The sequence below is a fragment of the Kitasatospora sp. NPDC048715 genome (assembly GCF_043198905.1).
Taxonomy (GTDB): Bacteria; Actinomycetota; Actinomycetes; order Streptomycetales; family Streptomycetaceae; genus Kitasatospora; species Kitasatospora lactacystinica.
The window spans coordinates 381222-438892 of the sequence record NZ_JBICVH010000001.1; the positions used below are offsets into that span (position 1 = coordinate 381222).

The 57671-nt window shown below is 74.2% G+C and carries 48 protein-coding genes, 1 tRNA gene and 1 pseudogene (2 of these 50 cut by a window edge); 30 read left to right on the forward strand and 20 right to left on the reverse strand.

All coding sequences use genetic code 11. The features are described 5' to 3' along the window. From ACGFSC_RS01770 to ACGFSC_RS01785, 4 genes are all read left to right on the forward strand, one after another. Positions 1–423: the 3' portion of a type II secretion system F family protein gene (locus ACGFSC_RS01770; RefSeq protein WP_359902029.1), read on the forward strand. 174 nt of this gene lie to the left of the window's left edge; the window shows 423 of its 597 coding nt (coding positions 175–597); its start codon lies off the left edge, out of view; the stop codon is at positions 421–423. A 52-nt stretch (positions 424–475) separates the two neighbouring features. Beyond that, positions 476–748 (forward strand): DUF4244 domain-containing protein, encoded by a 273-nt coding sequence (locus ACGFSC_RS01775; RefSeq protein ID WP_359902032.1) that lies wholly within the window; start codon positions 476–478, stop codon positions 746–748. Positions 749–821: 73 nt separating this feature from the next. Further along, on the forward strand, positions 822–1382 hold the full coding sequence (locus tag ACGFSC_RS01780; RefSeq protein WP_359902035.1) for a TadE family type IV pilus minor pilin: 561 nt from the start codon (positions 822–824) through the stop codon (positions 1380–1382). After that, complete coding sequence (locus ACGFSC_RS01785; RefSeq protein WP_359902038.1) at positions 1370–1891, forward strand: Rv3654c family TadE-like protein; 522 nt, start codon at positions 1370–1372, stop codon at positions 1889–1891. The genes ACGFSC_RS01780 and ACGFSC_RS01785 overlap by 13 nt, the downstream gene beginning before the upstream one ends. Here the strand turns inward: ACGFSC_RS01785 and ACGFSC_RS01790 are convergent. Then, positions 1886–4378 (reverse strand): DEAD/DEAH box helicase, encoded by a 2493-nt coding sequence (locus ACGFSC_RS01790; RefSeq protein WP_359902041.1) that lies wholly within the window; start codon positions 4376–4378, stop codon positions 1886–1888. The genes ACGFSC_RS01785 and ACGFSC_RS01790 overlap by 6 nt on opposite strands. A 222-nt stretch (positions 4379–4600) precedes the next feature. Here ACGFSC_RS01790 and bldG point away from each other — a divergent pair, with 222 nt between their 5' ends. The 14 genes from bldG to ACGFSC_RS01860 all read left to right on the forward strand — a co-directional run bounded on the left by bldG (position 4601) and on the right by ACGFSC_RS01860 (position 27558). Beyond that, complete coding sequence (bldG, locus tag ACGFSC_RS01795; protein ID WP_049659132.1) at positions 4601–4942, forward strand: anti-sigma factor antagonist BldG; 342 nt, start codon at positions 4601–4603, stop codon at positions 4940–4942. A 159-nt stretch (positions 4943–5101) separates the two neighbouring features. After that, positions 5102–5521 (forward strand): ATP-binding protein, encoded by a 420-nt coding sequence (locus ACGFSC_RS01800; protein WP_359902044.1) that lies wholly within the window; start codon positions 5102–5104, stop codon positions 5519–5521. A 475-nt stretch (positions 5522–5996) separates the two neighbouring features. Beyond that, positions 5997–6791, forward strand: a complete 795-nt coding sequence (locus ACGFSC_RS01805) for a hypothetical protein (protein WP_392862141.1) — start codon at positions 5997–5999, stop codon at positions 6789–6791. A gap of 340 nt (positions 6792–7131) precedes the next feature. Continuing rightward, a complete protein-coding gene (locus ACGFSC_RS01810; protein ID WP_359902050.1) occupies positions 7132–8664 on the forward strand; it encodes a methyltransferase in 1533 nt (510 codons plus the stop codon). Positions 8665–8946: 282 nt separating this feature from the next. Further along, positions 8947–9405 (forward strand): DUF3592 domain-containing protein, encoded by a 459-nt coding sequence (locus ACGFSC_RS01815; protein ID WP_359902053.1) that lies wholly within the window; start codon positions 8947–8949, stop codon positions 9403–9405. Between the two features lie 358 nt (positions 9406–9763). After that, complete coding sequence (gene topA, locus ACGFSC_RS01820; protein ID WP_359902055.1) at positions 9764–12646, forward strand: type I DNA topoisomerase; 2883 nt, start codon at positions 9764–9766, stop codon at positions 12644–12646. 156 nt (positions 12647–12802) lie between these two features. After that, a complete protein-coding gene (tmk, locus tag ACGFSC_RS01825) occupies positions 12803–16369 on the forward strand; it encodes a dTMP kinase (protein WP_359902058.1) in 3567 nt (1188 codons plus the stop codon). Positions 16370–16548: 179 nt separating this feature from the next. Continuing rightward, on the forward strand, positions 16549–17760 hold the full coding sequence (locus ACGFSC_RS01830; protein ID WP_359902138.1) for a DNA polymerase III subunit delta': 1212 nt from the start codon (positions 16549–16551) through the stop codon (positions 17758–17760). Positions 17761–18056: 296 nt separating this feature from the next. Continuing rightward, positions 18057–19247, forward strand: coding sequence for a hypothetical protein (locus ACGFSC_RS01835; RefSeq protein ID WP_359902061.1), 1191 nt, complete (start codon positions 18057–18059; stop codon positions 19245–19247). 178 nt (positions 19248–19425) lie between these two features. Next, positions 19426–21186 (forward strand): alpha/beta hydrolase, encoded by a 1761-nt coding sequence (locus ACGFSC_RS01840; RefSeq protein WP_359902064.1) that lies wholly within the window; start codon positions 19426–19428, stop codon positions 21184–21186. A 108-nt stretch (positions 21187–21294) separates the two neighbouring features. Then, positions 21295–21945, forward strand: a complete 651-nt coding sequence (gene leuE / locus ACGFSC_RS01845) for a leucine efflux protein LeuE (protein ID WP_359902067.1) — start codon at positions 21295–21297, stop codon at positions 21943–21945. Between the two features lie 82 nt (positions 21946–22027). Next, positions 22028–22101 (forward strand) — tRNA-Thr (locus tag ACGFSC_RS01850). Positions 22102–22462: 361 nt separating this feature from the next. Further along, entirely contained in the window at positions 22463–22819 is a 357-nt protein-coding gene (locus tag ACGFSC_RS01855; protein ID WP_359902069.1) for a hypothetical protein, read from the forward strand. Then, the gene (locus tag ACGFSC_RS01860; RefSeq protein WP_359902072.1) at positions 22816–27558 is read left to right on the forward strand and encodes a caspase family protein; all 4743 of its coding nucleotides are present in this window, start codon (positions 22816–22818) and stop codon (positions 27556–27558) included. Before ACGFSC_RS01855 ends, ACGFSC_RS01860 begins: the two co-directional genes overlap by 4 nt. A gap of 127 nt (positions 27559–27685) precedes the next feature. On the opposite strand, the gene ACGFSC_RS01865 is transcribed toward ACGFSC_RS01860, so the two are convergent. Together ACGFSC_RS01865 and ACGFSC_RS01870 are read right to left on the reverse strand one after the other, a co-directional pair. Further along, complete coding sequence (locus ACGFSC_RS01865; RefSeq protein WP_359902074.1) at positions 27686–28330, reverse strand: response regulator transcription factor; 645 nt, start codon at positions 28328–28330, stop codon at positions 27686–27688. Then, positions 28294–29685 (reverse strand): sensor domain-containing protein, encoded by a 1392-nt coding sequence (locus ACGFSC_RS01870; RefSeq protein WP_359902077.1) that lies wholly within the window; start codon positions 29683–29685, stop codon positions 28294–28296. The genes ACGFSC_RS01865 and ACGFSC_RS01870 overlap by 37 nt, the downstream gene beginning before the upstream one ends. A gap of 238 nt (positions 29686–29923) precedes the next feature. Here ACGFSC_RS01870 and ACGFSC_RS01875 point away from each other — a divergent pair, with 238 nt between their 5' ends. The 3 genes from ACGFSC_RS01875 to ACGFSC_RS01885 are packed head-to-tail and all read left to right on the forward strand — an operon-like array spanning position 29924 to position 32858. Beyond that, positions 29924–30307 carry a hypothetical protein gene (locus ACGFSC_RS01875; RefSeq protein WP_359902079.1) on the forward strand — a complete coding sequence of 128 codons (384 nt, stop codon included), beginning with the start codon at positions 29924–29926 and terminating at the stop codon, positions 30305–30307. Between the two features lie 11 nt (positions 30308–30318). Next, positions 30319–31221 carry an ABC transporter ATP-binding protein gene (locus tag ACGFSC_RS01880; protein WP_359902141.1) on the forward strand — a complete coding sequence of 301 codons (903 nt, stop codon included), beginning with the start codon at positions 30319–30321 and terminating at the stop codon, positions 31219–31221. Then, complete coding sequence (locus ACGFSC_RS01885) at positions 31218–32858, forward strand: hypothetical protein (RefSeq protein ID WP_359902082.1); 1641 nt, start codon at positions 31218–31220, stop codon at positions 32856–32858. Before ACGFSC_RS01880 ends, ACGFSC_RS01885 begins: the two co-directional genes overlap by 4 nt. A 147-nt stretch (positions 32859–33005) precedes the next feature. On the opposite strand, the gene ACGFSC_RS01890 is transcribed toward ACGFSC_RS01885, so the two are convergent. The 3 genes from ACGFSC_RS01890 to ACGFSC_RS01900 form a co-directional block, all read right to left on the reverse strand. Continuing rightward, complete coding sequence (locus ACGFSC_RS01890) at positions 33006–33578, reverse strand: TrmH family RNA methyltransferase (RefSeq protein WP_359902085.1); 573 nt, start codon at positions 33576–33578, stop codon at positions 33006–33008. Continuing rightward, positions 33575–34219 carry a methyltransferase gene (locus ACGFSC_RS01895; RefSeq protein WP_359902088.1) on the reverse strand — a complete coding sequence of 215 codons (645 nt, stop codon included), beginning with the start codon at positions 34217–34219 and terminating at the stop codon, positions 33575–33577. The genes ACGFSC_RS01890 and ACGFSC_RS01895 overlap by 4 nt, the downstream gene beginning before the upstream one ends. A 139-nt stretch (positions 34220–34358) precedes the next feature. Next, complete coding sequence (locus ACGFSC_RS01900) at positions 34359–34853, reverse strand: carboxymuconolactone decarboxylase family protein (RefSeq protein ID WP_359902091.1); 495 nt, start codon at positions 34851–34853, stop codon at positions 34359–34361. Positions 34854–35064: 211 nt separating this feature from the next. Between ACGFSC_RS01900 and ACGFSC_RS01905 the strand changes: the two genes are divergently transcribed. Then, complete coding sequence (locus ACGFSC_RS01905) at positions 35065–35265, forward strand: hypothetical protein (RefSeq protein ID WP_359902092.1); 201 nt, start codon at positions 35065–35067, stop codon at positions 35263–35265. 144 nt (positions 35266–35409) lie between these two features. Here ACGFSC_RS01905 and ACGFSC_RS01910 read toward each other — a convergent pair whose 3' ends face one another. Together ACGFSC_RS01910 and ACGFSC_RS01915 are read right to left on the reverse strand one after the other, a co-directional pair. Further along, positions 35410–38169: a lysylphosphatidylglycerol synthase domain-containing protein gene (locus ACGFSC_RS01910; protein ID WP_359902095.1), complete on the reverse strand. Its 2760-nt coding sequence runs from the start codon at positions 38167–38169 to the stop codon at positions 35410–35412. A gap of 68 nt (positions 38170–38237) precedes the next feature. After that, positions 38238–39002: an SDR family oxidoreductase gene (locus ACGFSC_RS01915; RefSeq protein ID WP_359902098.1), complete on the reverse strand. Its 765-nt coding sequence runs from the start codon at positions 39000–39002 to the stop codon at positions 38238–38240. A gap of 227 nt (positions 39003–39229) precedes the next feature. Here ACGFSC_RS01915 and ACGFSC_RS01920 point away from each other — a divergent pair, with 227 nt between their 5' ends. Further along, positions 39230–39496, forward strand: a complete 267-nt coding sequence (locus tag ACGFSC_RS01920; protein ID WP_359902101.1) for a UBP-type zinc finger domain-containing protein — start codon at positions 39230–39232, stop codon at positions 39494–39496. 194 nt (positions 39497–39690) lie between these two features. Further along, positions 39691–39963 (forward strand): hypothetical protein, encoded by a 273-nt coding sequence (locus tag ACGFSC_RS01925; protein ID WP_359902104.1) that lies wholly within the window; start codon positions 39691–39693, stop codon positions 39961–39963. A 197-nt stretch (positions 39964–40160) separates the two neighbouring features. Here the strand turns inward: ACGFSC_RS01925 and ACGFSC_RS01930 are convergent, their stop codons facing one another. Beyond that, positions 40161–41375, reverse strand: coding sequence for an IS110 family transposase (locus tag ACGFSC_RS01930; protein ID WP_359902106.1), 1215 nt, complete (start codon positions 41373–41375; stop codon positions 40161–40163). Positions 41376–41677: 302 nt separating this feature from the next. On the opposite strand from ACGFSC_RS01930, the gene ACGFSC_RS01935 reads away from it, so the two are divergent. Continuing rightward, entirely contained in the window at positions 41678–42757 is a 1080-nt protein-coding gene (locus ACGFSC_RS01935) for a sigma-70 family RNA polymerase sigma factor (RefSeq protein ID WP_359902109.1), read from the forward strand. Positions 42758–42802: 45 nt separating this feature from the next. Here the strand turns inward: ACGFSC_RS01935 and ACGFSC_RS01940 are convergent. Beyond that, positions 42803–42994 (reverse strand): annotated as a pseudogene (locus tag ACGFSC_RS01940) (STAS domain-containing protein); the annotation flags it as partial. Between the two features lie 92 nt (positions 42995–43086). Here ACGFSC_RS01940 and ACGFSC_RS01945 point away from each other — a divergent pair. Then, positions 43087–43578: an NUDIX hydrolase gene (locus ACGFSC_RS01945; RefSeq protein ID WP_359902111.1), complete on the forward strand. Its 492-nt coding sequence runs from the start codon at positions 43087–43089 to the stop codon at positions 43576–43578. A 53-nt stretch (positions 43579–43631) separates the two neighbouring features. On the opposite strand, the gene ACGFSC_RS01950 is transcribed toward ACGFSC_RS01945, so the two are convergent. The 4 genes from ACGFSC_RS01950 to ACGFSC_RS01965 all read right to left on the reverse strand — a co-directional run bounded on the left by ACGFSC_RS01950 (position 43632) and on the right by ACGFSC_RS01965 (position 47050). Then, the gene (locus tag ACGFSC_RS01950; RefSeq protein ID WP_359902114.1) at positions 43632–44390 is read right to left on the reverse strand and encodes a Clp protease N-terminal domain-containing protein; all 759 of its coding nucleotides are present in this window, start codon (positions 44388–44390) and stop codon (positions 43632–43634) included. A gap of 128 nt (positions 44391–44518) precedes the next feature. After that, on the reverse strand, positions 44519–45262 hold the full coding sequence (locus ACGFSC_RS01955; RefSeq protein WP_359902117.1) for a tyrosine-protein phosphatase: 744 nt from the start codon (positions 45260–45262) through the stop codon (positions 44519–44521). 158 nt (positions 45263–45420) lie between these two features. Next, positions 45421–46182: a VC0807 family protein gene (locus ACGFSC_RS01960; protein WP_359902120.1), complete on the reverse strand. Its 762-nt coding sequence runs from the start codon at positions 46180–46182 to the stop codon at positions 45421–45423. 157 nt (positions 46183–46339) lie between these two features. After that, positions 46340–47050, reverse strand: coding sequence for a hypothetical protein (locus ACGFSC_RS01965; protein WP_359902123.1), 711 nt, complete (start codon positions 47048–47050; stop codon positions 46340–46342). Between the two features lie 372 nt (positions 47051–47422). On the opposite strand from ACGFSC_RS01965, the gene ACGFSC_RS01970 reads away from it, so the two are divergent. From ACGFSC_RS01970 to ACGFSC_RS01985, 4 genes are all read left to right on the forward strand, one after another. Continuing rightward, positions 47423–48298, forward strand: coding sequence for an RNA polymerase sigma factor (locus tag ACGFSC_RS01970; protein ID WP_380352419.1), 876 nt, complete (start codon positions 47423–47425; stop codon positions 48296–48298). Continuing rightward, a complete protein-coding gene (locus ACGFSC_RS01975; protein ID WP_359902124.1) occupies positions 48295–49386 on the forward strand; it encodes a hypothetical protein in 1092 nt (363 codons plus the stop codon). The genes ACGFSC_RS01970 and ACGFSC_RS01975 overlap by 4 nt, the downstream gene beginning before the upstream one ends. 432 nt (positions 49387–49818) lie before the next feature. Then, the gene (locus ACGFSC_RS01980) at positions 49819–51411 is read left to right on the forward strand and encodes a protein kinase (protein WP_359902127.1); all 1593 of its coding nucleotides are present in this window, start codon (positions 49819–49821) and stop codon (positions 51409–51411) included. Positions 51412–51616: 205 nt separating this feature from the next. Next, positions 51617–51763, forward strand: a complete 147-nt coding sequence (locus ACGFSC_RS01985; RefSeq protein WP_359902129.1) for a hypothetical protein — start codon at positions 51617–51619, stop codon at positions 51761–51763. A gap of 180 nt (positions 51764–51943) precedes the next feature. Here ACGFSC_RS01985 and ACGFSC_RS01990 read toward each other — a convergent pair whose 3' ends face one another. From ACGFSC_RS01990 to ACGFSC_RS02015, 6 genes are all read right to left on the reverse strand, one after another. After that, positions 51944–52654 (reverse strand): class I SAM-dependent methyltransferase, encoded by a 711-nt coding sequence (locus ACGFSC_RS01990; RefSeq protein ID WP_359910346.1) that lies wholly within the window; start codon positions 52652–52654, stop codon positions 51944–51946. 325 nt (positions 52655–52979) lie between these two features. Next, positions 52980–53501, reverse strand: coding sequence for an ion channel (locus ACGFSC_RS01995; protein WP_359910349.1), 522 nt, complete (start codon positions 53499–53501; stop codon positions 52980–52982). Between the two features lie 218 nt (positions 53502–53719). Next, on the reverse strand, positions 53720–55096 hold the full coding sequence (locus ACGFSC_RS02000; protein WP_359910352.1) for a hypothetical protein: 1377 nt from the start codon (positions 55094–55096) through the stop codon (positions 53720–53722). A gap of 168 nt (positions 55097–55264) precedes the next feature. Next, a complete protein-coding gene (tatA, locus tag ACGFSC_RS02005; protein WP_359910355.1) occupies positions 55265–55573 on the reverse strand; it encodes a Sec-independent protein translocase subunit TatA in 309 nt (102 codons plus the stop codon). Positions 55574–55784: 211 nt separating this feature from the next. Continuing rightward, positions 55785–56354, reverse strand: coding sequence for an isoprenylcysteine carboxylmethyltransferase family protein (locus ACGFSC_RS02010; RefSeq protein WP_359910358.1), 570 nt, complete (start codon positions 56352–56354; stop codon positions 55785–55787). A 266-nt stretch (positions 56355–56620) separates the two neighbouring features. Next, positions 56621–57671, reverse strand: the 3' portion of a protein-coding gene (locus ACGFSC_RS02015) for an MFS transporter (RefSeq protein WP_359910361.1). The gene runs 512 nt beyond the window's last position; the window shows 1051 of its 1563 coding nt (coding positions 513–1563); the start codon falls outside the window, past its right edge; its stop codon occupies positions 56621–56623.

Here is a 57671-nt window from a genome sequence, read left to right on the forward strand (position 1 = left end):
AGCGCCGAGCTGTTGGCGGCCTGCCTCGGGTCGGCGGCGCTGCCCTCGGACGCCGTGTCGGCGGTGGGCCGGAGTGTGGGCGCGCCGCTGGGTCCCCGGCTGGTGGCGATCGGGGCCGAACTGGCCCTGGGCGCGTCGCCGGAGCTGTGCTGGAGCCGACTGGGCGAGCAGCACCCGCCGCTGGCGCCGCTGGCGCGCTGCCTGGAGCGCAGCAGCCTCGGTGGCGTCCCCGCCGCGGGCCCGCTGATCGGGCTGGCCCAGGGGCAGCGCACGGCGGCTGCCCGCGCGGCCCACGCCCGGGTCCGCCGGGCGGCGGTGCTCGCCACCGCGCCGCTGGGGCTCTGCTTCCTCCCGGCCTTCGTCCTGATCGGCGTGGTGCCGGTGGTCGTCGGCCTCACCAGCCGCTTCGCGCAGGCGATGTGAACAAGAGCCGGATGCACGGACATCGACGGACAACGAACGACAGGAGGATCTCATGACCGCAGTGATCGCGATCGGGACCGGTACCGGGCGGTCGCTCCGCCCGCTGACCGGGGCATGGCGGCGGCGGAGCCGTCGGGCGGCCTGCCGAGTGCGCAGGGTGGTCCGGCTCCGGGGCCGCTCGGACGCCGGGATGACCACGGCCGAGTACGCCGTCGGGACGCTGGGCGCGTGCGCCCTCGCGGCCGGGTTGTACAAGGTGGTGACCAGCGAGGCCATCACGGGCGCGTTGACCGACATGCTGGTGCGGGCGCTCCATGCCACCTAGGACGGGCCGTCGAACTCCTGCCGGTCGGCCGGCCGGGGCCGGGAGGCCCAGGCACGCAGGTGCACCCCGTGGGGTGGTCGTCGGCCGCCGACGGTCCCCGGCCCGGCGGCCGGGAGGCGCTCCCGCCACCGCCGCGCGCGGCACGCTCCTCGACGCCGCCCCGCCCGCGCTCCCGGTGGGCGGCAGGCAGCTGAAGACGGCTTCCGGCCGGGCCGGGGAGCGCGGCGCCGGCCGGGCACGGCCGCTGCGGCCGCGCGGCGACGCGGGCTTCGTGACGGCGGAGACGGCGGTGGCGCTGCCGGCGCTCGTCCTGCTCGCGGCGATGCTGATCTGGGGAGTGCTCGCGGCGGCCACGCAGATCCGCTGCGTGGACGCCGCCCGGGTCGGTGCCAGGGCGGCCGCACGCGGGGAGACGGACGCCGCCGAACTCGCCCGCGCGGCGGCACCGGCGGGCGCGCAGGTCCGGGTGTCCTTGGCGGCCGACACGGTGCGGGTCGAGGTGGAGGCGCCGTGCGCGGGGCCGGGAAGGCTCGGCGGGCTGCTCGCCGTCCGGCTCAGTGCGGCGGCCGTGGCGGCGCGGGAGGACGTCCTGGTGGCGGTCACGGCGGGAGGTGGTGGTCCATGGCCGTCCTGATCGGGCTGCGGGAGACGGCGGAGCGGGTGGCGCGCGCCCGTGCGGCCCGAGCCGTCGCGGCGGGCGGGCGAGGGCCGGACGCCGGCTCGGCGACGGTCTGGCTGCTCGCCCTGGCGATGCTGGGCACGGCGGTGTTCGCCGGGACGATCGCGGTCGGCTCGGTGGTCGCCTCCCGGCACCGGGCCGAGTCGGCGGCCGACCTCGCGGCCCTCGCCGCGGCGGACCGGCTGCTGCTGGACCGGGACGGCGGCTGCGCCCGGGCCGCCGCTATCGCCGCCGCGCAGGGCGCCGGACTGGTGTCCTGTGCGGTCGACCGGTCGGGGGACGCCGTCGAGGTGGTGGCCGAGGTGGACGTCCGCGGGCTCCCGGCCCGGCTGCCCGTCGGCCCGGCGCGGGCGAGGGCCCGGGCCGGGCCGGTACGGGCCCCGGTCACCGGCCCCGAGGACGTGCCGGACGCCGGGCCGGTGGGGGATCCGAGCGGAGCCCCGAGTGCGGCGGCGGTCTCATGAACGGGCCGGCGCTCCACCTTCCGGTCCCGGGGCCGCCTCCGGCGCGTCGGGCGCCTCCGGACCGGCGCTCGTGTCCGAAGCGTCCGGAGCGTGCGGAGCATCCGAAGCGTCCGGAGTCTCCGGGCCGTCGGGCGCCTCCCGTCCGTCCTGCGTCTCCGCGGCTCCGGCGGCTCCGGCGGCCCCGGCCAGCAGGACGTCCAGGAGCCGGACGGCGGCGGCCTTGTCCAGCGGGTCGTTCCCGTTGCCGCACTTGGGCGACTGGACGCAGGACGGGCAGCCGCGCTCGCACTCGCAGGAGGCGATCGCCGTCCGGGTGGCCGTCAGCCACTGGACCGCCCGCCGGAAGCCCTGTTCGGCGAAGCCGGCCCCGCCCGGGTGGCCGTCGTAGACGAACACGGTCGGCAGACCGGTGTCCGGGTGCAGCGGGACGGAGACACCGCCGATGTCCCACCGGTCGCAGGTGGCGAACAGCGGCAGCAGTCCGATCGAGGCGTGCTCGGCGGCGTGGGCGGCGCCGGGCAACTGGTCGGGCGGGATGTCCGCGTCGAGCAGCTGGTCCTCGGTGACGGTCCACCAGACCGCGCGGGTGCGCAGCGTGCGGGGCGGCAGGTCGAGCTTGGTCTCGCCCATGATCTCCCCGGTGGAGATCCGCTTGCGGAGGTAGCCGACCACCTGGTTGACCACCTCCACCGAGCCGAAGCTGAGCCGGCCCTCGCCCCATTCCACGGTGGTGTCGGTGTCCAGGACGGAGACGGAGGTGATGTCGCGGGCGGCCGTGGTGTACGGCGGGTCGGCCGGTTCGACCAGGGCCACGGAGTTCTCCAGGTCGAACTCCCGTACCAGGTAGGTGCGGCCCTGGTGGAGGTGGACGGCCCCGGTGTGGACGCTGGTGTGGGCGGCCGCGGCGTCCACCGTGCCGAGCAGGCGGCCGGTGTCGGCCTCGACGATCTGAACCGGACTGCCTCCGCTGCCGCGCAGGTCCACCGCGTCGGCCGCGCGCTCGCGACGGGTCCAGTACCAGGAGCCGTCACTGCGCCGGCGCAGCAGGCCGCGCCGTTCCAGGACCGGGAGCAGCGGCGCGGTGGACGGCCCGAACAGTTCCAGGTCGGCATCGGTGAGCGGGAGTTCGGCTGCCGCCGCGCACAGGTGCGGGGCGAGCACGTGCGGGTTGTCGGGGTCGAGCACGGTGGCCTCGACGGGCGCCGCGAACAGCGCCTCCGGGTGGTGCACCAGGTAGGTGTCCAGCGGGTCGTCCCGGGCGATCAGCACGGCCAGCGCGCCCTGGGCCTCCCGGCCCGCCCGGCCCGCCTGCTGCCAGAGCGAGGCCCGGGTGCCGGGGTAGCCGGCCATCAGGACGGCGTCGAGGCCGGAGATGTCGACGCCCAGTTCGAGAGCGGAGGTGGAGGCGAGGCCGAGCAGTCGGCCGGTGTGCAGATCGCGTTCCAGGGCGCGGCGTTCGTCGGCGAGGTAGCCGCCGCGGTAGGCGGCCACCCGTCCGGCGAGCGGGCGGTCGAGCTGGTCCTGGGCCTGGAGCGCCACGAGCTCGGCGGCACGCCGGGAGCGGACGAAGACGACGGTGCGGATCTCCCGCTCGACCAGGTCGGTCAGCAGGTGCGCGGCCTCGGCGGTCGCGGTGCGGCGCACGGGCGCGCCGTGCTCGCCGACGTTCTCGGTGAGCGGCGGCTCCCAGAGGCCGAAGACCATCGGCCCGCGCGGCGAGGCGTCCTCGGTGACGGCGACGGCGGGCAGGCCGGTCAGTCGCCGGGCGGTCGCGGCCGGGTCGGCGGTGGTGGCGGAGGCCAGCAGGAAGGTGGGTGACGAGCCGTAACGGGCGCAGATGCGGCGCAGCCGCCGCAGCACCTGGGCGACGTGCGAGCCGAACACGCCCCGGTAGCTGTGGCATTCGTCGACGACCACGTAACGCAACGCCTTGAGGAAGGAGGACCAGCGGGCGTGGCCGGGCAGGATGCCCCGGTGGAGCATGTCCGGGTTGGTGAGCACGTAGGAGGCGTACTGGCGGACCCACTCGCGCTCCTCGGCCGGGGTGTCGCCGTCGTACAGGGCGGCGCGGACCCTCGGCGGGGCGAGTTCGGCCGCCCGGCGGCGCTGGTCGGCGGCGAGCGCCTTGGTCGGAGCCAGGTAGAGCGCGGTGGCGCCGCGGCCGTTGCGGGCCTCGGTGCCGTCGAGGAGGTCGCTGAGCACCGGTGCCAGATAGCCCAGCGACTTGCCCGAGGCGGTGCCTGTGGCGATCACCACAGTCTGGCCGCTTTTGGCCAGATTCATCGCTTCTGCCTGGTGCGCCCACGGCTGTTCCACCCCGAGGGCGCGTGCCGCGGCCACGACCTCCGGACGGATCGAGTCCGGCCACGGTGAATAACGTGCAGGTCGGGCGGGAAGGTGCTCCGTATGGGTGAGCCGGTCGGACCGCCCCCGGCCGGTGGCCAGGGTCGTGAGCAGTGCCTCGGGCGGGCTGTGTCGGGGCGGCATGGGGACCCAGTGTGTCACCGGCGTGACGGAGAATCGTCGTAAGCCATCGTGCGGGCATGGCCGCAGGTGGTTGAATGTGGCCGTGACGGCCGTATGGCCGTGGGTCGCAGCGCTGAGGCTTGCCACGCGTTGGCTGGGCGCGCCCGGGCTCGCGACCATGCGGTGGCGGCCGTCCGGCCGAGGATCGCACATGACGTAGCAAGGCAAGGTGCTGGAGGTTCCGTGGACCTGTCCCTGTCGACCCGTTCAGTCGGCGATCGTACGGTCGTCGAGGTTGGCGGCGAGATCGATGTGTACACCGCCCCGAAGCTGCGGGAGCAGCTGGTCGAGCTCGTCAACGACGGCAAGTACCACCTCGTCGTCGACATGGAGGGCGTCGACTTCCTCGACTCGACCGGCCTCGGTGTGCTGGTCGGCGGTCTGAAGCGGGTGCGCGCCCACGAGGGCTCGCTGCGCCTCGTCTGCAACCAGGAGCGCATCCTGAAGATCTTCCGCATCACCGGCCTGACCAAGGTCTTCCCGATCCACACCTCGGTGGACGACGCGGTCAACGCGACCGACTGACGCGGCCGGGCCGGCCCGGGTGGCCGGCCCGCTCGTTTCCTCGCGTCCGGGAGCCCGGGCCCGTGTGGCCCGGTGCGTCCCCGGACGCCCCTGGGCCGGTTCCGCCGGCCCGCAGGGGCCGGACCTCCGGCCCCGGTCGGAGCACCCCGAGGGGGAGAGATGGCAACCGTCGAACTTCGATTCAGCGCGCTTCCCGAGCATGTGCGGACGGCCCGACTGGTCGCCGCGGCCGTCGCCAGACGGGCCGGGGTCGACGAGTCGGTGCTCGACGAGGTCCGGCTCGCGGTCGGCGAGGCGTGCTCCCGCGCGGTCGGGCTGCACCAGCGCGGCGGCATCGGCGGCACGGTCCGGGTCGCGCTGACCGATCAGGAGAAGCGTTTCCTCATCGAGGTCGAGGACGAGGCCGGCCCCGCCGCCGTCCCGGCCTCCGGCGCCGCCGAGGGCGGCGACCCGGACGAGGACACCCTGGGCCTCGCCGTGATCACCGGCCTGGTCGAGGACCTGGAGGTCACCAACGGCACGGACGGTGGCCTGATCCGGATGAGCTGGCCGGTCTCGGTCCCCTCCGTCGCGGTCTGAGGCGCCGCGGGCGTCGACGCGTGGTGATCCCGGCGGTCGGCTGTTCCCGGACGACCGGGTCCGCTCGTCGATCGGGCCTCGTCGCGATGGACGACGTCCGGGTGGGTTCGCATCCCGTCACCCGGACGACCGGGCAGGCCGTCGGCAGCCGCCTCGACCTCCGAAGCGTTCCGGGCCGAGCTGCCGGTCAGCCGGCGGAGGGCACCCGGGGCGAGGAGGTCCGCGTCGGCATGCCCGTAGGCCGGCTGTGCGAGGACGCGCCCTCCCCTGCCGGTGCAGCAGCAGCGGCCGACCTCGCCCGTCGTTCCGCTCGACGGCGATCCCGCACGACATCGAGCATCGGCACGGGCAGCAGGCAGCAGGCAGCAGGCAGCGGGCAGCGGGCAGCGGGGGAGTGAAACCGGAAATCGGGGAACGGACACCGGCCGTGTAGGTTCGACGACCGATGACGACCGAAACCGAAAGGCTCCTCCCGGTGAACAAGCGACTGCTGGCCGTACCCGCCCTCGGCGTGCTGCTCGCGTTCGGTGCCGTCGGCTGTGGCGGCGACGACAACAACAGCAAGCAGCTGGAGTCCTGGGCGTCGACCGTCTGCGGCGCCGCCAAGGACCCGATCTCCCAGGCGCAGGCCGCGCTCGCCGACACCGGCCAGGTGAAGACCGGCGAAGTCCCCGCCGACCTCCAGAAGCGGCTCTCCACGGACATCGGGCGGCTGGCCAAGACCAACCAGGACATAGCCGCCGCCATCGACGGTGCCGGGGCGCCCAAGGTGCAGGACGGCGCGACCCTCCAGAAGGACACCGTCGACGAGCTGAAGAAGGCGGCCGACGGCTACGTAGAGGTCCAGAAGAAGCTGGACGCGCTGCCCAACACCGACCAGGCCAAGTTCGCCGACGGGCTGCGCAGCGTGGCCGACCAGGTGCAGCAGCTGGCCTCGCTCTCCACCCAGGCGCAGAGCAAGCTCCAGCGCGGCGATCTCGGCGCGGCGATGGCCAAGCAGGAGGGCTGCAAGCCGTCCCCGACCACCGCCCCGACCACCGCCCCGACCGGCGGTGCCACCGGTGGTGCGGGTGCCGGCGCGAGCGGCACCCCGGCCCCGGGCGGTGCGGGCACGACCCCCGCCCCCGGCGCCACCGACACCCCGGGCGCTCCGGCCACCACCCCGGCGCCCGGCGCGACCGACAGTGCGAGCCCGGCCGCTGCCGGCGCGACCACCGCTCCGTCCGCCCCGGCCGGCACCCCGGCGAACCCCGCCCCCAGCGCGAGCTGAGCCCCGGCGGACCGCACGATCCGACGCGCCCGCCCCCGACACCGGCCCGACACCGGCCCGAAACCGGCCCGTCCCCGGCCCGTCCCCGGCCTGGGACCCGGCTGGTGATGGGCGGCGCGCGTCGGCCATGACGAAGTCACCCGAGCCGCCTCCGCGAGCCGCCGCCGCGAGCCGCCTCCGCGAGCCGCCTCCGCCCTGCCGTCGCCGCCGAACGACTCGGCGCCCCCGGCAGGGCGGCGCGCGGCGGCTCCCGGGGGCGTGCGTGGTGGTGCGGGCTTCCGTCCGATGGCCGCGGGGCGCAGCGGCGGCCGCGGGGTGGGCGCCGGGGGACAATGGCGGGGTGATCAGTAGCCCCGTTCTCGACCCGACCCGCCTCGCCAAGTTCCGCGAGGCGCTGCTCGCCGCCTCGTTCACCGCCGACGGGTGCCTGGACCTGCTCGGGCCCACCGGCTATTCGGCGTTGGCCCGCAGCGAGGCGGTCCCGGCACTGCGGGCGACCCGCGGTGGCAGCCCGCTGGAGACGCTGGTGCGGCTGTTCCTGCTCCAGCAGCCGGTCCCGTACCGGGCGGCCGCCGCCGCGCTGCCGGTGGAGGACTGCCTGGCGGACGGCTGGCTGCGCCCCGACGGCGATCTGGTGCGCGCCACCGTCGACGTCCGGCCGTACGCCAACGAGGTGGCCGGGATGCCCAGTTCGGATGCCTGGGTGGTTTCCGACCTGGGCTGCGCGGTGGGCGGCGCGGGCGGCATCGGCTCCGGCGAGACCGCGCACGGGGTGGCCCGCAAGGACCTGGTGCTGGGCGTCGGCGGTGCCTCCACCACGCTGGCCAACATCACCGTGCGCCGTCCCGTCCGGGCCGCGCTGGACCTCGGTTCGGGCTCCGGTGTCCAGGCGCTGCACGCGGCCCGCCACGCCGGGACCGTCACTGCCACGGACCTCAATCCGCGCGCGCTGCGCTTCACCGAGCTGACCCTGGCGCTGTCCGGTTTCGACAACACCGAGGTGTCCGCCGGAAGCCTCTTCGAGCCGGTCGGGGAGCGGAAGTTCGACCTGATCGTGTCCAACCCGCCGTTCGTCATCTCGCCGGGCGGCCGGTTCACCTACCGCGACGGCGGCATGGCCGGGGACGACCTGTGCCGCAGCCTGGTCCGCTCGGCCGCCGACCACCTTGAGCCCGGCGGCTACTGCCAGCTGCTCGCCAACTGGCAGCACGTCAAGGGCGAGGACTGGCAGGAGCGGCTGGCCGGCTGGGTCGCGGGCACCGGCCTGGACGCCTGGGTCGTCCAGCGCGAGGTCCAGGACGTGGCCCAGTACGCCGAGTTGTGGCTGCGCGACGGCGGTGACCACCGCGGCCCCGGCGGCGACTACCAGGCCCGGTACGGCGAGTGGCTGGACGCCTTCGAGTCGGGCCGGGTCGAGGGCATCGGGATGGGCTGGATCACCCTGCGGGCGAGCGGCGCCGAGCGTCCGACCGTCCGGGTGGAGGAGTGGCCGCACCCGGTGGAGCAGCCGCTGGGCCCGCACATCGAGGCCTGGTTCGACCGGCAGGACTTCCTCCGCTCGCACGACGACGCGGGCCTGCTCGCGGCCCGCTACGTGCTGGCCGACGAGGTGGTCCAGGAGCAGGTCGGCGCGCCGGGCGCGGAGGACCCGGAGCACGTGATCCTGCGTCACAACCGGGGCATGCGGCGCGCCACCAAGGTGGACACCGTGGGTGCCGGGTTCGTCGGGGTCTGCGACGGGACGCTGTCGGCGGGCGAGATCGTGGACGCCATCGCGCAGCTGCTCGGCGAGGACCGGGTGGTCCTGCGGGACCGGGTGCCGGAGTCGCTGCGCCTGCTGACCGAGCAGGGGTTCATCGACCCGGTCCGCTGAGGCCCGTCCCGACGGGTCCCGACGGGTCCCGACGCGTCCTGACCCGTCCTGACCCGTCCCGGCCCCCCGTGGCCGGATTCACCGTGCCCGGTTGCGCCGTGCCCGGATTCACCGTGCCCGGACCCCGGCCCTCCGTGACCGCATCCGCCGAGACCTGACCGGTTCACTCGCCCGTACCCCCTGGTTCGTCCGGCCGCCGCCGGGCGGCAGTCTCCCGTTGGCTCTCCACTGTGAAGCTCTGTCCACAGGCTGTGGACAGAGCTGGGGAGCCGGGGGCCAGGGGTGGACACGACGACGGCGATGGTGGGCGGGTCGGTGCTCGCCCTCTTCGGTGGCGTGCTGCTGCTCTGGTGCGCCGCCGAAGTGGGGTTGCGCCTGCGGGTGCGCCGCCGGGGGGCGTCGGCGGTGGCCACCGTGATGGCCGAGGACGACGTGCACGGCCAGCTGGACAGTGCTCCGCTGCTCTCCTTCTCGGTGCCGCCCTCGGTCGGCGGCGCGGGCGCGTGCGGGATCGCCGGGCTGGTGATCGCCCGTCCGCGGGGGCACACCCCGCTGCGCCGCCCGGACCGCTTCGCGCCCGGAGCCTCGGTGCGAATCTGTTACGACCCGCGGCGCCCGAGCAGGGTGGTGCTGGCCGCGGGGGAGGTCGGTCGGGCTGCCGTCGTGGACCTGCTGTGGAGCGTCCTGGGCGTGGGCTGCCTGGCGGCGGGCGCCGGGCTCCTGGCCGTGGCCGGCAGCTGAGCCCCGCTCCGCCCTCGCCCCGTCCCCGCTCCGCCCCGCCGCCCGCTCCGTGAGAACCCGTCGATTTTCCGTTGACAGATCTTGAAATCCGTCATTCCATCCTCCGGAACCTGCCGAAGGCCCCCCTCCGCGGGGCGCGAACCTCCGTCATCGGGTTACCGTTCGAGTGGCGTCGGTGAGCCCGGCAAGTGAAAAAGCGGGATCCGTCCGTTTGACAAGGGTGGCCGGGGTACGGTCACACTCCGCTGGTGGGGGTGTCGTGCCGCGGCAGCCCCGGGGCGGTGGAGGGGTCGGGCGGAGTGCAGCCCGTGCTGCCGGCGCCGACCAGCCACATAAGGACCGGGAGAGAAGAGCGAAGGTGTCCCCGAGCAGCGAGACCGCGCACGGACAGCGACTCGTCATTGTCGAGTCGCCGGCCAAGGCGAAGACGATCAAGGGCTACCTGGGCCCCGGCTACATCGTCGAGGCGAGCGTCGGGCACATCCGCGACCTCCCCAGCACCGCGGCCGAGGTGCCGGACAAGTACACCGGCGAGGTGCGGCGCCTCGGGGTGGACGTCGACCACGACTTCGCGCCCATCTACGTGGTCAACGCGGACAAGAAGTCCCAGGTCAGCAAGTTGAAGTCGCTGCTCGCGGAGTCCGACGAGCTCTTCCTCGCCACCGATGAGGACCGCGAGGGCGAGGCCATCGCGTGGCACCTCCAGCAGGTGCTCAAGCCCAAGGTGCCGGTGCACCGCATGGTGTTCCACGAGATCACCAAGTCGGCGATCCAGGAGGCCGTGGCCAACCCGCGCGAGCTCAACCAGCGCCTGGTCGACGCCCAGGAGACCCGCCGCATCCTCGACCGGCTGTACGGCTTCGAGGTCTCGCCGGTGCTGTGGAAGAAGGTCATGCCGAAGCTGTCGGCGGGCCGGGTGCAGTCCGTCGCCACCCGACTGGTGGTCGAGCGCGAGCGCGAACGGATGGCCTTCCGCGCCGCTTCGTACTGGGACCTGGTCGGCACCTTCGGCACCGGCCGCACCCCGGCCGACGCCGCCAACCCGGAGACCTTCGGTGCCCGGCTGGCCTCCGTCGACGGCAAGCGGATCGCCAGCGGCCGCGACTTCGGCCAGGACGGCCGGCTGAAGGCCGCCAGCGCGAACACCCTGCACCTGGACGAGCAGGCGGCCCGTCAGCTGGCCGCCGCCCTGGAGCAGACGGCGTTCGGCGTCCGCAGCGTCGAGTCCAAGCCGTACCGCCGCTCGCCGTACGCGCCGTTCCGCACCACGACGCTCCAGCAGGAGGCCAGTCGCAAGCTGGGCTTCGGCGCCAAGCGGACCATGCAGGTGGCCCAGAAGCTGTACGAGAACGGCTTCATCACCTATATGCGTACCGACTCCACCACGCTGTCGGACACCGCGATCACCGCCGCCCGGGCCCAGGTCACCCAGCTGTACGGCGCGGACTACCTGCCGGACGCCCCGCGCACCTACGCCAGCAAGGTGAAGAACGCGCAGGAGGCGCACGAGGCCGTCCGCCCGTCCGGCGACCGTTTCCGCACCCCCGCCGAGACCGGCCTGACCGGTGACGACTTCAGGCTGTACGAGCTGATCTGGATGCGCACCGTCGCCTCCCAGATGAAGGACGCGGTCGGCCAGTCCGTCACCGTCCGGGTCGGCGGCACCTCCGCCGACGGCCGGGACGTCGAGTTCTCGGCCACCGGCAAGATCATCACCTTCCACGGTTTCCTCAAGGCCTACGTCGAGGGCGCCGACGACCCGAACGCGGAGCTCGACGACCGCGAGCGCCGGCTGCCGCAGGTCGCCCAGGGCGACCCGCTGGCCGCCGAGCGGATCACCCCGGAGGGCCACGCCACCAAGCCGCCGGCCCGCTACACCGAGGCCTCGCTGGTCAAGGAGCTGGAGGACCGGGAGATCGGCCGCCCCTCCACCTACGCGTCGATCATCGACACGATCATCCAGCGCCGGTACGTCTTCAAGAAGGGGACGGCGCTCGTCCCGTCCTTCCTCTCCTTCGCCGTGGTCAACCTGCTGGAGAAGCACTTCGGCCGGCTGGTCGACTACGACTTCACCGCCAAGATGGAGGACGACCTCGACCGGATCGCCGCCGGTGAGGCGCAGTCCGTGCCGTGGCTGAAGCGCTTCTACTTCGGTGAGGGCGAGGGCCACGCCGCGGGCGGCGCCGCCGAGGCCGGCAACGGCGACGGCGACCACCTGGGCGGCCTGAAGGAACTGGTCACCGACCTCGGCGCGATCGACGCCCGGGAGATCAGCTCGTTCAGGGTCAGCGACGACATCACCCTGCGGGTCGGCCGCTACGGCCCGTACGTCGAGCGCGCCTCCACCGTCGAGGGCGAGCCGGGCCAGCGTGCCGACATCCCGGACGAGCTGCCGCCGGACGAGCTCACCGTCGAGCTGGCCGAGGAGCTGCTGGCCAAGCCCAGCGGCGACTTCGAGCTCGGCCCGGACCCGGTCGGCGGCAACATGCTGGTCGCCAAGGACGGCCGCTACGGCCCGTACGTGACCGAGATCCTGCCCGAGGGCACGCCGAAGACCGGCAAGAACGCGGTCAAGCCGCGCACCGCCTCGCTGTTCAAGACGATGTCGCTGGACACCGTCACGCTGGAGGACGCGCTGCGGCTGCTCTCGCTGCCCCGGGTGGTCGGCACCGACGCCGAGGGCGCGGAGATCACCGCGCAGAACGGCCGCTACGGCCCGTACCTCAAGCGCGGCACCGACTCCCGTTCGCTCACCAGCGAGGACCAGCTCTTCACGATCACCCTCGACGAGGCGCTGGCGATCTACGCCCAGCCGAAGCAGCGCGGCCGGGCGGCCGCCGCCCCGCCGCTCAAGGAGCTGGGCAACGACCCGGTCAGCGAGCGCCCGGTCGTGGTCAAGGACGGCCGCTTCGGTCCGTACGTGACCGACGGCGAGACCAACGCCACGCTCCGCAAGGACGACGACGTCGAGACCATCACGCCGGAGCGCGGGTACGAGCTTCTCGCCGAGAAGCGGGCGCGCGGACCGGTGAAGAAGGCGGCGAAGAAGGCCCCGGCGAAGAAGGCCGCGGCCAAGAAGACGACCACCGCCAAGACCGCGGCGACCAAGACCGCGGCCGCGAAGAAGACCGCCGCGAAGAAGACCACCACCAAGACGGCGGCGGCGAAGAAGACGGCGGCCAAGAAGACCGCCACGAGCAGGACGGCGGCCGACAAGGCCTCGGCCACCGAAGAAGGCTGATCCGCGGTCACCGCGGCCGGGCCCGCACCCCCGATCCCGGGGGGCGGGCCCGAGGCCCGTCGGGTCTGTGCGGGGTACGTCACAACCCGGTGATGAGCACGATCCGGAAGCCCGTTCGCCACATTCCGGCCAGGCCCAGCCCGCTACGCTGACCGTATGACGAGCGAGGAGCAGCCCACCCCCAGCGCCCCGGCCGCCAGAGCGGGGGTGTCCGACCTGCCCGAGGTCGCGCCCGCCGGGACTCCGGTGGACCGGGCCCGGGCGCTGCTGCGGACACGTGCCTACCGGCGCCTGTGGACCACCCAGCTGATCGGCGGCACCGCCGACCGGCTCGGTCTGCTGGTGCTGATCGCGCTCACCGTGATCGCCGCCGCCCAGGGCGGCCGGTTCGGCAGCCTGCCGCGCAGCCTCGCCTTCGCCCTCGCCGCGGTCCTCGCCGTCCGGGTGCTGGCGACCGGCCTGGTCGGCGTCGCACTGCTCGGCCCGGTGCACCGGCTGGTCACCGGCCGACTGGACCGGCGCTGGACGCTCTTCGGCACCGACGTGCTGCGCGCCCTGCTGATCGGCCTCGCCCCCTGGTGGAGCGTCTGGCTGGGGTCCGCCGCCGAGCCGTCCGGGGCCGCCACCTACGCCCTGCTCGCCACCGTGTTCGTCACCGGTGCCGCCGAGCGGGTCCGGGGGATCGCCAAGGCCGCCGCCGTTCCCGGCCTGCTGCCTCCGGCCAACCCGCACCTGCCGGTCGCCGAGCAGCGCCCGGCCGCGGCCAACCTGGAGAGCGTCCGGAGCATCGACCGCTTCACCGGCTGGGTGACCGTGCCGCTCGGCGCGCTCGGCCTGGTGGCCTTCACCCTGCTCAACAACATCGGCGCGGCCCTCGGCTCCGACTGGCTCCGCGCCCACCAGCTCACCTTCGCGGCGCTCGGCGCGGCCGGGCTGTTCGCCGCCGCGGCGGTCCGTGACCACCTCCAGCAGCTGCCCGGCGGCCCGGTGTCCGTCGCCCCGGTCTCGCCGCTCCAGGGCCTGCGCGCCCCGACCGACGCCGCCCCCGGCCCCGCGCTGAGCAAGGGGCGCACCGGCGGCGCCCCGTACTTCACCTTCGCCGTCGCGGCCGGCTACGCCGCGATGGCGGGCGTCGCCGCGCTCGCGCTGCTCACCGCCGCCGAGCACCGCGCCGGGCCGATCGGCTACGGCCTGCTGGTGCTCGCCGCCGCAGGGACGCCCGCCCTGGGCGCCCGGCTCACCCGGGCCACGCTGCCCTCGCTGTCCCGTCGCCGGCTGCTCGCGCTGGCGCTGCTCACCCAGGGCGTCGCACTGATCCTGGCCGGGCTGGTGCTGGACTTCGTGCTGGTCCTGCTGCTCACCGTGCTGGCCGGGCTGGCCGCCGGGATCGTGATCTCGGCCGGACGCACCCTGCTCGCCCAGGAGGTCGAGGAGGCCCGGCTGCCGAAGGTCACCGAGCACCTGTTCGCGGTGCTCCGGACCGTGGTCGCCGCCGCGCTGGTCGTCGTCCCGCTGATCGCCGCCGCCTACGGGGACGTCGAGTACGGCACCGTCGAGCCCGGCTCCTTCACCTTCATCCACGGCGGCGCGGCCCTGGCCGTCGCCACCTCCGGGCTGCTCACGCTGGTGCTCGCCGCGGTCGTGCTGCTGCGCACCGACGACCAGCGCGGCACCGCGCCGTTCGTCCGGGACCTGGTGGACTCGGTGCGCGGCCCGGGCGGCCCGGCGCCGCGCCTCGGCGCGGGCACCGGCTTCTTCATCGCCCTGGAGGGCGGCGACGGCGCCGGCAAGTCCACCCAGGCCCAGGCGCTCGCCGAGTGGATCCGCGGCAAGGGGCACGAGGTCGTGCTCACCCGCGAGCCCGGCGGCAGCCCGGTCGGCCAGCGGCTGCGCGGCCTCGTCCTGGACGTCGGCAACACCGGCCTGTCGCACCGCGCCGAGGCGCTGATCTACGCCGCCGACCGCGCCGAGCACGTCGAGAACGTCATCCGGCCGGCCCTCGCCCGCGGCGCCGTGGTGATCACCGACCGGTACATGGACTCCTCCATCGCCTACCAGGGCGCCGGTCGCGACCTGGCCGCGACCGAGGTCGCCCGGATCTCCCGCTGGGCCACCGGCGGGCTGCTGCCCGACCTGACCGTCGTCCTGGATGTCGACCCGACCAAGGCCCGCGAGCGCTTCACCGAGGCGCTGGACCGGCTGGAGTCCGAGCCCACCGAGTTCCACCTGCGGGTCCGGGCCGGCTTCCTCGCCCTCGCCGCCGCCGACCCGGCGCGCTACCTGGTCGTGGACGGCAGCCAGGCCCCCGGCTTCGTCACCACTGCCATCCGGCACCGGCTCGACCGCGAGCTGCCGCTCTCCGAGCAGGAGAGGGCCGCCCGCGCCGAGCAGGAGCGGCTGGCCAAGGAGGAGGCCGAGCGCCGCGCCGCCGAGGAGGCCCGCAAGAAGGCCGAGGAGGAGGCCGCCGAGCGCAAGCGGCAGGAGGTGCTGGCGCAGCTGCGGGCCGAGCAGGCGGAGCAGGAGCGGCTGGCCAAGGAGGAGGCCGAGCGGGCCGCCGCCGAGGCCCGGCGCAAGGCCGAGGAGGAAGCGCGCCGCAGGGCCGAGGAGGAGGCCGCGCGTCGCGCCGAGCAGGAGGCCGAGCGGCGCAGGGCCGAGGAGGCCCGGCTGGCCGCCGAGGCCGCCGAGCGCAAGCGGATCGCCGACGAGGCGGCCGCCCAGGCCGAGCTCCAGCGGCAGCGCGAGCTGGCCCGCGAGGAGCAGCGCCGCCGGGCGGAGGAGGCGCTCCAGCGGGCCGAGGAGGCGCGGCTGGCGCAGGCCGCCGCGCTCGCGGCCGCGGCTGCGGCGGCGGAGTCCGCGGAGGGCCGGGCCGAGGCGCGGCCGGGTCCGGGTTCGGCGTCCGACGCGGGTTCGGCGTCGGGTCCGGGTTCAGCGTCGGGTTCGGGTTCGGTGGCCGGGGAGTCGGCTGCGGAGACGACCACGGAGCTGCGGGCGGTCCGGGACGTTCCGAAGGGCGCCCCGCGGGACGCGGCGCAGTCGGCGGCGCAGGCTCCGGTGGGCGGGCTCGGGGACGAGGCGACGCGCGAGCTCTCGCCGCGGGACCGGCAGGCGGCCGTCCGGGCTGCTGAGGCCGCCGAGGCGCGCAAGGCCGCGGAGGCTGCCGAGGCGCGCCGGGCGGCCGGCGGAACTGCCGGTACGGTCGACGAGACCGCCAAGCTGCCGGTGGTGCCGGCCTCGGCGGTGGACGAGACGGCCGTGCTGCCGAGGGTCCCGGCGGAGGCCGACCGGACCGAGGTGCTGCCGCGGATCGAGCCGGGCCGCACCGAGGAGCGTGCCGGAGGCCGTACCGGAGGCCGCACCGAGGGCCGGCCGGCGCAGGGGCCGCGGCGCGCGGAGCCGGTGGACAGCACCCGCGAGCTGCCGGTGGTCGACGCCGGGCCGACGGCCGAGCGGTCGCAGCCCGGTGCCGAGCGGCCGAGGCCGGAGTGGGCCGAGGAGACGCCGCTGGACGACCTGCCGAGCCTCACCGACACCCTGCTGGGCTCGCACGACGAGTGGACGCGCTGGGAGCACGGCGGTCAGGGCCAGGGCGCTCCGTACGACGGCCCGCAGGGCGGCGCGGAGCGGCCCGAGGGCCGCGGGGACGCACAGGACAAGGGCGACGGCACGGGTGACGGCAAGGGCGACGGCAAGGGCAAGGGCCGTCGTTGGGGCCGCCGGGGCTGACCGGACACGTGTGGGCGGCGCCGTCGGGGCAGGTCCCCGGCGGCGCCGCCGCGTTCCGTGGGGCCGCCTCCTCGCCCCGCCGTGACCCGGACGGAGCAGTGGGTGTCGGAGCGGAGACGTATGCTCGACGGCGGGGAAGAGGCGCCACGAGCGCTGCCGTACTGAGCTTGGGAGCAGCAGTGGCCGTCTGGGACGACCTGGTGGGCCAGGAGCGGGTGGTCGAGCAGCTGACCGCCGCCGCCCGGGCGGCCGGGGCGACGATCGAGGCCGGTCGCGGGACCGCCCCGGTCGAGGGCGCGAACGCCTCCCTGATGACGCACGCGTGGCTGTTCACCGGCCCGCCCGGCGCCGGGCAGGTCACCGCCGCGCGCTCCTTCGCCGCCGCCCTCCAGTGCACCAGTCCCGACCTCGCGCTCGGCGGCACGCCCGGCTGCGGGTTCTGCGACGGCTGCCACACGGTGCTGGCCGGCAGCCACGCCGACGTGAAGTACGTCCGTACCGACGGCCTCTCCATCGGCGTCGGCGACATGCGCGACCTGGTCGTGCGCGCCTCCAGCTACCCGACCGGCGGCCGCTGGTCGGTGATCCTGGTGGACGCCGCCCACCGGCTCACCGAGGCCGCCGCGAACGCGCTGCTCAAGGGCGTGGAGGAACCCTCCCCGCGCACCGTCTGGCTGCTGTGCGCCCCCTCCGTCCAGGACGTGCTGCCGACCATCCGCTCACGCTGCCGCCTGCTGGTGCTGCGCACCCCCGCGGCCGAGGCGGTCGCCGACACGCTGGTCCGCCGTGACGGCGTCGACCCGGAGACCGCCCGGCTCGCCGCGCTGGCCGGGCAGGGCGACATCGAGCGCTCGCGCCGCCTCGCCGTCGACGAACAGGCCCGCACCCGCCGGACGGAGGTGCTGCGCATCCCGCTGGAGGTGGGAGACATCGGCGGCTGCCTGACCGCCGCCCAGCGCCTGGTCGACACCGCCAAGGCCGACGCCGAGGCGCTCGCCGAGACCCAGGACGCCAAGGAGACGGACGACCTCAAGGCCGCCTACGGCGCCTACGAGGGCGGCAAGGTGCCGCGCGGCATGGCCGGCGCGGTCAAGGAGCTGGAGAAGCGGCAGAAGAGCCGGGCCACCCGCACCCGCCGGGAGACCCTCGGCGTCGCCCTGCTCGACCTGCTCGGCTTCTACCGGGACGTGCTCGCCATCCAGCTCGGCTCCACCGGCGCGCTCGCCAACGAGGACCAGCGGCAGGCGCTGAACCGGGTGGCCCAGGCCGGGCCGGCGGAGAGCACGCTGCGGCGGATCGAGGCGGTGCTGGCCTGCCGTCAGGCGCTGGACCGCAACGTCGACCCGCTGCTCGCGGTCGAGGCGATGACGGTGGCGTTGCGCGCGGGCTGAGTGACGGCTGAGCGCGGGCTGAGCGCCGATCGGGGGCGGGGCCGTCCGGCTCCGGGCCCTCGGGCCCTCGGACCGTCCACCCGGGCGTCGCTCCGGCGGGCGTCGGCTGTACGCCTCCCGGAGCCGGTGCGCCATCCCACCTTCGAGTGAACGAGCGACACTCGCCGGGCACACCGTCGTGTGACCGTCCACCCGTTGTGCACGCTGGGGGCCGACTGCGCCCGCTGCCGGGGCGGTCGCCTTCCGTGCGCGCCGGGTCCGGTTCGGCGCGACCCCCTCCAGAGGTGGTGCGTCCCGTGGTTCGTTCGCTCCTCGTCATCCCCTTGCTGGCCGCCGCCCTCGGCGGGATCTGGCTGGCCCGGGGCGCCCAACACCGCTGGCGCGACCTGCGCGCCGCCGAGACCTACGAGCTGGCCGGCGACCGCTGGCCGATGCTGCTGCGGGCGGCCGGGGCGATGGTCTGCGGGGTGTGCGTCACCGCGCTGACGGTGCTCACCACGCTGGGCGCCTTCGGCGGTCTCGGCCGGGGCACCCAGGAGCCGGACCGGGCGGAGCCGGTCGTGGACGCGGCGGGCTCGGCTCCGGGCACGGACACGGGTGCCGGGACCGGTTCGGGGACGGTGGTCCGGCAGCAGCAGGCGGTGCCGCCCGCGGTCGCCGAGTCGGCCGCCGCCCCCGACCCCGCTGCCCCCGCCGCCGTCGCGGCTGCCGCGGCCCCCGCCGTGGTCAGCCGCTTCGACAGCGTCGGCCACCCCGGCGGGGGCGAGCTGCTCCAGTCCGCCGTACTGGGCCCCGACGGCCACCCCCGCAACATCCGGGTCTGGCTTCCGCCGCAGTACGCCAAGGAACCGAACGCCCGCTTCCCGGTCGTCGTGATGCAGGCCGCCACGCCCCAGAAGACCGCCGACGCCGAGGTCCCGGACGTCTTCGAGGGCATCGGGGCGGCCCTCCAGACCGGCAGGTCCCACCCCTTCATCCTGGTCGCCCCCGAGGCGCCGAACGGCACCGCGCACCCCTGCGAACTGGTCGCCGCCGCTCCGGCCGCCGTCGCCGACGACGCGACGCTGCGCACCACCATCGCGACCTCCTTCCGCACCCTGCCGCCCGGCCCGGCCTCCTGGGGCACCCTCGGCGTCGAGGCCGGCGCGCCCTGCGCGGCCGCCGCCGGGCTCTCCCGGCCCGACCTGTACGGCGCGGCGGCGGCGGTCTCCGGCCGGTACGACGCCACCGCGCTCACCCAGACCGGTGCCGAGGCCCCGGCCGGCAGCGCCGCCAAGCTGCTGCTGGCCGCCGCCAAGGGCGACTCCGCCGGGCTGGACGCGGCCCGCAAGCTCCAGGCCGCACTGAAGGCCGGCCCCGGAGCGGCGGCCAAGGCCGAGGTGCGGATCTCGGACAACGTGCAGGACTTCACCCCCGACCGGGAGCGGCTGCGGCTGGTCCGTCAGGCGGCGCAGTTCCTGGCCGAGGCGCTGGCCAGGGCGTCCTGAGGGCAGGTCCGGCGGCACTACGCTGCCCGGTACCCCGGAGCGGGTGCCGGGCAGCTGCGTTTCCTCCGGGGTGCTTCGAGGGTTGTTCCCACTGCGGGTGTTCCTCCGGTGTTCCCCGGTGTTCCCCCGGTGTTCCTTCGGTTCTTCCACGTGCTGGTCGGTTGCGGAGAGGTGGCGGATGAGGGCCTTCGAGCGGGCACAGGCGCAGGCGCAGGCATCGGTGCGGGTGCGGGCACAGGCATCGGCGCGGGCACGGGTGCTGGCCGCGGCGCTGGTCGTCGTCGGGCTGCTGGCGGGCGGTTGCAGCGCGGATCCGGCCGGGGCGCCGGCGGCCCCCTCCCCGGACCCGGCCGCCTCCGGCACGTCCTCGGCCCCGACGGCCGCGGGGGCCGGAGCCACCCCGCTGGAGCCGCTGCCCGCCGCCGTCCCGGCCGCGCTCGCGCCGTACTACGCGCAACGTCCGGTCTGGCAGCCCTGCGACAGCGGGTTCGAGTGCACGACGTTCCGGGTGCCGCTGGACTACGACCACCCGGGGGACGGGGACCTCACCCTCGCGGCCGCCCGGACCGCGGCGGAACCGGCGGGCACCGGGAGTGCTTCCTCCGACCCGTCCGCCCCCGCCCCCGCCCCCGCCCCCGCCCCCGCCCCGTCCGCCTCCGCCACCGCCTCTGCCTCCGCCGCTTCCCAGGGCACGCGGCTCGGCTCCCTCCTGCTCAACCCGGGCGGGCCCGGCGGCTCCGCGATCGAGTACCTGGAGGCCGCCGCCCGCACGTACGACCACGGGGTGCGGGCCCGCTACGACCTGGTCGGCCTCGACCCGCGCGGGGTGGGCCGCAGCAGCCCCGTCAGCTGCCTGAGCGGCGACCGGATGGACGCCTACACCGCCGTCGGCCTGGCGCCCGGCGACCAGGGCGGCGTCGACGCGCTGGTCGCGGCCGACAAGGAGTTCGCCGAGGGCTGCCGGACGCAGGCCGGGGCGGCGCTCGGCCACCTCGGCACCGTCGAGGCCGCCCGCGACATGGACGTGCTGCGCGCCCTGCTCGGCGACGAGAAGCTGAACTTCGTCGGCAAGTCCTACGGCACCTTCCTCGGCGCGACCTACGCCGGGCTGTTCCCGAGCCGGGTCGGGCGGCTGGTGCTGGACGGCGCGATGGACCCGTCGCTCGACTCCGTCGCCGGCAACCGCACCCAGGCGGGCGGCTTCGAGACCGCCTGGGCCGCCTTCGCGCAGGACTGCGCCAAGCGCGAGGACTGCCCGCTCGGCCGCACCGAGCAGCAGGTCGGCGACCGGCTCACCGCCCTGCTCGGCGGGGTCCGCACCGCCCCGCTGCCCACCACCGACGCCGGCCGTCGGCTCACCGGGTCCCAGGCGACCACCGGCGTCATCCAGGCCATGTACGCCGACTTCCTCTGGCCCAAGCTGCGCGCCGCGCTCACCGACGCCGAGACCGGCGACGGCACCGGGCTGCTGAGGCTCTCCGACGACTACTACGGGCGCGAGTCGGACGGCTCGTACCCCAACCTGATGTTCGCCAACATTGCGGTGAACTGCCTCGACCTGCCCGCCCCGTTCCACGGCCCGGAGGACGTCCAGCGGGCGGTACCGGAGTTCGAGCGGGTCTCGCCGCACTTCGGGCGCGACATGGCCTGGATGGCCCTGACCTGCGCCTACTGGCCGGTCCGGGCCACCGGTGCGGCGCACACCGTCCGGGCCGCCGGCGCCGCCCCGATCGTCGTCATCGGCACCACCCGCGACCCGGCCACCCCGTACGCCTGGGCGCAGTCGCTGGCCGGCCAGCTGGAGTCCGGCCGCCTGCTCACCTTCGACGGCGACGGCCACACCGCGTACGGCCGGCACAGCACCTGCGTGGACGGCGCGGTGAACCGCTTCCTGCTGACCGGGGAGGCCCCGGAGCAGGGCAAGCGCTGCGAGCGGTAGGGCGGGCCGGGCGCAGGCCGACGGACAGGTGGTTTTCACTTCAACCGATTACCGGTACGGCGTTACGATGAGCGCCCCTTGCCACCCTCCCCTGCACCGGAGCTCATCGTGCTCGGAGTCAACGACCTGGCGACGTACATCCTCGGCGCCCTCGTCATCATCCTGCTGCCCGGCCCCAACTCCCTGTACGTCCTGTCCGTCGCGGCCCGCAAGGGCATCCGCACCGGCTACCGGGCCGCGGCCGGCGTCTTCATCGGCGACCTCACCCTGATCAGCCTCACCTCGCTGGGCGCGGCCTCCCTGCTCAAGGCCAACCCGGCCGTCTTCGCCGTGGTCAAGTTCGGCGGCGCCGCCTACCTCCTCTGGATCGGCTACGGCATGCTCCGCGCCGCCCGCCAGCTCTGGCGCGAACGCCGCGCCGCGGCCGACCCCACCACCGAGCAGACCCCCGAAAGCACCGAGAACCCCTTCCGCCGCGCCCTCGTGATCAGCCTCCTCAACCCGAAGGCGATCCTCTTCCTGCTCTCCTTCTTCACCCAGTTCGTCGACGCCTCCTACGGACAGCCCGCCCTCTCCTTCGCCCTCCTCGGCGGCATCCTCCAGACCTTCAGCTTCCTCTACCTCTCCCTCCTGATCTTCGCGGGCACCACCCTCGCCACCGCCTTCCGCCGCCGCAAGCGCCTCTCCGCCACCCTCACCAGCGGCGTCGCCGTCCTCTTCGCCGGCTTCGCCGCCAAACTCGCCGTCTCCTCCGCCTGACCCCCGCCCCCGGATACCGGGTAACGGATCACCCGCCAACCTGTGTAGACTGGCCCGCGTTGCCGCCACACACGGCGACGGTGCCGCCTTAGCTCAGCTGGCCAGAGCAACGCACTCGTAATGCGTAGGTCGCGGGTTCGAATCCCGCAGGCGGCTCTGTAGAAGCCCCAGGACTCACTCGCCGTGACCTGGGGCTTTTGCCTTTCCCCGATCTGCGGGCAGGCGCCGGCGACGCGCCACGGGATCGCTTGCTTGAGCGATGCGTGAGCGCGGGTGTTGATCCCGCCTCGGCCCTTGCTCCTCGGCCCCGGCCTTCCCGGCTTCGCCCCCGGTCCGGACGGCTCGCTTCGGTGCGGATCCGCAGCGGCGATCACGTGCCGCACCGTGCGCGGAGTCGGCCGCGACGAAGCGGAGGAGCGTGTCCAAGGCCGGCACCTCGGCCTGTTCGCAGCTGGTATGGTGCGGCATCTGATTGGTCGCAAGCCCGGGGGGCCTGGTGCAGATCACTCTTCGTTTGGTGGACGCGCGCTCCGATGAGTTGGGCGCGCTGGAGAAGTGGCTCAAGTCCGAGCGTGATCTGCGTCGTGTGGTCGTCCGGCGCGAACACGCGGCCACCCTTCCGGGCGACATGGGAGTGCTCGCGGACTGTCTGCGCTTTGCCATCGATGCGGGACTGGTCGGAGTGCTGGCACAGTCGGTGATCGACTACTGGCGGTCGAAGGCCGCCTCCCGTCCGGCCGAGGACAGGCCGGTGCTGGTCATCGAACGCGTGGATGCTCCTGACGGCACGCGGACCATCACCATCGAGGCGCGTGACCCCGAAACCGCCGAGGCGGTGCTCCGCGAACTGCCGCGTTCTCTCGGCAGTTCATGAACGCCGAGCCGCCTGCCGGAGAGAAGTCACGCGCCGTCCTCATCTCGTCCCGCATCTTCACCGACAGTACGTTCGCCGAGCTCGAGGCGGTTGAGCGAACAGTCGAGAAGGTGAGCGAGCAACTGCGTGATCCTGCTGTGTGGGGGCTCAGGCTCGATCACTGCCAGGAGATCTTGACGCACAAGAGCAACCCCGCCGAGATCCTCTCGGTCGTCCAGGCGGCGTCCCAGGCGGCGGAGGAGTGCTTCGTCCTCTACTTCGCGGGTCACGGTGTCGAGGAAGGCGGGCAACTCCTGCTGCCACTGACGCATTCCCGAGCCGACATGCCGAGCACCATGCTGGCGTTCGCCGACCTGATGAATGCGGTGGGTAGCGGGCCCGCGCCGATCAAACTCGTCCTTCTCGACTGCTGCCATGCCGGGCTGGCCATGGACGTCCTGCCCTTCGAGCAACACGTTGCCGGTGAGGCACCCGAGGGCTGCTACGTCCTCGCCGCCTGCGAAGCCAACCGAACGGCCAAGTCACCCGAGGACAACGAGTTCACGGCTTTCGGCCAGGCCCTCATCACGTGCCTGGTGGCTGGTGGGCCGTCCACTGAGCAGTTCTGGACACCGCGGCAACTGTTGGCGCATGTCGACAAGTGGCTCACCAGCCGTGGTTACCCGCGACCGGTCACCAATGACTCGCGGGTGGGTGAACTGCCCTGGGTGAGGAATCGGCGGTTCGTGAAGCCGTTCGAGGCGGCCGGCTATCAAGCGCCCGCGCCGGACAGTGACAGTGGGACGCCGGCGCAACCTGAGAAGATCCAGTACCTCGGCCCGGACCCGTTGCCGCTGCCGATCCCTTTCCTGGGGCGCGACGCATTGCTGGGTGAGGCGCGCCCAATGGTGCGCATGGGGCAGGTCCTTCCCGTGATGGGACGGGCGCAGGTGGGCAAGTCGGCGCTTCTCACCTCGCTTCTCGCCAAGGCCGACCTCCTGCCCGCGGGTTCCCTCCCGCCCGTGGTGCTCGAGATCGAGCCCAGTGCGGCGGCTGAGAGCCCGCTGATGGAGGCGATCACCAGAGCGCTGCACCAGACGCTGGACGACAGCGAATTCATGGTTGCGGCCAAGCGTACGACCGATGGCCTTCTCGACCTCGTTCTGCCTCGTCAGGTCAAGGGCAGGAGTCTCATTCTTGTCATCAAGGCGTCTCGCATCGACCTGAATCGCCCGGAACTCCGCGAAGAGCTGGACGAGCTGCTGAGGCAGGACGTCTTCAAGCGCGCCGCGGTCATCGTGGAGACCACCGAAACCGTTGAGATCGACGGTGGAAGCCACCGGCCGAGGCCCCTCGTCGTACCTGCGCTGGCCACATCGGACGCTCTCGCGCTGATCGGCGACTGGCTCGCCGACGAGAATCTCGTGACCGATGTCAACGGCCTGGATCTGGTGGGCTATGACGAGATAGTGCGTCGCCCCGGGGTCATCGAACGCGCCGTCCGCCTGGTCTGTCGAATTCACCGGAAGGACGATTACGACAGTTTCCTCGCGGGATTCGACGCCCGTTCCCGGGCGGCGGTGGAGATCGGGCCCGAAGAGTTCGAAGAAGCCCTGATGGAGGCCGCAGAGCCGACCATCGCCGGCGTACTGGACAGGGCCTGGTCCACCGCGACAGGAACGGACCGCACCAAAGGCCAGGCCCTCCTCACCGTGTGGGGAGTCATCGACGAACTGCCACTCCCGGTGGTCGCGCTCCGGGGCATGGGGTTGCCGGACAGTGTGTTGCGGGTGCTTTTCAACGAGGGGATTCTCGTCCCTTGGCGTCCCGCCGCCGACTCGGGACCTCCAGCCGGGGATTCCCCCCGGCTGGAGGTCAGCCCGGTCAGTCGAGAGGCGCTCAGGAACGATCTCCTGCGTACGATCCGGTCCACCGCTGACATGGCGGCGGGCGCCGACGGGGAGCGCCCGTGCGACGTCGTCGACCGGAACCTGATCGCGGCCGGGCGCCTGCTGGCCAACACGGTGCTGCCGAGCGGGGAGACGGAGGGGGAGTCGGAGGCAGTGCCTCGTGTGATCGAGGCACTGCGTCGGGCCGTGGGATGGATCGACCGCCATGTCCCGGACGCGCTGCCCGGGTTGCGCGCGCGACTCGGCCTCTACGTCAACGGCGACTCCGCGGACGCGGTCCTCCTGCCGGTGGCGCAGACGATCGGTTCTGTTCCGCTGACGGAGCCGGCGAACACCTCGCCGGAGACGGTCTCGCGGACTGGCGCGGAGAGTGAGCGATCGGCTGCCCGGAATGCTGTGGCGAACGGTGCAGAACCCGGCAACGGAGCTGTGCGGGGATGGGAGTTGATCGACGAGCTGTACGCGGCGGCGGGACGCCTCAACCTGGCCTCCCGGGCGTCTGTGCAGGAGCCGGATGCGGTCGCGACCTTCCTGTCCGCGTTCGAGTACGCCGTATCGCTCTTGGAGGTGTGCGGTGAAGCCGCCCCGTGGCGTGTGCTTCGCTCCGTCGACCAGTGCGGCTTCCACGGGGCGCGCCGCCATCGCGCGCTTGCCCAGGTGGCCCCCGCCCGTGAACGGTTGACGCGACAGCTGGCGGCCCTCCACGAAGGTCCCGCCAACGTCTCGCTGAACCGTCTGCTGTGGTCGACATCCTGGATCCTGAACACGGCTGCTGCCCAGATTTCGGCAGACGTGAGCGCCGATGCCTCCGACAGTCTCGAACTGGCGGAGCAACTGATCGAGGTCTTTCCTCTGGCGCAGGAGTCGCGGGCCCGCCAGACCCGGAACTGGTTCCTCTACAGGTTGGCAGGACTTCGCCGTGCGACGGCGACGACGGCGGACGAGCGACGGACAGCGGTGCGTTCCGCCTATGAACTCGCGAACGAGAACGCCCGTTTGGCGAGCGTGGTCCCGGAGCGTCAGCAGCAGTGGACACACAATCTCCTGGCAAGCGGGTACATGTACGCGCAGGAGACAAGGGGGGACGGAGAGCGGCTGGAGCTGGCCCGGGAGACGCTGTCGGCACTTGAGGAGGCGTGGGGCTCCAGGGACGACTGGCCGGTGCCACTGGTGGTCGAAGCGGCCGGATTCCTGCGCAGGGTCCACGAGCGGCACGCGGATCTGGAGTTGCAGTACGCGGGTGCCCGGGAGGTTCTCGCTCTCCTGAACGGCCGGGCCGGAAGCCTTGCCGATCGGGAGGGGCCCAGCGCCACCATGCCGCTGGACCACATGGTCGAACTGGCCGAGGCCAACGCGTTCCTGGCCTATGTCTACCGTGAGCGCAACGATCACGCGTCGGCCCGGCACAGCCTTCAACAAGGTGTGCGCATGGCCCGGATCGCCGTGCGGTCCTTCCCCACCGGACGCACCTACATGACGTGGCTCCGGCTGCTCCGCACGAAGCAGGCCTGGTCCGGGGGCGGTCGTGGACGGACGCTGCTTCCGGAGCACGCCAAGGCCGTCGAAGAGGTCCGTCGGTGGCTCGACAGTGGTGAGGAGGTCCGGGCCGGGAATCAGTCATTGGCCCTGCTGCACTTGTGGTGCTTGGACAGCGATTGGCAGCGGGAAGGGACCCTGGTGGTCGCGGCGCAGGCCGTACCCGTGCACAACACGGGCTGGAACACCGGCCGTTCCTTGCAGCAGGTACGAGCCGACCAGGTTCACCGCGGGCGCTGGAACGCGCTGATGGCGCATGAGCGGGTGTACGGTCCGACCTGGGCGCTGTACGAGGCCCGCATCAGGATCACTCGTGAGTACCAGCGCTGGACCGCGATCTACAGCAGGCGCCCGCAGGAGGTCGATCACGGACCGGTTTGGGAACTGCTGGACAGGGCCGGGCAGTTGTTTCCGCGGAACCTGGACGTCATGAGGTCCCGTGCGTCCTACCACCGATACATCTGGGAGTACGGCGAGGCGGCTCGACTCCACGCCGAGGCGGCGCGGCAGGAGCGGGACGGGGACCGTTGGCGTCGTGGTCTGATCGAGGCGTCCGAGTGTCTGCTGAGACAGGCGATCTATGAAAAGGGGATCTCCTCCGCGGCGCGGGAGTCGGCCTTGTGCGCGGCTTCGGACTACCTGCAGGAGGTTACCGAACTCCACACACAGGCCCCCCGGGTGTCGCTGCTGTCCGCTCGGATCGCCCTCGAGTTGGGCAGGCCGGTGGACTGGGACCTGGCCGACTCCAAGTTTGCCGAGCTGATCGGTGACGACTACGTCGGAAACGTGGGGCGCTACCTCAATGAACGCCGGGACCGGACGGCCGCGGACATCGACAGCGACCCCGCGGCGGACTCCGTTGAATGGGAGCATGCGGCAGCGCCCCATGAGGCACTCGTGGTGGATGACCTCCTTGAAGAGCACTTCACCGACGTCGAAGTCCTGATGTCTCTGGGGAGTCTCTACCTGCGGCGTTCCATCTTGAACGCGGAGCAGGATCCGGAAGCGGCCCGGTCCAGCGCCTGGCGGGCCTACAACTGCTTCGACGGACGCAGGGTCATGGAAGCAGCCGTCAACGGTCAGGAGAAGGTCGACACTGCCTTCATGCGCGGTCAGACCATCGCATGGGCGGCCGAACTCGCCGGCTCCACGGACCCCTTTCCCCGAGACAGCGGATGGCAGCGCGGGTGGCTGGATCTCGCGGAGTCTCGACTGCAGTCTGCCCGCAGTCGAAGTGCGGGCGGCTTCCACGAGTTGGTCTGCACGTGGGACAGCCGGTTGCGGGCGCTGAAAGCCGGGCTCAGGAAAAAGTGACGCACTGTCATCGGACGAGTGCCGGTGCCGAGTGGTTCGTCCGCAAGAACGGACCGTGCCGCACTGCCGAAGGCCCGGGCCGGATCGGATCCGGGCCGGGCCGTTTCGTGTGCGCCGGCGGGTGGGGTCACTGGTCGAGGTAGGTGAGGGCGGCCAGGATGCGGCGGTTGTCGGTGGTGGTCGGGGGGAGGCCGAGCTTGGTGAAGATGTTGGTGATGTGCTTGGCGACGGCCTTCTCGGTGATGAAGAGGGCCTGGGCGATGCCGGCGTTGGAGCGGCCCTGGGCGAGGGATTCGAGGACGTCGCGTTCGCGGGTGGAGAGGGTGGCGAGGGCGGTGTCGCGGTCCTTGGCGGCCAGGAGCCGGGTGACGACCTCGGGGTCCATGGCGGTGCCGCCGGCGGCGACGCGGCGGATGGCGTCGAGGAACTGGGCGCCGTTGGTGATGCGGTCCTTCAGCAGGTAGCCGATGCCGCGGCCGCCGGTGGTGAGGAGTTCGCGGGCGTAGAGGGGTTCGACGTACTGGGAGAGCAGCAGGACGGGGAGGCCGGGGGTGGTGCGGCGGGCGGTGAGGGCGGCGCGCAGGCCCTCGTCGGTGAAGGTCGGCGGCAGCCGGACGTCGACGATCGAGACGTCCGGCCGCTGCTCGGTGAGGGCCCGGAGGAGGTCCGGGCCGTTGTCCACGGCGGCCGCCACCTCGTGGCCGTGGGCCTGGAGGAGGCGGATCAGGCCGTCCCTCAGGAGGAAGTGGTCTTCGGCGAGGACAATGCGCAAGGAAGCTCCATGGTCACCGTGGTCGGACCGTCGGGGGGACTGCTGACGGAGACGACCCCGTCGAAGGTGGCGAGCCGTCGTTCGACGCCGCGCAGCCCGGTGCCCCGGCGGGCGTCCGCGCCGCCGCGTCCGTTGTCGGAGACGGTGATGCGCAGCACGCCGCGATCGTAGCGGAGTTCGATTCCGGCGCGGCCGGCGTCGGAGTGCTTGACGACGTTGGTGAGGAGCTCCGAGACCGCGAAGTAGGCGGCGGACTCGACGGGCATCTCGGGGCGGCCGGGCAGGTCCGCCGAGACCTCGGTGGGGACCGGGCAGACCATGGCCAGCGCCCGTACCGCGTCGGTGAGTCCGCGGTCGGCGAGGACCGGCGGGTGGATGCCGCGGACCAGGTCGCGGAGCTCCTCCAGGGCCTTGGCCGAGGACTGGCGGGCCTCGACCAGCAGGGCGCGGACGGCCTGCGGGTCGCTCTCCAGGAGGTGTTCGGCGGCGTCCAGGGTCATGCCCATCGCGACCAGCCGGGCCTGGGCGCCGTCGTGCAGGTCGCGCTCGATCCTGCGGATCTCGGCCATCCGGGTGTCGACGGCGGTGCTGCGGGTGGCGGTCAGGTGGGCGATCCGGCCGGCCAGCAGCTCCTGCTCGCCCGGGGCGAGCATCGAGTGGACGTGGCGGGCGTGCCGGTGGACGGTGCGGGGCGCGAGCCAGAGCGCGAGCGGGAGGTGGAGCAGGCCGAGGACGCCGGCGAGGACGGCGGTGACGGTGCCCTCGATCGGGATGAACTCGAACCAGAGGCCGTCCCATTCGGCGGACAGCGGGACGCCGAAGAAGGCCAGGAAGACGCCCCAGAGGCCGGCGAGCAGGGCGGCGACCGGCAGGAAGGCCAGCACGCTGCCGAGGAACGGCTCGGCGAGGACCCAGTGGAACTCGCGGCGGGTCTGCGGGTCGCCCGTGATCCAGCGGTAGCGGGCGAATACGCCGGAGGCGCCCTCGGGCACCGGGGGCAGCGGGCCGGGCGGCCCCGGGAAGCGGATGCCGGACCAGTCTGCGGCCAGGGCGCGTTGACGGTCGGTCAGCGCGCGCACCCGGGCCATGGCCCGCGGGACCAGTCCGAGGCCCGGGCCGACGAGGGAGAGCGCGCCGGTGACACCGAGGGAGTGGACGAGGGCGACACAGGAGAGCCGGCTGAGGGTCAGGCTCCGGCGGAGGGCGGTGAGCCCGGCCGCTACCGAGAATCCGGCCGGTACGGAAGAGCCGGCCGGTACCGAGGACCCGGCCGGTGCGGCGGATCCGGCGGGTGCGGAGAGCCCGGTGGGCTCGGCCGGTGCCGGGCTCTGTGCGGGTCGCGTCGTGCTGTCCATGGATGTGGTCCCCTCCCGGTGGTGCTGTCGCACGGCCCGTCGTACCGGCCGTGAGGCCATTCTGGCGACGGCGGGCGGGTGTTGTCGGTGGGAGAAACTCCCCCTTCGGCCCTACGGGATATCTGCCGAACGGCAGATGGCAGGAGTCCGCGGATCGGCCAGGCTTGCGAGCGTGTTCACGTGCCCCGGGGGACGGGCCCGGGACGGTGCATCCGATCACAGCCGCAAGGAGGATGAGGTGGAGCGACGTGCGAGATCCGGATACGGGACGGTCGTTCTCGTGGTGGCCGCGCTGGTGTCGCTCGCCGGTTGTGCCGACGCCAGGGACGCCGCGCCCGAGGACAGGACCTTCGAGTTCGCCGGCAGGAGCCTGGACGTGAAGTCGCACGGTGCGCCGGCCGACCTGGTCGCGGTCGACCGCGAGGACGTCAAGGTCACCCGCTGGTTCGACACGAGCGGGAAGATCGGCAGTGCCAAGGAGTCCTGGACGCTCGAGGGCGGGGTGCTCGAACTCAGGGCGGGGTGTTCGGGGCTGGCCAACTGCGACACGAAGTACCGGGTCGAGGTGCCCCAGGGGGTCGTGGTGCTGCGGGACGGGCGTGGGACGGAGCTCAAGGGGTGAGGGCGGAGAGCGTGCTCGAACTGGTGGATGTCACCAAGGTCCACAAGGGCGGAAAGCGGGCCGTCGACGGCATCACGATGCGGCTCGGGCCGGGAATGGTGGGGCTGTTGGGGCCGAACGGTGCCGGGAAGTCCTCGTTGATGCGCATCGTGTCGACGGTCACCCGGCCCACGAGCGGCCAGGTCCGCTACCGGGGCGTCGACGTGGTGGCCGAGCCGGACCGGCTGCGCCGGGAACTCGGCTACCTGCCGCAGGACTTCGGGGTCTACCCGAACCTGACGTCACGGGAGTTCCTGTCCTACCTGGCGGCCGCCAAGGGGATCGGCGCCCGCTCGGCCCGGGCCCGGATCGACGAGCTGATCCAGCTGGTCAACCTGACCGAGGCGGTCAAGCGCCCGCTCGGCGCGTACTCGGGCGGCATGCTCCGCCGGGTCGGCATCGCGCAGGCGCTGCTGGCCGACCCCCGGGTGATCGTGGTCGACGAGCCGACCGCCGGCCTGGACCCGGAGGAGCGGGTGCGCCTGCGCAACCTGCTCAGCGAGCTCGCGGCGGACCGGGTGGTGATGCTGTCGACCCACATCGTCTCCGACGTGGAGTCGGTCGCCTCCGACATCGCGGTGGTCGCCCGGGGACGGCTGCTGCGCCGGGGCGCGCCGGACGAACTGCTCCGGGAGGTCGACGGGCGGGTGTGGGAGGCGGTGGTCGATCCGGCCGACCTCCTGGAGGTGCAGGCCCGCCACGTGGTCAGCCGGATGGTGCGGACCGGGCGCGGCGTGCGGCTGCGACTGCTCGCCGCCGAGCCGCCGCGGCCCGACGCGGTGCCGGTGCCGCCCGACCTGGAGGACGCCTACTTGGGCGTCATCCACCGGCCGGGGGAGCGGGACGGGGCCGAGCCGCGGGCGGTGCGGCGGTGACCGGATCGGTGCTCGCCGGGCTGGCGGTCGGCGACTTCCGCGACCGGGTGCGCCGGCCGGTGTACGCGGTGACGCTGCTCGCCGCGGTCGGGCTCGGCCACCTGGCCGTACCGGACGCGGGCGGCCACTGGACGATCATGGACGTGGGCGGGAACCGGGGCGTCTACAACAGCGCCTACGTCGGTGCGGTCACCGCCCTGGCCGGCGCCCTCTGGCTCACCTTCGGCGGCTTCTACGTGGTGCGCAGCGGCATCGCGCGGGACGAGACGACCGGGGTCGGACAGATCCTCGCCGCCACCCCGCTGCGCACCTCCCAGTACCTCCTGGCCAAGTTCCTGAGCAACCTGCTGGTGCTCGCCTCCATGGTCGGCGTGCTGGCCGTCACCGCGCTGCTGATGCAGCTCGCCCGCGGTGAGGACCGCGCGGTCGACCCGGCAGCCCTGGCGGAGCCGTTCCTGCTGCTCTCGCTGCCCCTGATGGCCGTCACCGCGGCGGCGGCGCTCCTGTTCGAGACGGTGCCGCTGCTGCGGGGCGGTTTCGGCAACGTCGTCTGGTTCGTGCTGGCCATGGTGCTCGCGATCGGCGGGCAGTCGGCCTCCGCGCCGCTGGACGGCCTCGGTGTGCACCGGATCGCGCGGTCGATGGGCGCGGCGCTGGAGGCCCAGCACGGGACGGCCGACCCGGGCGGGTTCAGCCTCGGCCTGACCAAGGTGGACAGGCCGCTGGGCACCTTCCGCTGGGACGGGTTCGACCCGTCCTCCGGGTTCCTCCTCGGCCGGCTGGCGCTGGTGCTGGCGGCGTTCGCCGTGGCGGTGCTGCCGGCGCTGTGGTTCGGCAGGTTCGATCCCGCACGCGGGTCCGGCGGGGCGGCCGCGCTGCCGGAGCCGGCCGAGGTTCCGGCGCCGGCCGCGGTTCCGACGGCCGCCGGGGCGGCGGGCCGGCTGTCCGGGCCGGACGCGACGGAGCCCGCGGGGGCGCGCCGGACGACCGCGCGGGGTGCCCTGCCACGGACCGAACCGCGGCGGGCCGGGGCGTTCGGCCGGCTGCTGGCGGGTGAGGTCCGCATCCTGGTGCAGGGCGTCTCCCGCTGGTGGTGGCTGGTCGCGGCCGGGCTGACGGTGGCCGGGTTCGTGCTGCCGACGGACGCCGTCACCGGCCTGCTGCTGCCCCTGGTGTGGCTGTGGCCGGTCCTGATCTGGTCCCGGCTCGGCAGCCAGCGGGTGGAGAACGGTCTGGAGGTGCTGCTGGGCGCCTACCCGTCGGCCCGGCGCCGGCTGCTCGCCGAATGGGCGTCCGGGCTGGTGCTCACGGCGGTGACGGGCGCCGCCCCGCTGATACGCATGCTGGCGGCGGGCGACGGCGCGGGGACGGCCGGCTGGCTCGGCGGCGCGCTGTTCGTCCCGTCGCTGGCCATGGCGCTCGGCGTGGTGAGCCGGAGCCACCGGCTCTTCCAGGCGGTCTACCTGCCGCTCTGGTGGGTGCTGGTCAACAACGTCGCCGCCGTCGACTTCATGGGGGCCGTGCGCGTCGACGGCAGCCCGGCCGGTCCGGGCCCGCTGCTGGTCGGGGCGCTGTCCGCGGTGATGCTCGCGGTGGTGTTCCTGGTCGGCGCGGCCCGACGGAACGTCAAGGGCTGAGGAACGGGTCGGGGCCCGGGTTGAGGAACGGGCCCGGGTCGGAAGCCGAGGCCGAGGCCGAGGCCGCGCGAAGCCGGGAGCCCGGCCCGTCGACGGACGGACCGGGCTCCCCTCGCGCTTCGGGTCGCACCTCGGGGCGCTGCTCGGCTACTCGTCGTCGCCGAGGTCGCCCGCGAGGTCGCCGTCCGGGGTGCCGCTGATCGCGTAGCCCTGCCGGCGCGCCTCGTAGCAGGCCACCGTGGCGGCCGCCGAGACGTTCAGCGAGCCGACCCGGCCCAGCTGCGGCACGAACACCACCTGGTCGCACAGGGCCAGGGCCTCGGGCGTGATCCCGCGGTCCTCGTGCCCGAGCACGAAGGCCACCGCCGGGGTCAGCTCCGCGGCGAACATCGGCACCGCCTCGTCCGCCAGCTCCAGACCGACGACCTTGAAGCCGTCCGCCTTGGCCGCCGCGACGGCCTCGGCGACGGTCGGGAAGTGCTCCACCTTCAGGTACTTGTCGGTGCCCATCGCGGCCTTCTGAGCGCCGGACGAGCGCACCGACGGGGTGTCCCCGGCCAGGTACAGCTTCTCGGCGCCCATCGCCGCGCCGGTGCGGACCACCGAGCCGACGTTGAACGGCGACTGGAGGTTCTCCAGGATCATCGCGAGCCGGAACTCGTTGCTGCGCCGCCAGGAGCGGTGCAGACGCTTCAGTTCGGTCCCGCGCAGCTGCTTCACGTCGTCGTACCTCGTCCGCTCTCGGAGCCCTCGCCCACCTCGGGGCGGGGCCGCGCTTCCAGAATTCGGGACCCGTTGACCGATGCGACCCGAGTGGTCGGGTAGCCCTGCTCGTTCAGCCACTTCTGGAGCGAGTCCGAGCCCAGGTGCTTCTGCACCACCAGGAACGCCGAGCCGTCCGGGGTCAGCCGGTCGAGCCAGTGCGTGAGCAGGCGGCGCAGCGCGGCCTTGCCGATCCGGATCGGAGGGTTGGAGTAGATGGTGGCGAAGCGGACGTCCTCGGGGACGTCGTCGGGCAGGGCTGCCCGGACGTTGCCGAGCCCCAGCGCCTCGGCGTTCAGCCGGACCAGCTCCAGGGCGCGCTCGTTGACGTCCACCGCCCAGACCGGGAGGCGCTTGCGGCGGCTCGCCCAGGTCAGGGCGATCGGACCGTAGCCGCAGCCGATGTCCAGGATCGGGCCGCGCACCCGCGGCTGCGGGGCGTGCTCCAGCAGGATCCGGGTGCACGGGTCGAGTCGGCTGCGGGAGAACACCCCGGTGTCGGTGGTCAGTTCCAGGGTGAGGTCCGGCAGGGAGACCGTGATCGGCCGGCGGTCGCTGGCCACCTCGGGTGCACCGGTGAAGTAGTGCGAGCCGGACATGATTTCCCCGTCGTTCGTATGGGCCTCGGGGCCACCGGGTGGGTGTGGGTTAGCCCTTTGTACGGCACCGATCGTACCCCCGGTGGCCCGGACGGCGTTCAGGACGGCGGTGCGGACGGCGCTCCGGACAGCGGTGCGGTCACGCGGCGCCGGGGGTCTTGCGGGTGGCCACGTTGATGCGGTTCCAGGCGTTGATGGTGAAGCAGACCGAGATCAGCTGCGCCAGCTCGGCCTCCGCGAAGTGCGCGGCGGCCCGGGCGTACACCGCGTCCGAGACGCCGCCGTGGATCCGGGTGATCTCCTCGGCCAGCGCCAGGGCGGCCCGCTCGCGCTCGCTGTAGACCCCGGCGGGGGCCTCCTGCCAGACCGGCAGCAGGTAGATCCGCTCGTCGGTCTCGCCGGCCTTGCGGGCGTCCTTGACGTGCATGTCCAGGCAGTACGCGCAGCCGTTCAGCTGGGAGGTGCGCACCTGGACGAGCTCGACCAGGGCCGGGTCCAGGCCCTCGCGGGCGGCGGCGTCCAGGGCGATCATCGCGCGGAACACCTTGGGCGCGGTGCGGGCGTGGTCGAGGCGGGCGGGGGCCTCGGCGGCGTCGGTGGTCGGGGTGGTCCGGGCGCTCTCGTTCGTCGTCATGCCTATGACCCTAGGGGCGGAATGAACCTGTCTCCTGGGCCATTCGGGGCGCTGTTTCACGGGTCAATCCGGCGGGTCGGCAAGGGGTCCGCGGCAGTCCCGGCAACACGCCGGAGCGGCGTCGGCACTTCGCGTCCCGGCGCCGGGCGGCGGATACTGCCAGTACGCCAGCCGGGCCCGTGAAGGCCTCCGAACAGTGAGGACGGATGCCATGCCGCAGGAACAGCACGAGGAATACCTGATCGAGGAGACCGCCGAGACCGTCGAGGCCGACGAGAAGGCACCCGAGGGCGACACGTACGACGAGGTGGCCGAACGCCGGGCCCTCGGAGCGGACCCGGCGACCAACGTCGCGGACGTCGTGGAACAGACCCGGCCGGTCCGGCACGACGAGGAGGAGTACCGGGAGTAGCCGACGGGCGGGCGACGGGACCGGCTGCGGGCCCGCAGCCCCCGCCCCCGCCCCCCGGCCCGGGCTCGCCGCCGCGCCGGGCCCGCCGCCGCCCCGGGCTCGCCCCCGCCCCGGGCTCGCCCCCGCGCCGGACCGGCCGTCCGGTTACAGCGCCCGGCGGCGTTGCAGCCAGACGAAGGCCGCCCAGCCCGGCAGCACCGGCAGGATCAGCGTCAGCAGGCGGTACAGCGCCACCGCGGCCAGTGCGCCGCCCTGTTCCATCGAGGCGGTCTGCTGGAGCAGCGTGAGCAGCATCCCGTCCACCGCGCCGGCCCCGCCCGGGGTCGGCGCCGCGCTGCCCACCGCGTTGCCCACCAGGAACACCACCGCGACCGCGGCGAAGGACGGCTCCGGGCCGATCGCCCGGGCACAGCAGTACAGGCAGGCGATCAGGCAGATCGACACCAACAGCTGCCCGGTCACGCCCACCGCCAGCCGGGTCGGGCTGCGCAGCAGGTCCAGCAGCCGCGGCAGCACCTCGGCCGTCAGCGGCCGCAGCCGCGTCGCCAGCCACCGCCGCGCCACCGGGATCGCCGACACCACCGCCAGCAGCGCCGCCGCCCCCGCCAGCCCGGCGACCACCGCGGGCAGCGCGTCCAGCTCGGAGCCGCCCGGCTCGAAGCCCAGCAGGTAGACGAAGGCCCCCAGCTGCAGCAGGTGCAGCACCAGGCCGATCAGCGTCCCCACGCCGACGCTGGACAGCGCCTGCGCGGTGGGAATGCCCGCCCGCTGCAACAGGCGGGTGTTCAGCGCGACCCCGCCGACGCCGCCGGGCGACACCAGCTTCACGAACGACCCGGCCACCTGCGCCAGCACCGCGTTGCGGAAGTTCAGCCGCTCCGGCACGAAACCGACGAAGCCCATCGCCGCCGCGACGTGGCTCGCCGCCGCCGCCGTCAGCGCCAGCAGCAGCCACCAGGGATCGGCGTCCGCCAGCGCGGAGACCGGATTGTCCTCCGCCGCGAACAGCTGCGGGATCAGCAGCCAGCCGGCCACCACGCCGCCCACGACGATCAGCAGGGTCCGCGGCCGCAGCCGCTCCAGCCGCACCGGGCGGCCCACCACCTGCGGGCGGGTGCGCAGGACCTCCGCGCGGATCTCGTCGAGGAGGCCGCCGGGGGCGGGGGAGTCGTGCGGGGGGTTCGGCGCGGGGGTGGTGGCGGACCCGGTGCCACCGGTGGGCGCGCCCACGTCACCGGCTGCTGCGCCGTGGCCGCCGCCCGCCTCGTCACCGGCCACGGCGGCGGCTCGGGCGGTGGTGCGTTTGGCGTGCTGCCTGAGGGCGCGGCGGGTGGTGTGGGTGAGGGCGATGGGCTGGAGCAGCGGGAGGGCGGCGTCGATCGGGTCGGGGCCGAGGACGGCGGTGGCCGTGCGGACCGAACGGGCGGCGCCGGCGCGCAGGGCGAGGGTGGTGAGGAGCTGGGCGAGGTCGCAGCAGAGGACGAGTTCGGTGGCGGCGATGTCGCCGTCGGCGAAGTCGACCAGGTGCACGGCGCCGGAGCCGTCGATCAGCAGGGAGGAGGGGACGAGGGCGCGGTGGGCGATCTCGCGGCGCTGGAGCAGGGCGAACTGCCGCCAGGCGTCGGTGAGCAGCTCGTCGGTGATCTCCTCGTCGGCGAGTTCGTCGAGGGTGCGTCCGGCCAGCCGCTCGTACGCGATGAGGGCGGTGTCCTGGCCGATGCCCGCGGTGGCGGCGATGCGGCGGGTGCGGACGCCGGCCGCGAGGGCCGCGTACGTGACCAGGGCCTCGTGCTCCAGGCCGGTGCGTGGGGAGCGCAGGACGCGCGGGTCGGGGGCGGTGCGCAGGCGCAGCCGGCGCCAGGCGCGCTGGACGGCGGCGGCGGTGACGGCCTGCCGGTCGAGGAGCTGGACGTCGAGGTCGGGGCGGTCGTCGGCCTGCCGGACCCGGTAGCGGTCGGGGCCGGCCGGCCGGGCCTCGACCGGGCGCAGGCCGCTGTCGCGCAGGGCGCGCAGGACCTCGCCGGGCCGGGGGCAGGGGTCGGGGGTGCCGACCGCGTACAGGGTGCCGTGGGCGCCGGTCCAGCCGATCAGCAGCCCGAGCAGGAGCGCGGTGGGGGTGGCGTACCCGCCGGTCAGCCCGGCCAGGCCGGAGAGGGCGAGGACGGTCCACGGCAGGCGGCGTTCGCGGCTGCCGGAGGCGGTCATGAAGGCGAGGGCCGGCGCGAGGTAGCCGTAGACGGACTCGGTGTGCCCGAGCCCGCCGCTGCCGGGCAGCGGCTGGGTGAGCGCGGAGAGCAGTGAGGGCGGGGCGAGGCCGTCGGCCCAGAGGTCCAGTCCGAGCGTGGCGCCGTACGCGAGGACGGCGGCGAGCAGCCCGTCGGAGACCTGCTGGAGGGCGCGTCGCCGGTCGGGGCCCAGCAGCCGGCGGACGGCGAGGCCGACCGGGAGCAGCAGGACGGCGGCGGTGGTGAGACCGCCGGCCAGTCCGGCCAGCGGGCGCGGCACCAGGGAGGCCGCCTCGGCGACGTCGGCGGCGATGCCGCCGGTGGTGGCGCGGGCGTAGTCGGCGAGCAGCAGGGTGAGGGCGATGGCGAACAGGCCGCCGAGCAGCCGGATCAGGGCGACGGGCTGCCGGACCCGGTCGGTGGCGGGCAGCGGACGGGCCCGGAACCGGCCGGGGCCGGCCTGCTCGGGTATCCGGGCGGGGGCCGTTCCGGGGCTGCCGTCGGCCGGCACCCCGGTGCCGTCGGCCGATGCCCCGGTGCCGTCCCCGCTGCCGCCGCTGTCGGTGCCGCTTCTGCCGCCGGTGTCCCGCGTCCCCGTGCCGCGTTTCCGTTGCGCGGGCGCACCGCCGGGGTCGGCCCCGCCGGTGTCGCCGTTCGTTCTCCCCGTCACGATCGCCACGGATGGCATGCTCCCATGCCGCCCGCGGGCGAGGGGCGGGGATTCGGCAGTGCCGGGACGACGCGGCCCTACGCCTGCCGGGTCGGCAGGACGACCAGGTGGCGCAGGTTGACGTGCCGGGGGCGGCTCACGGTGTAGGCGATGAGGTCGGCGACGTCCTCGGCCGCGAGCGCCGGGATGGCGGTGAACATGCCGCCGAGCTGTTCGCGCAGCACAGGGTTGTCGATGTGCCCGGCGAGTTCGGTGTCGGTCAGTCCGGGCTCGATCGCGCTGACCCGGACGTCGCGCGGGCCGAACTCGCTGCGCAGGGCGGCGGACAGCTGGGTGAGCGCGGCCTTGGTGGCCCCGTACACCGCGTAGTCGGGGAAGACCACGTGCGAGGCGATCGAGGAGACGTTGACCAGGTCGGCGGTGCGGCCCTCGGCGGCGGCCGCGGTGAGGTCGGAGCCGAAGGCGCGGACGATCCGCAGCGCGCCGGTGAGGTTGGTGTCGACCATGCGGGTCCACTCGTCGATCCGGCCGTCGGCGAGGGGGTTGGGCAGCATCACCCCGGCGTTGTTGACCACCAGGTCGACCGGGCCGTAGGCGTCGTGGACGGTCTTCGCGGCGGCGTCCACCGAGGCCTGGTCGGTGATGTCGGTGGTGACGGCGAGCGCCTGTCCGCCCGCGGCGGCGATCTCGGCGGCGAGGGCGTCCAGCCGCTCGGTGCGGCGGGCGAGCAGGGCGACCCGGGCGCCGGATGCGGCGAGCAGCCGGGCGGTGGCGGCGCCCATGCCGCTGGCGGCTCCGGTGACGACGGCGGTGCGGGCGGCGGCGGAGGAGGGGTGGCTCATCGGGGGCTCCAGAGGTTCGGTCGGGCCGGTGCCGACCACTCTGCGCGGGCTGCGAGCGGTTACCCAGGGTTGCGCTTTTCCCGGGAACTCCCTTCCTGGGACGGCCCTTCCTGGGACGGGGGAACCCGGGACGGGCGGACCCGGGAACGGCAGTGCCACCCTCGGGACGCCCGTCCGTGGCCGCCCTGAGCGGGCGTTCCGTGCCGGGGCGGCATAGCCTTTCAGTCATGAGCGCCTGCGAAGACCTCGCTCTGGCCCCTCAGAACATCGAGCCCCGGCCGCCCGCCGACGGCTGCGCCGACTGCCTGGAGCAGGGCCGCCGGGACTGGGTGCACCTGCGGATCTGCCTGGACTGCGGCCACATCGGCTGCTGCGACTTCTCTCCGCAACGGCACGCCACCGCGCACTTCCACAACACCTCCCACCCGGTGATCCGCTCGTACGAGCCGGGGGAGGACTGGCGTTGGTGCTTCGTCCACGAGGTCATGGGCTGAGCCGGTCACGCGTCTGACGGGGCCCGCGTACCGGCGCTCGCGCAGGTTCCCGCGGACGTCTCCCGGGTGTGGCGCCCGCACATCCCTTCCGCACTGGCACGGACCTGCAATCCGGATAAAATCCGGACATAAAGCCCGTTCGGCCCCACCGGCCGGCATCCGACCGGCCGGTGGCCGACGAAGGGAGGCCGACGATGACCAAGCGAACGCCCGGCAGCACCGCCAAGCTCCGCCAGGGCACCCAGGAACTGCTGGAACGCCGGGGCATGGCGAGCCCACCCGCCCGGTTCGCGCCGATGCCGAGCGCCGGCGCGATGTCCTACGCCGCCGCCGCGCACGGCGCCGGCGAATCGTTCCGGCACGGTGGAAGGGACGCGCCGGGCACGACGATGCACGCCGCCCCGGCGATGCACGCCGAGCTCAAGGGGCACCGGCACCGTGGCGCGGAGAAGCACTCCGCCCACTGAGCCGCACCGCACCGCACCGCACCGTGCCGCAGTGCACCGCACTGCACTGCACCGCACTACGGCCGGAACGCTCCTGGCGCATCGTCAGAAATTTCCTGTCCCCTGCGACGGCCGGTGAGCGACGGCTACGGCCCGCTCCCGCAGGGCTGTTGCCGCCGGAGCGCGGTCGGCACGGTCGGTGATGCTCCTATTGGCTGTCAAGCGGCGGTGAGCCAGTCGCGGTAGGCGTTGGCGAGGTCGTCGTCTCGGCGGAGGCCGCGTTCGAGGGTGGAGATGGTGGCCGGCCAGACTCCGAAGTGCTGAGCAACGGTAGTGAGGGTGATGTTCTTCGACTGGCGCAGAGGCCGTAGGTCGGCAATGCCGGGGACGGTGACCGTGGTGGTCAGACAACGGAACATCTCCCTGGCGATGGCCCGTTTCAGGAGCCGGATGATCTCCTTCTTCGTCCGGCCAGCGGCGGTCTGTCGTGACACGTACTCGCGGGTGCGGGAGTCGCTGGACATGCGGACCAGGGCGATGCGGTAGAGGGCGGCGTTGGCTGCCCGGTCACCGCCGCGGGAGAGGCGGTGGCGGTTGGTGCGGCCGCTGGAGGCGGGGACGGGGGCGGCTCCGCACAGGGCGGCGAACGCGGCCTCGGTGCGCAGGCGTTCGGGGTTGCCTCCGGCGGTGACCAGCAGCTGGGCGGCGGTGTCGGGGCCGACGCCGTAGGCGGCGCGCAGGCCGGGGTTGTGGGCGGTGACCTCGACGTCCAGGGCCTTGGTGAGGGCCTGGTGTTCGGTGGTGAGCTCCTTGACGCGCCGGGCGAGGCTCTTGAGCGCGATCAGGACCGCGGTGTGAACGGCGTCCCCGGCCGGCCGCAGCCTGGCCAGGGCCTCGGTGCGCTCGGCTGCCTTGAGCCGTCCGTATCGGGTGCGCACGGCCTCGGGCGCGGTGACGAGGATCTGACCGATCTGGTTGAGGGCGGCGGTGCGGGCCTTGACGGCGGAGCGGGCGGCGTTGTGCAGGGCGCGTATGCCGGCGACGGTGTCGTCCTTGGGCTCGCTGGAGGCGCGGCCGGACAGGGCGGCGCGGGCGGCGGCGTAGGCGTCGATGGGGTCGGACTTGCCGATGCGGCGGCGCTCGGCCCGGTCGGGCCGGTTGACCTCGACGACCCGGTGCCCGCACGCGCGGGCTTCGCGGGTGAACCCGGCCCCGTAGGAGGCGGTGCCCTCCACGCCAATCGCCAGCACGTGGCCGTGGGCGTTCAGGAAGGCCAGGGCGGCGGCGTATCCGGCCGCGGTGGTGCTGAACTCGGCGTCGGCGAGGTGGCCGCCGTTGTCGCTGATGACGGCCACGTGGAGGGTGTCGGTGTGGGAGTCGACCCCGCCGAACACATCCGGGCCCGCCGGGTCCTGCGAGACCGCTGCTGTCATGCTGGTACTGCCTTCCCTAGCCGGAGGGCGGCGCCGGCCGGGTGAAGCAGACAGGACATTGAAGGGGCTTCTGGACCAAGCTCCTATCAGGTCATGTTCCGCCCGGCCGGAGCCATGAGAACAAGTCCCGGTAGCCGGACAGAACACCTTGAGGACAGCCCAGCAGGGCGTCAGTCAGTGGCAGAGCCACGACCACCGGAACCTGAGTACCAGCATCAATGTCAGTGGGGTGCGCTACGTTCGTCCCGTTCACCAGGGCACAGGCACGGGTACGGGGCAGGACGACGGGGGCGGGGCGCACGATGACCGACGTGATCACGGAGGAGCCGGTCGAGCTCCAGTTGGAGCGGTACCGCACCGAGTTGACCGGCTACTGCTACCGCATGCTCGGCTCGGTCTTCGAGGCGGAGGACGCGGTGCAGGAGACCATGGTCCGCGCCTGGCGCGGGCACCGGGGCTTCGAGGGGCGGGCCGCGCTGCGCTCCTGGCTGTACCGAATAGCCACCAACGTCTGCCTGGACGCGCTGAACGGCCGCAACGGCCGGGCCCGGCCGATGGACCTGGCCGGGCCGGTCACGGTGGCCGCGGCGCACGACACCCGGCTCCCCGAGGTGACGTGGATCGGTCCGGCGCCGGACGGCCGGGTGCTGCCCGAGACGGGGGACCCGGCCGAGGTGGCCGTCCAGCGCGAGTCGGTGAAGCTGGCCTTCGTCGCGGTGCTGCAGCGCCTCGCGCCCCGGCAGCGGGCGGTGCTGATCCTGCGCGAGGTGCTCGGCTGGAAGGCCGCCGAGGTGGCCGAACTGCTCGGCGTCACGGTGGCCTCGGTCAACAGCGCGCTGCAGCGGGCCCGGGCGGTGCTCGCCGTCGACGCCTCGGCGGCCCGGCCGGCCCCCGAGCTGGACGAGGGCCGGCGCGCGCTGCTGGACGGCTACGTCCGCGCTTTCGAGGCGTACGACATGGACGGTCTCGCCGCGCTGCTGCACGAGGACGTCACGCTCAACATGCCGCCGTTCTCGATGTGGCTGCGCGGGCGGGACGAACTCCGGGCGTGGATGCTGGGCCCCGGTCGCGGTTGCCGCGGCTCGCGGCTGCTCCCGGTGACGGCCAACGGAGGCCCGGCCTTCGGCCAGTACCGGCCGAGTCCGGCGGGCGGGTACGAGCCGTGGGCGCTGATCGTGCCGGAGGTGTCAGAGGGGCGGATCACCGGCTTCACCAACTTCCTGGACACCGACGTGCTCTTCCCGCTCTTCGGCCTCTCGCCCCGACTGGAGGCCGATCCCGTCGCGGAGTCCGGCGCCGAAGCCGCCGGGCTCGCCGAAGCCGCCGAGCTCACCGAGACCGTCGGGACCGTCGAGCCCGCCGTGGACTCCGTCGCCGAGTAGCTCCGCGAAGGCCGGGGGGTCGGCCGCGCCCGGCAGCAGCGCCGACAGGCCGCTGAACGCCAGCAGTTCGCGCAGCGGACCGCCGGCGTTCAGCAGCACCACGGCCACTCCGTGCCGGGCGGCGGCCAGCCGCAGCCGGGCGAGCGCGTCGACGACGGCCAGGTCGGGGGCGGTCAGCGCGCCCAGGTCGCAGGTCAGTACGGGGCGTTCCGGTTCGGCTTCCACGGTGTTCATGCCGGATAGGACCGCCGGGGCGGCCTCGACTCATCGGTCGTCGGCGGGTGGCAGAGTGGGGGCGACCGAACCCGCCCCGCCCCAGGAGGAGCACCGTGACGGCTGAGCCGTTGAAGTCCCGCGAGGAATGGCTGGCCTCCCTGCCCCGGATCTACGCGGCGGCGGGGTGCCTGCTGCGGGACGGGTCCGGTCGGATCCTGATCGTGAAGGCCGGGTACCGCGAGCACTGGCAGTTCCCGGGCGGCACGATCGACCTCGGCGAGGGCCCGGTGGAGTGCGCCGAGCGGGAGCTGCAGGAGGAGACCGGCCTCGTCCGGCGGGCGGGCGAACTGCTGGCCATCTCCTGGACCCACGCCTCGGCCGAACTCGACCACCCCGCCCAGCACTTCATGTTCGACTTCGGCGCCGTCCCGGACGGCACCCCCGTGACCGTCCCGGCCGGCGAGCTGGACGACTACCGCTGGGCGTCGGTCGAGGACGCCCTGGAGCTGCTCGGCCCGGCCCGGTCGGCCCGGCTGCGGGCGGCGCTGGAGGCGGCCGAGGACGGCCGGGTGCGGATCGTCACCACCCACGTCTCCGGGTTCTGAGCGCACGTGCCCTGTCCCGGGCGGGAGTTCCGCCCGGGACAGGGCACGGGGCCTCACTGCTGCGGCTCGGCCTCCGCGTCCCGGGCGGCGACGATGGCGGCGATCGCCTCCGAGACGAAGGCCTCGGCGGCGGGCTTGTCCACCTTCAGTCCGGCCAGCACGCCCTGGCCGTTCTCCAGCTCCAGCAGGGCGAGCAGGAGGTGCTCGGTGCCGACGTAGTTGTGTCCGAGCTTGAGCGCCTCGCGGAAGGTCAGTTCCAGCGCCTTCTTGCTCTCGGCGTCGAACGGGATCAGCGCCGGCAGGTCGTCGACGGCGGCCGGCAGGGCGGCGGCGGCCACCGCCCGCAGGGCCTCCTGGGTGACGCCCTGGGCGGTGAGCGCCTTCATGCCGATGCCTTCGGGTTCGGCGAGCAGGCCGAGCACCAGGTGCGCCGTGGTGATCTCGGCGTTGCCCGCCTTGCGGGCCTCCTCCTGGGAGGCCACCACGACGCTGCGGGCCCGGGGCGTGAACCGGCTGAAGCCCTGGCTGGGGTCGAGGTCGTTCGGGGCGCCCGGATCCTTGGGCACGAAGCGCTTCTGGGCGGCCTGCTTGCTGACGCCCATGCTGCGGCCGATGTCGGTCCAGGAGGCGCCGGAGCGGCGGGCCTGGTCGACGAAGTGGCCGATGAGGTGGTCGGCGAGCTCGCCGAGGTGGTCGGCGGCGATGACCGCGTCGGAGAGCTGGTCGAGCGCGTCGGTGTGGACCTTCTTGATCGCGGCGATCAGGTCGTCGAGGCGCAGCGGAGTGCTGTTGGGAACAACGGGATTCTCCATGCGTCAACCGTAGGTTGTCGATCCGGGGATCGTCAACCATCGGTTGACGATGGTTTGCGGAAGTCTTCCCGGGCGTCCCGGGCGTCCCGGGGAACCCCTTCGGAGCCCCGGCGGCTTCGGGGCCCGCGCTACGCGGCGGGCAGCAGCCGCTCCCGGACGGCGGCGATCCGCTCGGGCGCGACGCCCGCCGCGAGCAGGTAGCCGACCGGGTCGAAGTCGTCGAGCGCGGCCGCCAGGGCGTCCTCGGCGGTGGTCCCGGCCTCGGCGAGCACCGCGTCGATCCGGCGGTACGGGTCCGGCAGGCCCAGCATCCCGTACAGCGGACGGACGTTGGGGCCGCTCATCAGGTAGTCCTCGGCGATCGCGGCCCGGTCGACCCCGGCCAGGGCGAGCAGCAGCAGGACGGCCAGGCCGGTGCGGTCGCGGCCGGCGCCGCAGTGCACGACCACGCCGCCGGGGCGGGCGTCGGCGAGCGCGGAGACCAGCGCGGCGGCGGCGTGCGGGCAGTGGTCCAGGTAGGGGCGGAGCGCGAGCGGGGTGCCGTCCAGCCGTCCGTGGGCCTCCCACCAGGCGGGGCCGGCCAGTTCGTCCAGCGGGACGCGGACCAGCTCGACGTCCTCGGGGAGCGGGAGGAGCGGCTTGTACTCCTCGGCGTTGCGCAGGTCGACCACGGTGCGGACACCGTGGTCGAGGAGGGCGTCCCAGCCCTCGGCGGTGAGGCGGTCCAGGTTGTCCGCCCGGACCATCGCACCGTGGGCGGTGGGCCGGCCGGAGGCGGTGGGGAGGCCGCCCAGGTCGCGGACGTTCAGGCAGCCGTCCCAGACGAGCGTGCGGTCCTCGGTGCTGCTCGGCGCGTGCGTCGTCCGGTACATGGGGGTCCCCGTTTTCCTCGGCGGGGGTCCCGTTACCCCCTCGTTATGAACGACTCCCGGGGGATCCGGATGGTTCCTCGCCGTTCGAGTCCCGGGAACCGGCCGTTCAGGGAAGTGTTCGGGGAGCCGGGTGTTCGGGAAGGCGGCGGGCCGCGTGCTCAGGCGGCGGTCGGGGCCTCGGTCTCGGTGCGGACCAGCCGCTCCATCGGCTCGACCGCGATCTGGCCGAGCATCGAACCGGCCACGATCGCGCCGATCAGGACGACGGTGGACAGCCAGGCCATGGTCGACACCGGCAGGGTGAAGGCGCCGACCACCCGGGCCGCGCACTCGGCCAGCAGCGCGGTGCCCCAGATGCCCGAGAACAGGCGCTCGTGGCGGCGGAAGGCCCGCGCTCCGGCCGCCCGGCCCTCGACCAGCCGCTGCCAGGCGGCCGCGCGCTCCGGCCGGCCCTTGGTGAGGAAGGGCATCAGCATCGGGGTCATCACCGGTCGGCCGACCAGCGCGGAGACCAGGATCGCCAGTGCCACGGTGCCGCTCAGCCCGCCGTCCTTGGCGATCATCAGGCGGGCGTCGCCGGTGACGAAGGTCAGCGCCAGGCCCGCCAGGTTGACGGTCAGCATCAGGGCGGCCCACAGGTTGAGCCTGCGCTCGACCAGCAGGCCGAGGACGGTCCGGGCGGCCGGGAAGGCACTGCTCCAGGCCAGTGCGGCGAACTCGCTCAGGCCGAGGGCCGAGTGCAGCAGGTAGTAGCCGGCCAGCGGGGCGGCCACGTCGAGGGCCAGCGGGCGGAGCCCGGAGACCAGCGGGTTGGGGGCCTTGGCACGGGTGGCGGCGCCGGTGGCGGCGGACGTGGCCGGGGTGGTGCCGGTGAGGGCGACGGTGCTGGTGACGGCGGCGGCACTGACGGTCTGGCTCACGGTGGGTCCTCCCCGGCTGGTGGCCGCGGGCCGCTGCCCGCGTCGTGCCTCCAGTCTTTCCGTCCGACCCTCCGTCAGCGCAGTGCCGTCCGTTGCGTCATCCGCATGACGGTTGTCATGGTGCGCGCCGTGACACCGCCTCCGACCTGCGGATTTCCTACCCCTCGTCGGGGAAGGTCCACAGCGCGCGGCCCAGGGTGTCCAGGCAGCGGACGGTGCCGTAGCGCTCGTCGCCGGCGGACAGGAAGCCCTGCGCGACACCCGCCAGAACGGTCCGGGCGACGCCGTCGCCGCGGGTCCAGGCGCCGGTCAGCACCAGCGCCTCGTCGGCCAGCTCGGCACGCTGCACCCGGGCCACCGCCGCGGTCAGCAGCGCGGCGTTGACCGACTCCAGCTCGGCGGGCAGGAGGTAGGTCTCCCCGGCGGGGGTGCGGTCCGCCTCGGCCCGGCGCCGCAGCTCCGGCAGGCCGTAACGGTGCACGGCGGCGACCGCGTCGTCCAGCGGGAGCTGCCAGCGCGGCCCGGGCAGCACCTCCCACCAGACGTCCTCGCCGACCGGCAGCACCTCGCCGATCCGGGCCCGCCAGGTCTCGACGCCGTACCGGGTGCGCGGGTCGGGCCGGTGGCCGGGGAGGGCCGCGACGCTCCAGTCGGTGCGGCGGACCACGCTGAGCTCGAAGGTGAAGGGCACCCGGTCGGCGGCGGGGCGCTCGACCAGGCCGAGCAGCAGCCAGTGGGTCTCGTCCGGCAGGCTGAAGGTCCGGCGCCACCCGATGAGGCCCAGGGCGCGCAGGGCGGGTGCGAGGTGCTCGCGCAGGCCCTTCGCATGGAGCTCGTGGAGCCCGTGGAGCTCGTGGGCGGTCGTCATCGCGGTCTTTCCCTGCTGGTCGTGGTGCCGGACGGGTGCGCCGGGTGCGGTGTGCCGGGCCCGGCGCCGGTGGTGGTCCCCGTCAGTGCTGGTCCCCAGCGGCACGGCTCAAACCAGGCAGGGTCGTGCGACCGGGGCCCGCACGGGTCGTGCGTGCGCCCTCGGACACGGCGGGGGCGCGGCGGCGGGCCGGGTGCGTCGGCGGACCCTGTGTCGGGGCGGGCCGTCGGCCCGGACTGCTTCGCCTACCGACAACGTAGGCCGGACGGGCCGGTCCGGGCCGTGGGCGAACGACAGCAGTCCTCGGGACCTTGGCCCCGGCCGCGGGCGGTCGTTCGGCCGGAGCCGAAGTGTTCGCCCGAATGGCGCATCATGTGGCGGGTGCAGAGTGCAGAGCGCCCCGGAGCGGGCACCGACGGACCCGTCGGCCGGTCCGGACCAGTCCCACCCGCCGGCCCGCCGCCGGGCCCGGCCCCCGCTCCCCCCGACCTGACCGAGGCGGTCCGGGCCGCGCAGGCCGGGGACGAACAGGCGTTCCGGCTGCTGTTCCGGACCGTCCAGCCGGGCCTGCTGCGCTACCTGCGGGTGCTGGTCGGCGGCCGGCCGGAGGACGCGCAGGACGCCGAGGACATCGCCTCCGAGACCTGGCTGCAGATCGCCCGCGACCTGCGCGGCTTCTCCGGCGACGGGGACGGCTTCCGCGGCTGGGCCGCCACCGTCGCCCGCCACCGCGCCCTCGACCACCTGCGCGCCCGGCGCCGCCGTCCGGTCACCGACCTGCCGTTCGAGCAACTGGTCGAGCTGGCGGCGGGGGACGACACCGCGCGTGCGGCGCTGACCACGGTCGGCACCGCGGACGCGCTGGCCCTGATCTCCCGGCTGCCGCGCGACCAGGCCGAGGCCGTGCTGCTGCGGGTGGTCATGGATCTGGACGCGGAGAGCGCCGCCCGGGTGCTCGGCAAGCGGGCCGGCAGCGTCCGGATGGCCGCCCACCGGGGGCTGCGGCGGCTGGCCAAGCTGGTCGAGCCGCGCGCCTCCGGGGGCGGTATCCCGGCGGCCCGGGCCGGTGCGGCGACGGCCGGGGCCCAGGCCGGACCGGGCGCCGGGGCCGCGGGGAACGCCGCCGGGGCGGCGGCCGGAGTGGGCGGGGGCGAGGCCGTCGGGCGACCCGTGGGGAAACCCGCGAAAAAAAGTTCTCCGCAGGGTGTGACAGAACGCCGGGCCGCGACGCTGAAGGACATGAGATGAGCACCAACCGATCCCGTCGGATCGACCGTGATGCCGCCGAGCAGCTGCTCGGTGGTGCCGTGGGCGGCCCGTCGGCCGGGCAGGACGCCTCGCTCACCGGACCGGACGGCGGTCCCGGGCAACTCGCCCGGGTGCTCGCCGCGGCCGCCGCCCCCGCGACGGCCGGCGAACTGGCCGGGGAGGAGGCCGCCCTGGCCGCGTTCCGGGAGGCGAGTCTCACGCCCCACCCGACAGTGACCCCCGTCCGGAGACGATCGATGGCAACCGCGGTGCTGGCCAGGGCCTTCAGCACGAAGGCCACTGCCGTCGTGCTCGGCACCACCGCGCTGTGCGGTGTCGCCGTCGCCGCCGGCACCGGCAACCTGCCGCCCGCGCTGGGCGGCGGCCCGTCCGCGCCGGAGCACAGGCTCGCCGGCCGGGACGCTGCCACCGGCCCGGCGTCGGGCCCGGCGGTCGTCGGGTCGTCGGCGGGCGTGGCCCCGTTCGGTGCCGTGGCGTCCGGTTCCGCCCGTCCGTCCGGCAGCGCCTCCGCCGGACCGCAGGCGGTCGTCCCGTCCGGCCCCGCGACGCCCGGCACCCCCTCGCCCGAGGGGCGCGGTGGCCGTTCGGCCGTCCCGCCCGCGCTGCTCGGCCTCTGCACCGGCTTCGCCGACCGTACGGCCAAGGGCGACCGCCCGAGCCGACTGGCCGGCGAATCGCTGTACGGCCCGCTGATCGCGGCGGCCGGTGGCGCGGACCGCGTGACGGACTACTGCCGGGCCGCGATCGACGACGAGGACGGCGACCACCAGGGCGCCACCGGCCCGACGCGCGACCCCGGCCGCACCGGCAGCGGCAGCGGGGCGAACGCCGGATCCGGCAAGGGGAACACCGGCGGCGGCCGGACCGACGGAAACGGCAACAGCAACGGAAGCGGCAGCGGAAGCGGGCGCGGCAACGCCAACGGCGGCAGCGACGGCGAGGACACCGGCGGCGCCGGCACCAGACCGGGCAAGTCCGGCGTGACCGCCCCGGCCGTCCCCAACGCGCAGGACGGCCGCCCGGACAAGCCCGACCGGACCGAGAACGAACAGTCGGCCGGGAGGTAGCCCCCAGGACTCCGGGTGGGCGGCGAGCGACTCCCCCCGGGCTCGCCGCCCGCCCGGAACAGCACCACCCGCACCACCCGCAGGAAGCAGTACCACCCGCAGGACCCGCACCACCCGCAGGAAGCAGTACCACCCGAAGACCCCGGGTGGCCGGTCGGCTCCCCCGTGCCCACCGGCCGCCCGGCCGGCCCCGGCCGGACCGGCAGGCGCACCCCCCGGACGCGCCGCCGGCCCGGCCGGCCCGGAAACGTGCGGCCCGCCCGCCCGCAGTCAGGGCGGGCCGCACCCCCGTGCCGGCGGCCGGGGGACCGCTGCCCGGTCCCCCGACCGCCACCCTCCGCCCCTGGTCGGCGCGTTCGGCGGGGCGGCTATCGTGCACAGGTGCACGAGGCGGCCCGGGACCCCGGGCAGGGCACGTGAGGGGAGCTCCAGGTGATCGGACGGGCGCTGAACGGGCGTTACGAACTCGTCGACTTGCTCGGCGTCGGCGGCATGGCCACCGTCTGGCGCGGGACGGACCGGGTGCTGGGCCGTCAGGTGGCCGTCAAGGTCCTCAACGGCGGACTCGCCGACGACCCCCGCTTCGCCGAGCGCTTCAGCCGCGAGGCGCAGCACGCGGCCATGCTGGCGCACCCGAGGATCGTCATGGTCTTCGACTCGGGCGTGGACCAGGGCACCCCGTTCATCGTCATGGAGCTCGTCAACGGCCGTTCGCTGGCCGCCCTGCTGGCGGAGCAGCAGGCGCTGCCGGTGGAGCGCGCCGTGGGCATCGCGGCGGCGGTCTGCGAGGCGCTGTCGGTCGCGCACGCGGCCGGGCTGGTGCACCGGGACATCAAGCCCGGGAACATCATGATCACCGATGACGGCGGGGTGAAGGTCGTCGACTTCGGCATCGCCAGGGCCGGTTCCTCCAGCAACCTGACCCAGACCGCGAGCGTGCTCGGTACGGCCGCCTACCTCTCGCCCGAACAGGCCACCGCCTCGGAACTGGACGGGCGGACGGACCTGTACGCGGTCGGCTGCGTGCTGACCGAGATGCTCACCGGCGCGACCCCGTTCACCGCCGAGACTCCGGTGGCGATCGCCTTCAAGCACGTCAGCGAGCATCCGCTGCCGCCGTCCGTCCGCCGCCCGGGCCTGCCGCCCGCGCTGGACGCGGCGGTGCTGCGGCTGCTGGCCAAGAACCCGGCCGACCGCCCGGCCGACGCGGCCACCGCCCGGGCCGAACTCCTCGGCACCGTACCGGGGCTGATGGTCGCCGACCCGACGGCGGAGCTGCTCGCGAACGCGGGCGGGGCCGCCACCCAGCTGCTGCCGCCGGTGCCGCACTTCCCGGCGCCGAACCAGCAGCACACCACCGTGCTGCCGCCCCAGCCGCCGGCCGCCACCTCGGTGATGGCGCCGATCCCCGCCCCGGCGGCTCCCGCCTACGTCCCGGTCCCGAGGCCCGGGCCCGGGAACCCGCCCTCTCCTGCCCGCAGCCGGCGGAAGCCGCTGGTGTTCGGGGCGCTGGGCGTGGCGGGCCTGGCCGGCGTCACCGCGCTCGCCCTCACCGCCTTCGACGAGCCGGCCGGCAACGCGGCCGCCGCCAAGCCCGCCGCGGCCACCGCCCCGTCCACCGCCCCGTCCACCGCCCCGACCACGACGCCCACCCCGAAGGCCTCCGCGGCGCCCACCAGCAGCTCGGCGGCGCCGTCCGCGCCCCCGGCCCCCACCCAGGCCGTCCCGCGCAACCAGCCCGCGGCGCTGCAGATCCAGGCCTTCCGCCAGGCCGTCGCCCAGGCGCAGGTCGGCAGGGAGCGGGACAAGCAGACCGACCTGTTGAGGATCCTCGACACCACCGCCGCGCGCCTCAACGAGGGCAACCCGGACGACGCCGCGCAGGAGCTCAAGGACGCCCAGAAGGTGGTCAAGGACATGGGCAAGAAGCACGCCATCGACGTCCCGACGTACGCCAACTGGAACGCCCGCCTCTCGGCCCTGTTCGCCACCCTGCACACCGCCGTCGATCTCCAGGACGACTGACGGGCCCGGCCGCCTGCCACCGGCTTCGCGGAGGCGGATTCGTGTCCTTTGCCGCGGGTGAGGGTGTCCGCGGGTGGTGCGTCCCGGTTCGTCCGGCGGTCATTTCCCCCAACGCGCTGCTGTGGCTAGCCTGTTGATCAAGCGCTGGGGAGCGTCCGTCACGGGGGGCGGTTTCGCCTTTTCGTGCAGTTTCGAGAGGATTTCCATGTCTCGCACCAAGATCTTCAAGCGGTCCATCGCCGCGCTCGCCGTGGCCGCCGGCCTCTTCGCCATCGCCGGTACCACGGCCTGGGAGGCGCCCGCGCAGAACACCGCGGCGACGGTCGTCGCGGAGGACATGATCTGGGGCTGATCGGCCCGAGCCGCATCGGCCGTTCCGGAGTGCACAGCACTGTCCACAGCCTGTGGACAGTGCTGTGCACCACCCGCACCGGCCGCGGCGGAGACTCCGCCGACCGCCCGGCGGAAACGTCGGGGCGCACGCCCGTCGGCCCCTTGCGCGGCAAGGGGCCGACGGAAACCCTGGTGGCGCCTACCGGGCGGCGGTGACGGGCTTGCGGGCCCGGGTCAGCAGGGAGACACCCGGCAGGCCCTGGACGGGCAGGTAGCGCTCGGCGGCGATCACCGTGCTGAGCGCGGTGTTGATGAAGGCCGGAACGTCGTCCAGGTCGCTGCCGGTGCTCTTCTTCCGGCGCCAGGCGGCGGCCGGGCGGAGCAGGACGTTCCAGCTGTCCAGGGTCTCCATGGTGAAGCCGCTGCCGACGATCACCTCGCGCAGGGTGTCGCGGGTGTAGCGGCGGACGTGGCCGACCGCGACGTCGTGCGCCGACCAGAGCCTCATGTCGCTCGGCACCGCGATGAGTGCCACTCCGCCGGGGCGCAGCACCCGGTGGATCTCGGCCATCGCCGCGTCGTCCTCCTCGATGTGCTCCAGCACGTCGAAGGCGACCACCAAGTCGATCGCGCCGTCGGCGACCGGGAGCCTGCGGGCGTCGGCCCGCATCACGGTGAGCCCGCGGTCGCGGGCCACCTGGGCGCCCTCCTCCCCGTACTCGATCGCGATCGGCTTCCAGCCGTTCGCCCTCAGCACCCGGGTGTTGCCACCGCCCGCGGCCCCGATGTCCAGCGCGGTGCCCGCCTTGCTGAACTTGGCGAGCTCCCGGCCCAGCAGTATCCGCCGCTCCTTGTACCACCAGTGCCGGTCTTCGAGCTCGGCGAGCTTGCGTACCTCATGACCTTCCACGGACCCTCCCGGACTTCTTCGTCTCCCTGGCCGCCGCGGAACGCGTCGTCCGGCCGAGCGAAAACATGAGAATTTTGTGAGGTCACTTTACGGGTACGGCGTCCTCGCGGATCCGGGCAGCCCGGTTGGCCGGAGCGTGGTGCCGGCCGGGTTCCGGCGCTCGACCCGCTGCCCTCGACGGGGTGGCCGGTGTGGAGCCAACTGTCAAAGAACTAAAGAATTTTGACGGATTGTCGGAAAGGCCTTCCGGCGGGGTGGGCGCAGGGGTGCCGGCGGGGTGGCCGCAGGGGCGCCGGGCGGACGTCCGTTGCCGTCCGCGCCGGCCTCAGTCCTGCCGTCGGATCCGCCGCTCCACGTTCCCCCGGACCGCCCGGGACGCCGTTCCGGCCGCCGCCGCGAGGAACACGAAGTTGTACCCGATCTGCAGCACCACCACGAGGCGCGCCGTCTGCCCGGCCGGGGTGATGTCCCCGTACCCGACCGTCGCCATCGTCACCACGGTGAAGTACAGCGCGTCCAGCCGGGTCTCCAGCCCGGCGAACTCCGACTTGTGCGCGCCCATCACGTAGTACGTCCCCGCGAAGATGGTCAGCGCCAGGAAGATGAGGAAGGCCAGCCAGACCACCGGCCGCTTGGCCGTCCCCCGCATCACCCCGACGATCTTGGCCAGCATCAGCCAGGTCAGCCCGACCAGCGCCCCCGCGAACACCAGCCAGCTCAGCACCGGCCGGCGCTCGCCGAGCCACTCCAGGGGCAGCGTGAAGTACCCGACCATCAGCAGCGTCGACGCGATCAGCAGCCAGAGCCAGGCCCGCAGGTCGGCAGGGGGTGGAGGGTTCTCGGACATCCCGCCCAGCCTCCCCGGGCCCGGTCCCGTCCGCTCGCCCGCCTGGTCCGATCGGGCGAGCCCCCGCGCCGTCGCCGTACCGGCCGCCGGCCGCCGCAGTCGCGGCCGCTCCGTTTCGGCCGTTCTCCGGAGGTCTTCGCGCCCCGCCGGCCCCGGAGGTCCCCGTGCCCCGGAGGGCCCCGCGCCCCGGAAGGCCCCGCGCCCCGGAAGGCCGCCCCTCAGGCCGAGGCCCCGGCTCCGTCCCCGGGCCGTCCCGCCCGGTCCTGCCCCGGCGCGTCCAGCAGCTCCAGCACCGCCAGGACGGCGAGCAGCCCGAGCGCCAGACAGAGCGTCACCAGCACCGTCGGATGGCTCCACAGCACGAAGGCCAGCGCCGTGAGGGCGACCGCCAGCCAGCCCAGCGGGGCCTTCCAGCGGTGGACGAACCGGCCGACCGGCCCGAGTCGCAGTCCGGCCCGTGCGGCCACCCGCCGCACCGCGCCCAGCCCGGCGCGCCAGCCGCCCCGGACGGTGCGCGCCCACCGTCCGGGGCCGATCACCCAGGCGCCGAGGGCGACCAGCAGGCCGAGGGTGACCACCACCCGGACGGCCGAGCGCAGGTACCGCACCAGGGTGTCGTACACCGCCCGGGCGGCCGCCTGGTCGACATCGGCCGGGAGCCGGTCCAGGTAGACGGCCCGGAACGCGCTCAGCCCGATGCCCAGCAGCAGCGCCCCGCCCGCCATGCCGAGGGCCGTCGCCACCACCGCCCGGCGGCGCCGGGTCGCGAGCAGCACACCGCCGAGCGCGCAGGCCCCGGCCAGCACCGGCACCCAGAAGCCGGCCAGGTCCAGGACCCGCAGGGTGGTGCGGACCTCGGGGAGGGCGTCGGACCGCACCAGCGGGTAGGAGGTGTGGATCTCCGGGATCCGGGAGGCCAGCGGGAGCCCCTGCTCCACCAGCGCGGACTTCACCCGGGCGATCACCGGGGCGAGGTCGAGCACCACGGTGTCGTCGTGCACCTCGACGGCGCCGCCGCCCTGCCCGGTCACCATCTTCTCGACCGCGGCGTGGGCGTCCCGGTTGACGTCCGTCCAGAGGGTGACGAAGGCGTCGCTGTTCACGAGCCGTTCGACCTGGGCGTGGACGAGGCTGCCGAGCCCGTCGTCCAGGGCCTGGCCGATGCCGCCCAGCAGGGCGCCGAGCTTGGGCCGGTCGTCCGGGGCGAGGCCGTCGAGCAGCGAGTCGAGCGGGAGCTTCTTCATGATCTCTGCGGTCACCCGGTCGGTGACGGCCGCCTTGATCCTGGGGTCCTCGGCCAGCGGGGCCATCGTCGCGAGGTAGCGGTCGGTGTCGCTGATCTCGGACCGTGCCCAGAGCGCGAGGGCGCCGAGCGGGGTGAGCGCGCAGGCCAGCACGATCAGGAGGGCGGCGAGGAAGGAGCGGACCCGGTGCCGGGGCGGTGGGCGGTCCGCCGGGAGTGCGGTCGGCCCGGCGGCCAACTGTTCGGCGAGCCGTGCCTCCTGGGCCTCGACGGCGCTCAGCCGCGCCCGCAGCTCCTCCAGTTCGTCGCCGGGCCCGCCCTCGGGCCCGGCGCCGGATTCGTCGGTCGGCATGCCGGGCTCCGTTCCTCCGGTGGGTGCATACCAGGAGACAACGGATCAGATCGGACGGCCAGTCGGGAGGGGCGGTGGCCGGAGCGGTCCCGGAACGCTTCAGGACGGCCCCGGAACGCGGAAAGCCCCTGGTGGTTCACCAGGGGCTTTCCGGAGGAAGGGGCGGACTCAGGCGGTCGTCTCGGGCCGCTTGGTCTCGGTGGCCTTGGTCACGTTGGTCGGCGTGACGGCCGGGCGGTCGGCGCTCTGCTGGGGAGCGGTGGCGCCCTGCTGGGGAGCGGCGGTGCTCTGCGCGGTGCCGGCCGCGGCGTCCGCCGGGGTGTCGTCCTCGCGCATGGCCTTCGTCTCGGCCTTCAGGATGCGCATGGACTTGCCCAGGCCACGGGCCATCTCGGGCAGCTTCTTCGATCCGAACAGCAGGATTACGACCGCCAGCACCACGAGAATGTGCCAGGGCTCAAGACCGTTCCGCAGCATCCCTGGCCACCGGTCCCTTCTTGTCAGGAGTCATGGCGGGCGCTTGCGCCCGTGCTGGCCAGTATGCCTGTACCTGACGGCGAACGGATACACCAGCCGGGAAACGCTGGCCAAAAACCAGGTGCCGTTCGAGCGGATCGCGAGCGCGGCGGCACCGGCCCGGCCGGACACGGGTGCCGAAGCTCACACCCGGCCGACCGCGTCGGGGCGTTCAGTGGACGAACGGCACCAGGCGCTTCGTCGCCCGGCGGTACTGCGCGTACTCGCTCCCGAAGGCGTCCAGCAGCAGCCGCTCCTCGGCGGAGATCCGCCAGCCGTACGCGGCGAGCAGCAGGGCCGCGACCACCAGGGCGGCCGCCCAGCTGCCGGTGCCGACCGCGTAGCCGACCCAGACCAGCAGGCTGCCGGCGTACCCGGGGTGCCGGATCAGCCGGTACGGGCCGGTGCGGACCAGGCGCTGGGTGTCCACGGTGCGCAGGGTGCGGGTGTAGTAGCGGCCCAGGGTGCGCATGCCCCAGGCCCGCAGCGCCAGCCCGGCGACCGCCAGGGCCACCCCGAACCAGGCGGCCCAGGAGGGCAGTTCGCCGATCCCGGCGCGCTCGAACAGCACCACGACCAGGACCGACAGGACGTAGCAGCCGAGCAGCAGCCGGGTGGACCCGCGGTCGCGGCGGTCGGCGTGCCAGGTGCCGGCGGCGGTGTCCTCGCGCCGGCGCAGCAGCAGCTCGTAGGCGACCCAGCAGAGGACGCCGAGGAGGGAGAGGAGGGCGGGCAGGGACATGAGGGGCTCCCGGCGGTCGATCCGAGGTGTGCTTCCACGGTCCTCCCGGCGGGCGGCCGGCACACGCGCCCGGGGGTGGACCCGGCGCGGTCCACCCCCGGGTGGAGGCGCGGCGCGGGGCCGCTCGGGCGATCGGCGCGACCGCTGCGCGGGGGTGGGAGGGCGGCGCCCGGGAGGCCGGCTCCCTGGACGGCGGAGAGCCCCCGCCCGGGATGGGCGGGGGCTCTCGATGACTCGCGTGGATCGGGCCGGACGGGTCGGACGGGTCAGACGGCGGCGGGCTCCGGAGCGGGTTCCGGGGCGGTGGCGGGGGCGGCGGCCGGGAGGTGCCGCATCAGGCGGTAGGCCAGGACGGCGGCGCCCAGGGCGAAGACCAGGCCGACCACGGCCGCGACGTGCAGGCCGTCGGTGAAGGCGGTGCGGGTGGTCTCCAGCAGGTCGGCGCCGAGTCGGCCGGGCAGGTGGGCGGCGACGGTGACCGCTCCGCCGAGGGTGTCCTGGGCGCTCCGGGCGGCCTCGCCGTCGACGCCGGCCGGGAGGGCGCCGTCCAGCCGGTGGCGGTAGACCGCGGCGCCGGCCGCGCCGAGCAGGGCGATGCCGAGCGAGCTGCCGAGCTCGACGGCGGTCTCGGAGGTGGCGGAGGCGGCGCCGGCCTGCTCGACCGGGGCGGCGGAGACGACCATCTCGGCGGTCATCGTCATGGTGCCGACCGTCCCGGCGGCCAGCACCCCGGCCGCGGTGAGGATGAGCGCCAGCGGGGAGTGCGGGCCGACCAGGGTCATCATCGCGAAGCCCGCCGAGCCGACCAGGAAGCCGCCGCCCATCAGCACCGCCGGGCGGACCTTCCCGGCCAGCGCCGAGCTGGTCCCGACCGCGGCGCCGACGCCCAGGCTCGGCACCAGCGACCAGAGCGAGGCGGTCAGCGGGCTCATGCCCTTGACCAGCTGGAGGTACTGCGAGGTGAAGAGGGAGAAGCCCATCATCGCGAACATCGCGATGCTGTTGACGCTGATCGCGCCGCTGAAGGTGCGGATCCGGAACAGGCTCAGGTCGAGCAGCGGGTTCGCGGCGGTGCGCTGGCGCCACAGGAAGGCACCGGCCAGCAGCAGTCCGGCGGAGACGGCCAGCCCGGGCAGCAGGCTCCAGCCCTCGACGGCGATCGTCTTGACGCCGTAGACCAGCGGCAGGATCGCGGTCAGCGAGAGCACGGCGCCGAGCAGGTCGAAGCGGCCGGTGCGGCCGGTGGAGCGGTACTCGGGGAGCAGGACGGGCGCGGCCAGCAGCACCAGGGCCATCACCGGGACGGCGAGCAGGAAG

What these genes read in the sequence shown, in the direction of transcription:
- ACGFSC_RS01840 (WP_359902064.1), top strand. Translation starts at nt 19,426, where the DNA reads ATGAGGGCCTTCGAGCGGGCACAGGCGCAGGCGCAGGCATCGGTGCGG.
- ACGFSC_RS01925 (WP_359902104.1), top strand. Translation starts at nt 39,691, where the DNA reads ATGACCAAGCGAACGCCCGGCAGCACCGCCAAGCTCCGCCAGGGCACC.
- ACGFSC_RS01970 (WP_380352419.1), top strand. Translation starts at nt 47,423, where the DNA reads ATGTGGCGGGTGCAGAGTGCAGAGCGCCCCGGAGCGGGCACCGACGGA.
- ACGFSC_RS01790 (WP_359902041.1), bottom strand. Translation starts at nt 4,378, where the DNA reads ATGCCGCCCCGACACAGCCCGCCCGAGGCACTGCTCACGACCCTGGCC.
- ACGFSC_RS01950 (WP_359902114.1), bottom strand. Translation starts at nt 44,390, where the DNA reads ATGGAGAATCCCGTTGTTCCCAACAGCACTCCGCTGCGCCTCGACGAC.
- ACGFSC_RS01775 (WP_359902032.1), top strand. Translation starts at nt 476, where the DNA reads ATGACCGCAGTGATCGCGATCGGGACCGGTACCGGGCGGTCGCTCCGC.
- ACGFSC_RS01860 (WP_359902072.1), top strand. Translation starts at nt 22,816, where the DNA reads ATGAACGCCGAGCCGCCTGCCGGAGAGAAGTCACGCGCCGTCCTCATC.
- ACGFSC_RS01870 (WP_359902077.1), bottom strand. Translation starts at nt 29,685, where the DNA reads ATGGACAGCACGACGCGACCCGCACAGAGCCCGGCACCGGCCGAGCCC.
- ACGFSC_RS01995 (WP_359910349.1), bottom strand. Translation starts at nt 53,501, where the DNA reads ATGTCCGAGAACCCTCCACCCCCTGCCGACCTGCGGGCCTGGCTCTGG.
- tatA (WP_359910355.1), bottom strand. Translation starts at nt 55,573, where the DNA reads ATGCTGCGGAACGGTCTTGAGCCCTGGCACATTCTCGTGGTGCTGGCG.
- ACGFSC_RS01975 (WP_359902124.1), top strand. Translation starts at nt 48,295, where the DNA reads ATGAGCACCAACCGATCCCGTCGGATCGACCGTGATGCCGCCGAGCAG.
- ACGFSC_RS01930 (WP_359902106.1), bottom strand. Translation starts at nt 41,375, where the DNA reads ATGACAGCAGCGGTCTCGCAGGACCCGGCGGGCCCGGATGTGTTCGGC.
- ACGFSC_RS01920 (WP_359902101.1), top strand. Translation starts at nt 39,230, where the DNA reads ATGAGCGCCTGCGAAGACCTCGCTCTGGCCCCTCAGAACATCGAGCCC.
- ACGFSC_RS01935 (WP_359902109.1), top strand. Translation starts at nt 41,678, where the DNA reads ATGACCGACGTGATCACGGAGGAGCCGGTCGAGCTCCAGTTGGAGCGG.
- ACGFSC_RS01965 (WP_359902123.1), bottom strand. Translation starts at nt 47,050, where the DNA reads ATGACGACCGCCCACGAGCTCCACGGGCTCCACGAGCTCCATGCGAAG.
- ACGFSC_RS01800 (WP_359902044.1), top strand. Translation starts at nt 5,102, where the DNA reads ATGGCAACCGTCGAACTTCGATTCAGCGCGCTTCCCGAGCATGTGCGG.
- ACGFSC_RS02010 (WP_359910358.1), bottom strand. Translation starts at nt 56,354, where the DNA reads ATGTCCCTGCCCGCCCTCCTCTCCCTCCTCGGCGTCCTCTGCTGGGTC.
- ACGFSC_RS01985 (WP_359902129.1), top strand. Translation starts at nt 51,617, where the DNA reads ATGTCTCGCACCAAGATCTTCAAGCGGTCCATCGCCGCGCTCGCCGTG.
- ACGFSC_RS01915 (WP_359902098.1), bottom strand. Translation starts at nt 39,002, where the DNA reads ATGAGCCACCCCTCCTCCGCCGCCGCCCGCACCGCCGTCGTCACCGGA.
- ACGFSC_RS01905 (WP_359902092.1), top strand. Translation starts at nt 35,065, where the DNA reads ATGCCGCAGGAACAGCACGAGGAATACCTGATCGAGGAGACCGCCGAG.
- ACGFSC_RS01785 (WP_359902038.1), top strand. Translation starts at nt 1,370, where the DNA reads ATGGCCGTCCTGATCGGGCTGCGGGAGACGGCGGAGCGGGTGGCGCGC.
- ACGFSC_RS01900 (WP_359902091.1), bottom strand. Translation starts at nt 34,853, where the DNA reads ATGACGACGAACGAGAGCGCCCGGACCACCCCGACCACCGACGCCGCC.
- ACGFSC_RS01895 (WP_359902088.1), bottom strand. Translation starts at nt 34,219, where the DNA reads ATGTCCGGCTCGCACTACTTCACCGGTGCACCCGAGGTGGCCAGCGAC.
- ACGFSC_RS02000 (WP_359910352.1), bottom strand. Translation starts at nt 55,096, where the DNA reads ATGCCGACCGACGAATCCGGCGCCGGGCCCGAGGGCGGGCCCGGCGAC.
- tmk (WP_359902058.1), top strand. Translation starts at nt 12,803, where the DNA reads ATGACGAGCGAGGAGCAGCCCACCCCCAGCGCCCCGGCCGCCAGAGCG.
- ACGFSC_RS01955 (WP_359902117.1), bottom strand. Translation starts at nt 45,262, where the DNA reads ATGTACCGGACGACGCACGCGCCGAGCAGCACCGAGGACCGCACGCTC.